This window comes from Stagnihabitans tardus (assembly GCF_009925085.1).
Taxonomy (GTDB): domain Bacteria; phylum Pseudomonadota; class Alphaproteobacteria; order Rhodobacterales; family Rhodobacteraceae; genus Stagnihabitans; species Stagnihabitans tardus.
Window position 1 is genome coordinate 1 of the sequence record NZ_JAABNR010000022.1, and the last position, 55,087, is coordinate 55,087.

The following is a 55,087-nucleotide window of genomic DNA, read 5'->3' on the forward strand; positions in this document are numbered from 1 at the left end:
TGGGAAAGAAGGGCCGAAGCCGGTCCATCTGGGCTTCGGTCAGCCAGAACAAGTTGCTCATAAATCAGGTCTCCTGGCCGACCGTGAATCACGGTCTTAGAGCGTGATCAATGGGTCCTGACCCTAATCGGCACCTTGGCAGTAAAGCACCTTGGCGCCAGGATTTTCCGCCGCATAGGCGCGGACCTTCGCGGTCAGGGCTGCAACCCCCTTGGTCCCCATCAGCTGGCAATGCGACAAGGTCGCCCCGCCGCCGAAAAGATGCATATGCGCCTCGATGAAGCCCGGCAGGACCGTAGCCCCCCTGGCATCGATCACCCGGGTCTGCGCCCCGGCCAGGGCCTGAACCTCCGCCACCCCCCCCACGGCCAGAAGGCGCTCACCGGCGATGGCCAGGGCCTCGGCGCGGGGGAGGTCGGGCTCCATGGTCAGGATGCGCGCGTTGGTGATGATCAAGTCCGGCGTCATGGTCTTTCCTCTCCCCTACGGCCGGTGGTCCGACCCGCTTTCATGCCGCATATTTTACGGCATTCTTTTTTGTATACATTTCTGATTCTGTGAGCACCTGTCAAAGCCTTTCGCGCGGCGCGGCGCGAAAGGGGGTCAAAAGACCGCGTTTCGGGTGATTTTCGTGCGGAGGGGGGTCTGACCCCCCTAGGCCATGCGCTGCGAGATCAGCGAGCAGAGGACGAGCTGCATCAGGTGATAAACCATCAGCGGCAAGACGATCAGCGCAAGGTCGGCTTCGGCAAAGATCAGTCCGGCCATGGGCAGGCCGGTCGCAAGGCTCTTGGTCGACCCGCAATAGACCAGCGCCAGGATATCGGCACGCGGCATCCGGGCCAGGCGACCGCCCCAAACCGTCCCTGCCAGGACCAGGGCGAAGATCGCCAGGCAGAGGCCCAGGATCAGACCCAGGGAGCCGAAGGACAGGCGCTGCCAGATGCCGCCCACCATCCCGGCCGAAAAGGCGGAATAGACGATCATCAGGATCGAACCGCGGTCCAGCACCATGACCGGCCCCTTGTGCCGCGCCAGCGCCTCGGCCAGCCAGGGCCGCGCCACCTGCCCCGCCGCAAAGGGCAAGAGGATCTGCTGACAAATCGCCCAGACCGTCTGGAGATCGACCCCATGCCCCGAACTCTCGGGGATGGTCAGCGCCAGGAGCGCAGGCGTCAGCCCCACCGCCAGCAGGTTGGAAATCGAGGCCGCGCAGATCGCTCCCGCCACGTTGCCGCGCGAGACCGAGGTGAAGGCGATCGAGCTTTGCACCGTCGAAGGCAGGCAGCCGATATAGAGGAACCCCAGCCCCACGGCGGGCGGAAGGGCCAGGCTCGCCAGGGCTCCGCCCGCCAGCCCCAGCAGGGGAAACAGCGCAAAGGTGCAGGCCAGGATCCCCAGTTGCAGCGGCCAATTGGTCAGCCCATCGAGGATCGCCCTGGTCGGCAGCTTGGCCCCATAGAGGAAGAACAAGAGCACGATGGCCCAGAAGATCACACGCTTCAGCACCAGGGCGGCCTCGCCCGAGATTGGCAGGAACAGTGCCGCCGTGACGGTCAAGATCAAGAGCATCATGTAGCGGTCGATGCCGAAACGGCGCAAGAAGCTCTCGATCTGCATTCTGGCCCTTTCCTCGCTGCCCAGGCGGCGACTTTGCCACAGTGTTGCGACAAGGCCAAACCGAAATCCGTTTCTGTATACAGATTTGCGCCCGGTTTGCCTTGTCCTGCCGTGCCATGCTAGAAAAGCCTGGATTTCTTGCGAGGCGCCCATGTCCCACCCCAAAGGCCTGCTGCGGCGATCCGCCTATGATGCGATCAAGACCCTGATCATCACGGGCCAGTTGACCCCCGGCGCCCGGGTGACGGAAATCGAGTTGACCGAACAGCTCGGCGTCAGCCGGACCCCCGTGCGCGAGGCGCTGAACCGGCTGGAGCGGGACGGGCTCTTGGTCAGCCGGTCGAAAACCGGTTTTGCGGTCAACAGCTTCGACCTTGGTTCGGCCGAAGAGGTCTTTGACCTGCGCGAGATGCTGGAGCCGCGCTCTTCTGCCCTGGCGGCCTGTCGGGTGTCGGATGCCGACCGCGAGGCCCTGCAAGCGATCCTCGCCACCTGTGACGCGATCAACCCCGATCACCGGACGGTGGAGCAAAGCCTGATGGAGATGACCGTGGGCATCGATGTGCATCGCGTCATTGCCCGGATGAGCGGCAATGCTCTCTTGGCCGAGATGCTGGATGGTATCCTCGATCGCTGCCAGATCTATATCTGGATGGACCTGAGCCTGCAAAACTCCTGGGCCGAGGCGCGGGCCGAACATGCGGACCTGGTCGATGCGATCTGCAGCGGAGATGCCGAGCGGGCCGAGGCCCTGTCGCTGCAGCATATCCGGGGGGCGCGCAAGAACGTGGTCAAGGTGCTGAAAGCGCGGGAAAACCTGCGCGGCGCGGCGCGGGGGCTGGCCCCGACGCGCTGACCCTGCGCCTTGGCGCGCGACAGGCCCCTGCCCTGCCGGAGGGTCGCCCGCCGCAGCCTGGCTCCGTTTGCGTGCGGGTCGCCCAAGAGGCGGTCCCCACGCTCAAGGGGGCGAGACCAGAGGCCAAGAGATGTGCCAAGACGCCTTGCAACCACCACTGATAGAAATGTCTTGCACGAATCCGAGACCTGCTGCAATAGTCTCGAAAAATAACGCGCGATGCGAGAAAAATCGCGACCACGAAAAAGGTAGGCTATGACAGAGGTTGAGCAGGACCTTGACGTCGCAATTGGTCGCTATGCAGAACTTCTTGCGGCGAACCTGCATGCGCAGCGTGAAGCCCATTTTCCCCCCGATGCCCGCAAGACCATGCGCTACCTTTCAAGCGGTGAAGCGGCAGAGTTGCTGGGCGTCGATCACACATATCTGCGCAAGTTGCATCGCGATGGCAAGATCCACGAAGTCGAACTGACCGCTGGCAGTCACCGTCGCTATACGCTCGATGACCTGGCGGAAATCCGGCAAACTCTTGAACTGAATGCAAAAAAGCCTGGAACCTACGTTCCTGGTCGCCGGGCCGGCGACAAGCTGCAAGTCGTGTCGGTGGTCAATTTCAAGGGCGGCTCGGGAAAGACGACAACCTCTGCACATCTTGCGCAACGGCTGGCGTTGAAGGGCTACCGCGTCCTCGCCATCGACCTTGACCCCCAGGCTTCCCTGTCCGCCCTTCACGGGCTGCAGCCCGAGATCGACCTCATCGACGGAGGCACGCTTTACGATGCCGTCCGGTATGATGATCCGGTTCCGATCGAAGACGTCATCCGCAAGACCTATATCCGGGGGCTCGACCTGATTCCCGGCAATCTCGAGCTGATGGAGTTCGAACACGAAACCCCTGCTGCGATCCACAAGGGCGGCGCAAGGGCGTTCTTCACCCGCGTCCAGGATGTTCTGGCCAAGGTCGAACAAGACTACGACGTGGTGGTGATCGACTGCCCGCCGCAGCTTGGCTTTCTGACCATGTCGGCGCTTTCCGCCTCTTCGGGTGTCCTGGTCACCGTGCATCCGCAAATGCTGGACCTGATGTCCATGTCACAGTTTCTGCGCATGACCTCGGACCTTTTGGGCGTCATTCGCGAGGCCGGTGCAAACCTGCGCTATGACTGGCTGCGGTTCCTCCCCACCAGGTTCAAGGTCGGCGATGCGCCGCAGACCGAGGTCATCGCCTTTGTCCGCGGCCTGTTCGGCCGTTCGGTGCTTGTCAATCAAATGGTTGAATCCACAGCCATTTCTGACGCCGGCTTGACCAAGCAGACGCTTTACGAAGTTGACCGCAAGGACTTTACCCGCACGACTTTCGAACGCGCGATCGACTCGATGAACGCGGTCAATGACGAGATCGCGCAATTGATCCAGAGAACATGGGGCCGTGATGTCTAGAAAGCCGCGCCTGGGCCAGGCCAATCCGGCCTTGAGCACCCTATACGCCGCTCCTGATATCGTCGAGGCGCGGCGCCTGCGCACGGGCGTGGTCGAGCTCGACCCTGATGCGATCGAGATCGCGGGTCGCATCGAAGACCGTCTGCAACTGGACATCGACAGCCTGACGGCGTCGATCGCCGAGAATGGTCAGCGGGTTCCGATCCTTGTGCGCCCCCTGCCCGGCGACCGATACCAGTTGGTTTACGGGCGTCGCCGCCTTGAGGCCTGCCGTCGTCTTGGCCGACAGGTTCGCGCCATCGTCGCGGACATGGACGCGGGCCAATCGCTGAAAGACCAGCTGATCGAAAACCTCGAACGCCGCGATCTGAGCTTCATCGAGCGCGCCATGGTGGCTCATGGCCTCTTGGAAGGTGAGGCGCTTTCTCCGGAGGAGCGGAGCCACAAATCCATTGCCGAGATCTTCGGCCTGACAGAGGCGGGGATCTCGCAACTGGTCAGCGTGGTCAAGACCGTCGGGGCTGATCTGATCCAGGCCATCGGCGCGGCTGAGGGCATCGGTCGGCCGCGCTGGGAGGAGTTGAAGAAGGCGATCCAGGAGGGCGTCGATCCCTCTGACCTTTTGTCGACCGCGCAGCAGGTCCGCGCCGCCAAGGGTTCGGAACAGGCGTTCAAGTCAGTCCTGACAAAAGCCACGACGAAACCCCAAGCCACGCCAAGGGTCGATGACGAGGCTGATTTCGGCGCGATCAAGATCACCAAGAGCGGACGAGGGCGTCATCTGCGCCTTGAGATCACCGCGAGGGACAAGGAATTCGTCAACTGGATGGAGCGCAATGCGACCGATCTGGTGACGGAGCTTCACGAGCGCTGGAAGCGTTCGGAGGCATGAGGCAGCAGGGCAACAACAGGGAGGCACGATACAGGCAAGAAAAAGGCCCCGCGAAGTTTCCTCCGCGAGACCAGCTTTGGTCATAACGGGCGGACCCGCTAATCTCAGTTTTCGCACCTCTGAATCTAGCGCTCCGCTTCGTCCGCCGCAAGAGTCATCCGATTCGCGGGCCGGCATTTCTTTGCCTTCGTGAAGCATCATGGACTACAAGCCGTTCTCGCCGTTCAAGCGGCCGATGTCGCACAACCATCTCCACCCCGTTCCGCACGGCCAGGAGCCCGTGAACAAATGGGATGTCTTGCGCAACCTGGCCAAGGCACAGGATTGCTATGGCCTTCGCGACCGCGATCTTGCCGTTCTCCAGGCTCTCCTGAGTTTTCACGCCGGAGACAGCCTGGACCCTGCGACCGATCTCGTTGTCTTTGCCTCCAACCGCGCCATTTGCGAGCGCTTGAATGGCATGCCGGAATCCACCATGCGCCGTCATACAGCCAAGCTGATCGAGCGCGGTCTGCTTGCCAGGCGCGACAGTCCGAATGGCAAGCGGTTTCGAACCAGGTCCGACGAGAGCCCCATTTCTTTCGGCCTTGATCTGAGCCCCCTGCCCTATCTTGCAAGCCAGATCAAGGACCGAGCAGAAGCGGTCCGAGCCGCCGAGCTGAAGTCGATCCGCCTGCGCCTGCGCATCAACCTGATGCGCCGCGACCTTCACGCGCTTTGCACATATGGCAAATCCGTCCACGACGATGACACGATCTGGCAGGACTTCCTCAACTTGCACGCCCTGGCCACGATCTCGATCCGTCGAAAGCAGGATGTCGAGGGATTGACGGCGCTCTCGTTGAAGCTGGCTGCTGCCGTTGCCCAGGCCAAAGAGATGATCGAGCGTCTGGAATTGCCCGATTTGAGCACCTCGGACGCTCAAGTTGAGCAGCATCATCAGAGATCAAATGAAGAAGTAATTGATTCTGAAGAAGGCGGAAGCAACGAAGACGGTATGGCGCAGCAAACTGCCCGTGAAGCAAGGAAGGCCGTGAAGAAGGGCACCGATGCAATGGCAACTCCGCCATTGTCACTGGTCACAAAAGCTTGCCCGGAAATCGCGCTCTTCACCGGCGGCGACATTCAAAGCTGGCCTCAGCTCTTTTCGGCAGCCTGCCACCTGCGACAGGCGATCGGAATCCCGCGGCCCGTCTGGGATGAGGCCATCCGAACCATGGGGCAAAACACGGCTTCCGTGGTCCTGGCGGCAATCCTGCAAAGATTCTCTTCCATCCGATCGCCAGGCGCATATTTGCGGAGCCTGTGCGCCAAGGCAGCAGCCTCGAAGTTCTCCTGCATTCCGCTGGTCGCAAGCCTCTTGGCCGCGCGGTCAGAATGCGCCGCTTAACAGCTGTTATGTCGGCGGCCGGGCAAGACTCCGCCTGGCTTAACAGCTGTTAAGTCCCGTCGAGGACATGACGACAGGAACTGGCGCCCGCTTGGGCCCAGCGGAAAGCGTCTTGGTGCGCTGGCGATCTTGAAACACCATCCGGGCTTACCAGGCCCATTCCCCGGGGTTGAACACAGAGTGGCAGTGCGCCGCCTGCCGGGCAGGCAGAAAGCCCCTCGTCCCGGCCCTGTCGAGCGCCAGCCAAGGCAGGATCCGGCCATTTACCGCGCTGCGTTGAGAGCGGCCCAGTCCAGCCCGAACCGACCGAGGTATTTCCGCAAGCGGTCCGCGTCGTTGGCGCTGGCCTTTGCCGTTCGCGAGACCGCAAAGAGCCTGCGCCCGGCAGCCGAGAGGCTGTCGCATTGCCGACAGACCGCGATGACGGCCTCCAGCTGCACGCGGTCGAATTCGTCCAGCGTCGCGGGGTCCAGGAGGCCCAGCAGGGGGCTGACATTCCCGACCGCCCATTGCGCGGCGAGGGTGGCGATTTCTTCGCCCACCATCGCATCCGTCACCCGCCCGCGTTCGGCCAGAACCGACAGGCGCTCGGCCGAGGCCTGGAGGTCACGCAGGTTGCCGGGCCAGGGTGCCGAAGTGCCGAAGCGCAGGTAGCGCGCCAGGGCGTCGGCGTTGAACCCGGTCTTGCGGCCCAGCTTGCGCTCGGTCGCATCCAGGAAGGCCAGGAGATGGGTCTTGATGTCCGCGCGCCGGTCGCGCAAAGGGGGCAGGGTGAAGACCCATTGCGAGAGCCGCGCCGCGAGATCGGGGCGCAGGTGGCCCTGGCGCACGAGGGCTGCGGGCCCGGCACCGGCGCTGGCCACCAGGTGAAACCGCGCCGTGACTTCGGCCTCCGAGCCCAGGGGGCAGTAGCGCCCTGTCTCGATGACCTGCAGAAGCGCAGCCTGCGCCTCGGGCTCCAGCTCTTCGATGCGGTCGAGGAAGAGGACGCCGCCATCGGCCTCGCGCAGGAAACCCGGCCGGTCGCTGCCCATGGTCCCGCGCCTTTGCCCCAAGAGCGGCGCAAGCCCCAGACCCTTGAGCATGGCGCAATTGACCTGGACCAGCCGCCCCTTGATCCGTCGGCGCAGCAGCTTCAGCTCGTGCAGGCGGGCGGCCAGTGCCGACTTTCCCGTTCCCGGCTCGCCCACCAAAAGGATCGGCGCGTCACTCGCCGTGGCCACCAGGTCCAGCCGCTGGATCGTCGCTTGCAGGGCAGGGCTGGCGGTCTCGATCCCGCCCAGAAGCAGGGCCGAATGGTCGCGCGCGGCGGCCTCGAAGCGGCGTTGCAGGGCGTTGTAGCGGGCAAGGTCGAGGTCGATGACGTCGAGCTTGGCCTGCGGGTCCCCGCCCGAGGGCGGTCCGGTCTGGATCAGCCGCGCCGGGATATGGCGGCTTTCGGTCAGAAGGAACCAGCAGATTTGTGCAACATGCGTCCCGGTCGTCAGGTGGACATGATACCGCTCGCGGTCCTCGTCGAAGCCATAGGTGGCGGCGAAGTCGTAGAGCTTGCCATAGACCTCCTGGAAGTCCCAAGGGTCCGTCAACTCCATCTCGACGAGCCGCACTTCGGTTTCGGGCGAGGTGGCCCCGATCTCGGCCTGGATGCGGCGGGCAAGGGGGAGGTCGCGGCCGTGGTGGATCAGCTCCAGCCGGTCGACGGCAAAGCCCGGGTGATTGCAGAGCGCGACCGTGGGCCGCCAGGACCGATTCTTGCCCATGTCGAGCTGGATGCCAAGGAAGCCGAGGACGACGTTGCGCATGGGAATGATCCGAAATGATAATGTCTTATACGACAAGATAGCAAGCTCTGCCAACCTCTCACGCGATTGCGTCTTTTTGCAAGCCCGAACAATGGCTTGCCGGATTTTCGCGTTTTTCTTCCCTGGCCGCGGCCCTTGCCCCAGAAAGAGGGGGTGAGAAGGAAAGGACAGATCATGGCGAACAAATCCGTGTTTGCCGCCTGGAAGGGGCGGCAGCCCACCACCAACGAGGCAGGAGGTCCGGCTCATGCGCTGGCCCCGCGGCATCGCCTGGCGCAGCTTGCCATGACCGGCACCTTCGGGGCCGCGTTTTACCAGGACGCCCAGACCCAGGTGACCGCACTGATCGAAGCCGCCCAGGCGGTCGAGCCTCGCTTCCTCGCCCAGGCTGCGATCCACGCCCGGGAGAAGGGCCAGATGAAGGACGCGCCTGCGCTTTTGCTGGCCGTGCTCTCCATGCGCGATCCGGTGCTCTTCGCCCGCGCCTTTCCCCGGGTGGTGACCTCGGGGCGGGTGCTGCGGTCCTTCGTGCAGATCCTGCGCTCGGGGCAGGTGGGGCGCAAGTCGCTGGGGTCTCGGCCCAAGGCGATGGTGCAGGGCTGGCTGAACGGCGCCAGTGATGCGCAGGTCCTCTGGGCTTCGGTGGGCAATGACCCCTCGCTGGCCGATGTCATCCGCATGGTTCATCCCAAGCCCGAGACGCCCGAGCGCCAGGCGCTTTACGCCTGGGTCCTGGGAAAACCCTGCGACGTGGCGCTCCTGCCGCAGGCGTTGCGCGACCTGATGGCGCTGCGGGCAGGGGGGGTGGACCTCCCCGACGTGCCCTTCCAGATGCTGACCGACCTTGACCTCTCGCCCGAACACTGGGCCGAGGTGGCACGGCGGGGAAGCTGGCAGATGCTGCGCCAGGGGCTGAACATGCTGGACCGCAAGGGGGCCTTCACGGTGCCCGGAGTGGCCGAGCATGTGGCCGAGGTCCTGCGTCATCCCAAGGGTCTGCCCTACCAGATCCTTGCGACGCTGAAAGCGCTGGAGGCCAAGTCGCCTGTCCTGCGCGAGGCGCTGCATGAGGCGCTGGAGGCCTCGACCGCCAAGGTGCCGGTGGTGCAAGGCTCGGTCGTTGTCTGCCCGGACGTGTCGGGCTCGATGATGTCGCCGGTGACGGGGCATCGGGCAGGGGCCACGACCTCGGTGCGCTGCATCGACGTGGCGGCCCTGGTCGCTGCGGCGGTCTTGCGGCAGAACCCGGGGGCCCGCGTCCTGCCCTTTGCCGAGACGGTCCGTCCGCTGCGGCTCGAGGCGCGGGACACGATCGCCACCAATGCCGAGCGCCTTGCTGCGCTTGGCGGCGGCGGCACCGACTGCGCGGCGCCTTTGGCGGCCCTGAACAGGGCAGGGGAGGCGCCGGACCTGGTGATCTTCGTCTCGGACAACCAAAGCTGGATGGGGCCGCACCAGCAGGTGACGGGGATGATGGCGGAGTGGACAAGGCTCAAGGCCCGCAACCGGGCGGCGAAACTGGTCTGCATCGACATCCAGCCCTACGCGACCACCCAGGCGCCCGAGCGCGACGATGTCTTGAACATCGGCGGCTTCTCGGACGCGGTCTTCGACCAGGTGGCCGACTTCGCCGCCGGTCGGATGGGTCCCGCCCATTGGGTGGGCCAGATCGCGGCCGTCGAGATATGACCTTTCCCCGGGCCCCAGGGCCCGGGGGAGCCCCGAGGAATGCTTGCGGGACTACAGTCTGGCCGGTCCGGGACCGGGTCGTCCCGCACACCCCTTGTCCTCGGGACCCAAGACGACCCGGCGAATGCCGGCGGAACTCCAGTCGGTCGCGGGTTCGACCCCCGCCATGGGCGCAAGCCCCTGTAGCTCAGCGGTAGAGCAACTGTTTCGCCTCCCTCGTCGCCGGACCCGAATTCGGGGCGAATGCCGACGTGACTACAGCGTCACACCGGCCCATCCGTGGGGTTCAAGCCCCCACCTTGCAGGCGTCCAACGGTGCGGACGGGATGGGCTTGGGTCACGTCACCCTTGTCGCCCCGACCCACACCCCCCCGGCGAATGCCGGCGGCACTACAGATTGAACCTCTCGAGGTCGCGGGTTCGAATCCCGCCACGGGGCAAGCCCCGTGTAGCTCAGCGGTAGAGCGCGCCGTGTCGCCAATCCCTCGTCGCCGGGGGTCCTTTGAAAGACGAAGATGATGACCGATGACAAGCATTCCCCGATCACCGGGGCCGATTTGATCGCCTGGGGCCACCGCCCTGGCCGCCAATTTCCCACCCTCCTCGCCGAAGCCGCGCAGGCCCTGGCCGAAGGCGCCGACCGCGACACCATCCGGGCGCGGCTGGAGCGCTTGATCCCGGCACCCCTGGCCCATCTGTCCCTGCAGGACGAGGGCGCCGTGCCGCTGCATGTCAACCTGACCGCCTCCGACCCCGACGAGGAGGCCAACCTGCAAGCCGTCCTCGCGACGATGCGGGACGTCCTGCGCACGCCCACCGTGACGGCGGGGGCCATCCTGCCCGACGCCTGCCCGGCGGGCCCCCTGGGGACCATCCCGGTCGGCGGCGTGGTGGCCGCGCGGAACGCGATCCATCCGGGGATGCATTCGGCCGATATCTGCTGTTCGGTCATGCTGACGGATCTGGGCGAGGTCGATCCCAAGGCCGCGCTGGATGCGGCACAGGCCATCACCCATTTCGGTCCGGGCGGGCGCGGGCCGGACGAGCGTCTCCCGGTCGATCCCGAGCTGCTGGACGCCTTCCGCGCCAACCCCTTCCTGAGCGGGGCCAAGATGCTGCACCTGGCGCAGTCGCATATGGGGACGCAAGGTGACGGGAACCACTTCCTGTTCATCGGGCGCTCGGCGGCCAGCGGGCGGGTGGCGATGGTGACCCATCACGGCTCTCGGGGCCCTGGGGGCTTGCTCTACAAGGCCGGGATGGAGGTGGCCGAGGGCTTCCGCAAGCGGCTTTCGCCTGTGACCTTGAAGCAGAACGCCTGGATCCCGGCGGACACCGAGGAGGGTCTTGCCTATTGGGAGGCCCTGCAAATTCTCCGCCGCTGGACCAAGGCCAACCACGATGCGCTTCATCAGGCGGTGGCGGATCGCGTCGGCGCGGCCCCCGGAGCGCGCTTCTGGAACGAGCACAACTTCGTCTTCAAGCGGGGTGACATCTACCTGCACGGCAAGGGGGCGACCCCGGCTTGGACCGACTATGCCGAGGATGCCACGGGCTTGACGCTGGTGCCCTTGAACATGGCCGAGCCGGTGCTGGTGGTGAAGGGCCGCGATGCGTCCCATGCCCTGGGGTTCTCGCCCCACGGAGCGGGGCGCAACTGGTCGCGGACCGAGCATCGCCGTCGCCTCGGCGCCTTGACCCCCGATCAGGCGCTGGCCGCCGAGACGCAAGGGCTGGACATCCGCTTCCATGCGGGCGGGGTGGATGCTTCCGAGCTGCCCTCGTCCTACAAGCCCGCCGCGACCCTGGTCCGCCAGATCGGCGAGCATGGCCTGGCCGAGGTCGTCGACCGCATCGAGCCCCATGGCTGCATCATGGCGGGCGACATCCCTCCCTTTTGGGAGGCCAAACGGTCGCGCCGCTGAGCGGGCCGTTTTGCTGCCGGACAGGTCCCACTGTCCGGCAGCCTGCCTTTTCTCCGGGCGATCCGGTTTGGTCTGGCCGGGGACAAGGGCAGGCTCTTCGTGGAGAGGGCAAAGCTCACCACGACGCGGACCGCCTCTTGCCGGAACACGTCCAGCAAGGCCTGGCGCTCGGGAATCCCGCGCCAGGGCGGCCAGGATCCCTGGACCAAGCTTGGCGCGGTTCCGGGGCTCCGTCTTGCCCGGTCGGGGTTTGGGTCCGGTCCCTTTTTCGCGCTGTTTGCAGCACGGGAGATGAGCCATTGGCAGAGCCGGAACGGATGACCTTCGCAGGGAAGCGGAGCGGATCGCACTGACGCGCGGGCTTTCACGCAAACAGGTTGCCGATGATCCTGGGGTCGGGATGCCGACGCGGAACACCTGGATTGCGGCGCATCGGAACAGGGTGGTGATGTCGCGGGCGGATCGTGAACGAACGACTTCGGCGAGAACCGGACCGTCGTTGAAGGCTCAAGGTGGAGGAGGGTCAGGAAATGATCCGGTGGCCTGCTGCCGGTCTCGTGGATACGTGGACAAGATCGTGACCAAGGACCTCGAGAGTGGACATGACGAGACGAAAGTGCGGCCGCGCGTTCAAGATCGCGGCCGCAAGGCTGGTCCCGGAACACCTGCAGCGCCCGGTCAGGCCGGCGAAAGGGAGCCCTTGCCCTTGCGAAGGAACAACAGGGCAAGCCCCCCCAGCAAGAGCACCAGGCTGCCCGGCAAGGGCACGGCGCTCGGGGCCAGGCTGACGTCGGTGCCATCGGCAAAGGCGAAGGCAAGACCCAGGGGCGCGGTGCCGGTAAAACTGTAGCTCAGGAGCAAGTCGCTGCCAGAGCCATGGTCTTGCCCCAGGTAAAGCCCGGTGCCGAACCAGCTTTTCAGCGAGGCCATGTCGGTGAAGGTCTGGTCGAAGCTGGTGAAGAAAGCTGTCCCGCTGCTCAGCCGGGTGAAGATGTTCAAATGCAGCGATCCCGAAAGACCGAAGTCGCCCTGGGTCTCCAGCAGGTCGAGGTAAAAACCCTGGCCAAAGACACTGGTCGCAGACATGAAGGCCTCGCCGTGCATTTGCACGTCGCCTGCGGTCGTCCCCTTCGCGATCGACAGATATTCCTCGACATGGGCCGTGCCCGCCAATCCGGTCGGGTCGGCGACCAGGGTGGTGGAGAGGGTATTCGCGACCTGCGGCAGCGCCAGCGGCGTGACCGCTGTCCCGTTGTAGCGGTGGCCTTCGGCATGAACCGGGCCGCTTGCCGCCTGGACCGTGCCGGAGAGGATCGGCCTGATGCTGCTCTCATGGTCACGCAGGACGAAACTGGCCTCCGACCCCAGGGCGCCGTCTGCGCTGACCAGGGCATCGGCGCGTTTCGGCTGGCCACCGCCATAGCCGCCGCTGCGCACCGAGGCCGAGGCCACCGCCTTGCCCTGGGTGGCCTGGACCGAGATGACGGCCAGGCCATCTCCGGCCGCTCCGCCATCCCCATTGCCACCGTCCACCCAGCCAGAGGCCGAGACCTCTGTGGCGGTCGAACGCAGCGTGATGCGCGCCTCGGCCGCTCCGCCCCGGCCCAGGCCGCCCCAGTTCGAGGCATTGCCCCCGGTGGCCTTGGCCGTGACACGCGTCGAGTGCGTGTCGCTGCGGTCCAGCGTCAGGACCGAGACCGCCCGCCCGCCATTGCCATCCCGCCCCGTCCCGGCCCCGCCCGCAACCGCCTCCTGTTCGAGGATCGCATCCCGAGACCCTGCGGCGGAAACGGAGTTCTCGAGGATGACATCGGCGCCATTCCCGGCGGCACCCACGAAGTTCGTGCCGCCGAAGCCGCCGATCGCCTTGACTGTGGCCGTCGATGTCCCGGCGGCGCTGGCCGCATAGGCCCTGGCCCGTGCCGTGGTCCCATCCCCGGCCTGATCCATGCCCCAGCTGAACGCCCCCTCGGTGCCTGTCGCCGTCGCAGTTGCCGTGGCATCTCCCGAAGCGCTCTCCGCCCTTGCATCGGCCAGCACATCTGCGCCCAAGGCCGTGGCCGTGGCATTTGCATTGCCTGCTCCGGCCCGGACCGTCGCCTGGGCGTTGCCCCCGGTGCTCTTGGCCGTGCCCGAGACCGTTTCGGCGACCTGCGAGGTGACATCGACGCGCGCCTCCGTCCCCTGGCCCCCGCCGGCTTCGGAGCTTGCCGCGATCTCGCGGGCAAGGTTGTCCACCACGGTCAGGCTCGAGACCCCCCGGCCCTGCAGATTGCCGGGCAAAGGAAGAACCCCGCCGCCATAGGCGAACTGGCTCAGGTTCAGGACGCCCGTCGTTGTCCCCGTGACACCGTCCACCAGGATGGAATCGCCGCCCCTGGTGTTGCTGCCAAATCCGCCAAAGCCCCCGATTTGCGTCGCCGTGACCCAGACCGTTCCGCCCTGGGTCGAGACCCCCTTGGCCGAGGCGGAGGCCGTCCCGCCACTTTGCCCATCCCCGCCGCCCTGGCCGCCTGTAGCGGTCGCCGTGGCGCGCACATCCCCGCTGCCGGTCACATCCGCCAGGGCACTGGCATGGGCGCCATCCTGACCTTGGCCCGCCCGCCCCCCGAAAGCTTCGGCCGTCCCCGCGGTCTCGCTGCGCTGCGAGGTCAGGCGGACCGTCGCCGTGGCCGTCCCGCCCGCTCCGCCGAGCGAAGAGCCCGTGTCTCCGCCCTGTGCCTTGGCGCGGTAATCGGCCGGGCCGCCGCTGCCCAGGGTCAGGTCGATGACAGAGCTTGCATCGCCCCCCGACCCCGACTGAAGCGCGCCACTTCCCCCGTTGCCGCCATAGGCTTCCTGCCACGCATGGATGGTCCCGGTCGTGTCTGCCTCGACCGTGTTCAGCGCCGAAGCCGCCCCGCCATTGCCTGCGTTTCCTTGCGCGGAGAAGCCGTCCCCGCCCGCCGTCTGCCGCGTGCCGACCCAGACCGTCCCGCCATCCAGCGACCGGCCCGAAGCCCTTGCGACGGCCGTGCCGCCATCGGTGCCGTCCTGGCCAGGGTCGAAGGCCCCGCCGCCGCTGGAGCCAAAGGCCTCGGCCGTGGCGCGGACCTCGCCCAGGCTTTCCGCCCTTGCCTCGGCCTCGGCATCGGCCGCCGTGCCCGCGATGCCGCCATAGCCGGGCCGCCCCGCCCGGGCACTGGCATAGGCCGAGGCATTCACCGCGGCGTCGTTGATCGCGACGGAGCGCACCGAGCTGCCCGACCCGCCGACCTCGCCCGTCCCGCGGTCCGCGCCCGATCCGCCCTCCTGGCTCAGAGTGGTGCCCTCGGCATCGCTGCTCGACAGGGTGGCATCGAGATTGACGCCGGACAGGCCGATGACATGGAGGGTTGCGGCTTGCCCCGACAGGCCAAGGCTCATCACAAGGGGCAGGGCGGTCATGCAGGACCGGGTCAATCGCATCATTGAAAACTCGCATTCGACTGTGAGTCTCCGATGCTTCGGAGACGGTTTGCGCCGAAACCATCACATGGCCCTTGGGCAATTTGCAAGCCAGCATCAGCCTTGCCTTCCAATGGGCAACCGGGGTCGGGTATCGAATGTTCTTCCGCAATCATGGGTTGCCCGGGGGGGTGAACGAAAACCCCCGGGGCAAACCGCCGATTCTGGCTCTCTAAATCGAATTGCAGTCGGATGGAGGGTTGGTGTTATGGAGCTCTTCAAATCGAGAACTCGGGCCCGGCTGCGTTCAATCGTCGGCATTGGGGGGGCGGATGCAACGAAGGTTCGGATCGTCGAAGCGATCTTCCAACGTGTCTCGCATGATTGGGACGGACATTCCCTCCCGCCGTCTAGACCTGTGCGCTGCCGTCCCCGGTTTTCGTGCAACCGCGCGACTGTATCCTGGGCGCGCCGATCGGGGAAACTGCAAGGGCCACGGCCAGGCACACAACCATAAGGCGAATTGCGTTTCACCGGAAAATTGGGCTCCCGGATCGAAATGGGCTGCGCTCCACCTTGCGAAATTGGACAGGCCAGATCCCTCCCGCAAACGCGGGTCTGGGCAATTGGACTGGAAATCATCAGCCGCAAAACCAGGGAGGCTCGCAGCAATCACAAGCCTCGCTCGGTGCCCTTTATGAACAAGACCGAAATTCGAGCCCTTGAGAATTGCCCTGACGCATCTTGTTTTCGAGAGGCTGCTTCCTAGCGTCTGCGTCTATGTCCATTCCACAAAAGGTGACTTTGAAAGCCAGCGTCTTGCCGAAAGCCTCGACCTCCGAACAGGTCGTTACCCTTCCGGCGGCCGAAGTCTCTGTCACCGCAGTCGCATCCTCGACCCCGGTGCCGCCGACCGGTCTGCGGATGCTGACGGATTGGACGAAGACGGCAGTTTCGGCGCTTGGGTTAAATGTGCTCGAGACCTCGGTGATGTGAACGGCGACGGGCAGGGCAGGGGCTGACACGATGACCGGGGGCACCGGGCGGACCTGTTCACCTTCGGCGCAGGTCCCGGCGGTGACGTTCTGGTCATCACAGGGCTGGCCTCAAGCCTGGCCGGGGTGAGACTGGCTTCGGCCACGGCGGGTGCCGATGCGCATCACGGTCACCGCAACCGGGGAGACCGTCTTGTTGGCCGGCGTGACTCTGGTGAGTCCGGGCCTGGTGGGTGATTTCCCGTTCTGACCTTGGCGCGCCCATGCCGGAACCTTGGGCCCGGCATGGGCGCCGAACCCGTAGGCCGCCCTGGAACCCGTATCGCCGGACCAAGGCGTCAGGATGATATGCTGAAATAGAAGTCCTTCAGCGCATTGCCGGTCAGGCGGAGATTGTCCTTCTCATTCTGCTCGGACCGGAACATCACCAGGATGAACAAGAGATCCACGAGGTAAAGCTGGCAGGCCCGGCCTTCGATGAAGTCACCAAACAGCGCCACCGAGGTCTTTTCATGCTTCCAGGTGATCAGCGCGGTCTCTGCCGCCGTGGCCACGGCAGAGCGGCGGTCGCTGGTGATGGCGATGGTCCGGGCCCCCGCCTTGCGCGCCAGTTGCAGCGCATCGGCGACGGATTTCGTCTGGCCGGTATGCGAGATCGCAACCAGGGTCTGTCCCGCCCGCATGGTCGATGCCGTGACGATCTGGCCGTAATCGTCCAGGACGTAAGAGGCCGCCCGCCCCGCCTTGGCGAACAGGTGCGACGCCTCGAGGCAGATCGAGGCCGCCCCACCCACCCCCATGAAGACGATCTGGTTGGAGGCGCAAAGCGCATCGACGGCCAGGCCAAGCGCCTGCTTGTCCAGGAAGGCGCGGGTGTCGCGGATGCTGTTGGTCAGGGCGTCGCTCAGCTTCTGGCTGATTTCCAGCGGCTGGTCCGTCTCGCGGATCTCGGCGGGCAGGTTGGGGATCACCTCGTCATAGGCGCCACCTGCGGCAATCGACAGCTTGAGGTCCTGGTAGCCGCTGTAGCCCAACGAGCGGGAGAGCCGGCTGATCGTCGCCTCGGAGACGCCGACGGCCTTGGCGAGATCGGTGATGGATTTGTCGAATCGCCGACTGAGGTTCGACAAGATGTAGTCGGCCACGATTTTCTCGGCGTTGCGAAGCTCCGGATAGGTGTCGTTGATGCGGTCCACAACGGACACGGTTCGTGAAAACTCTTTCTGCTGCATCAAGGCTTCCTCTCCGTCAAAGGCCTGGTGCCGGGGTTGTGTAAATCTACTCCGCGGAAAAATGCTGTCCAGTCTATAATTATTTCAGCATGTTAAGGAGGTATTTCCACGCCAAATGGCCCGGGTCCGGTTTCCGATCAAGCGCGCAAAAAATTTTCTCGACTTTGAAACGTCCAATGTGTAGGGTCCAGTTCAGACCGAAGGCAAAGCCGAAAAACGGGCGCTTTGCCGTGGAGGACGGTCCGAAAGCGAGGAATTCATGCCGAAAAAGCCATCCGCGGGGAACACGCGCCCGCGCGCGCTTCTGGAAAAAATTTACAAGACCGCGAAAACCATCCGGGTTTTCGAGTCCGAAGGGATCAAGCTCTACCGTCGGGGCCTGATCCGGGGCTACTTCCACCCCTACCTGGGCCAGGAGGCGATTGCGACCGGGGCATGCACCGCGCTGAAGGAGGGCGACTACATCGCCTCGACCCATCGGGGCCATGGGCATTGCATCGCGCAGGGCGCCGAGATCAAGAAGATGGTCGCCGAGCTGCTGCAAAAGAAGACCGGTTACTGCAAGGGCTATGGCGGTTCGATGCATATCGCCGATATCGCCAAGGGCAACCTTGGGGCCAATGGCATCGTCGGCGCGGGCACGCCCTTGGGCGTGGGCGCGGCCCTGGCCAGCCAGATTCGCGGGTCGGATGCGGTGACGGTGACCTTCACCTCGGACGGGGCCTCGAACAACGGCACCTTCCTGGAGGGGCTGAACCTCGCCGCCATCTGGAACCTGAACTTCATCCTGGTGATCGAGAACAACCAATACGCCGTTTCGACCACGATCGAGGAATCGACCCGCGAGACCGAGCTTTACAAGCGCGGCGAGTCGCTGGGCGTGCCCAGCCGCCGGGTCGATGGCAATGACCCGCTGGCGGTCTACGACGCCATCGAGGACTGCGCCAAGCTCTGCCGCGAAGGCAAGGGGCCCTTCCTGATCGAGGCGGTGACCTATCGCCACACCGGCCACCATGTGAACGACCCGGGCAGCTATATGCCCGACGAGAAGAAGAAGTATTACGCCGAACGCGATCCGGTGAACCGGGCCCGTCAGTATCTCTTGGACATGACCGATCTGACCGAAGCGCAGATCGCGGCATTCGACGCGGAGATCGAACAGGAATTCGCCGATGCCGTCACCTTCGCCGAGGCGAGCGGCGAAGTCAGCGTCGAAGAATTCAAAGAGTTTCTAGAGACTTACTGACCGGGAGGAACGGGTCATGGCTGATCGCGAGATCATGTATCGCGACGCATTGCGCGAAGCGATTGACGAGGAAATGGCTGCGAACGCCCAGGTGTTCATCATTGGCGAGGGCATTGCCGAACGCGGCGGCTCTTACAAGGTGACCGAGGGGCTTTTGGCCAAGTACGGCAAGAAACGGGTGCGCGACACGCCGATTGCCGAGGCCGGGATGATCGGCGTGGGCGTGGGGGCGGCGATTGCGGGCGCCCGGCCCATCGTGGAGATCCTCTATGTCGATTTCGCCATGCTGGGCATGGAGATGATCGTCAACCAGGCTGCCAAGTTCCGCCTGATGACCGGCGGCACGGGCCGCGTGCCCTTCATCATGCGGACCCAGGGCGGCACCGGCGGCGGGGTGGCGGCGCAGCACAGCCAGAGCCTCGAGGCGCTGTTCTACCACATCCCGGGGCTCAAGGTCGTCATGCCCTCGACCCCCTATGACGCCAAGGGCCTGTTGAAATACGCCCTGCGCCAGGATGACCCGGTGATGTTCCTGGAGCACAAGCACCTTTACATGACCAAGGGCATGGTGCCCGAGGGCGAATATGTCATCGAATTCGGCAAGGCCGACATCAAGCGCGAAGGCAGTGATGTCACGCTGATCGCCTGGTCGAACATGGTGCCCCGCGCCATGGCAGCGGCGGCGGAGCTGGCCAAGGACGGCATCTCGGTCGAGGTGGTGGATCCGCGCACGCTCTCGCCCCTGGACACCGGCACGATCCTGGCCTCGGTCGCCAAGACCAAGCGGGTGGTCATCGTGCAAGAGGCTGTGCGGCGCGGTGGCGTCGCCTCGGATATCGCCAGCATCATCCAGGAGCAGGCCTTCTACGACCTTGATGCGCCCATCACCATCGTGGCGGGGCTGAACACGCCGATCCCCTTCAACCTGGAGCTGGAGAAGGCCTCGGTCCCGCAGGTGCCCGACGTGGTGGCCGCGGTCCGCAAGGTCCTGCACCACGACATCCCCATGGCGGCGGAATGAATGATGGCAAAGCATATCCTTGAAAAGCTGGCCGAAACCAACCCGGAGTGCGAGATCTGGTGGGACAGTTCCCCCCTGGTCTATGGCACCTGGCGGAAGAAGCTCCTGGCCTCGGCGCCTGAGGCCAAGCGCGCCGAATGGGAGGCGCAGCTGAACCGGCTGTTCGATCCCCAGACCGTGGCGCAGACGGGCGAGATGGGCTTTCGTGGCGTGACGACCAATCCGCCTTTGTGTCTTCAGGCCCTGCAGGACGACCCCGCCTTCTGGGCGGGCCGGATCGCAGAAGTCGCGGCCCAGATGCGCAACCCGACGGTGGAGGCGGTCTATTGGGCCGTCTACCTGGAGGTCGTGCGCCTTGGCGCCGAGCAGATCCGCGCGGTCTGGGAGCGCTCGGGGGGGAAATACGGCTATGTCTCGGGCCAGACCGATCCGCGCTTTGTCACCGATTTCGACAAGATGCTGACCCAGGGGCTGGAGCTGGCGCGGCTGGGGCCGAATGTCATGGTCAAGATCCCCGGATCGAAAGAAGGCTATGACGTGATCGAAGAGCTGACCGCGCGCGGCATCTCGACCAACAACACGACCTCTTTCACCGTGCCGCAATACCTGGCCTGCATGAGCGCGGTCAGCCGGGGCCTGGACCGCGCCCGGGCGGCGGGGGTGGACCTTGGCAAATGGCGCTCGGTCATCACCCATATGAGTGCGCGTCTGGGCAATATCGGCGACCTGAAGGCCGAGGCCGAATTGCGCGGCCTGTCCTTTACGAATGAGGAGATCACGCTGGGCGAGATGGCGGTGCTGAAACGCGCCTATCGCTATGGCAAGGCCAACAACCATCCCTCCAAGATGCTGCAGTGCTCGATGCGGGTGACGGACGAGGGCGGCAGCGCCTCCAGCCTGCATATCGCGGCGATTGCGGGGTCGGACATGGTCTATACCTGCCCGCCCGGCTATATCGCGCAACTCATGGCCGCCGAGGACCGGCTGCCAGAGTTCGACGCCAAGGCGATCGACCGCGACGCCCCGGCAGAGCTGATCGAACGCCTGCGCCGCATCCCCTATTTCCGCAAGGCCTATGACTTTGACGGGATGCAGCCGAAAGAGTTCGTCTCCTTCGGGGCCTTTGCCGCCACCGCGACGGAATTCGCGGCGGCGACGCGCAAGACAGTCGATTTCGTGGCCCGTGTCCTAGAGGACATGCGGGCAGACAACGCGGCCTGAGGGGAACAACATGGCAAAACCAATTCTGGTGCCTCAGGTCGGGCAGGATCTGACCGAGGGGCAAATCCTTGAGATCAATGTCAAGGTTGGCGACAAGGTGAAAAAGGGCGATATCGTCGCCACGGTGGAAAGCGAAAAGGCGGCCTTCGAGGTCGAGGCTTTCGCGGAAGGCACGGTGCTGAAGGTCTGCTATGCGCCCGGCGACTGGGGCAAGGTGCTGGAGCCCCTGCTTTGGGTCGGCGAGGCGGGCGAGAGCCTGGGCGAGGCCGCCCCCGAACCGGTCGCAGCGGTCTCTGGGGCCGAAGTTGCGGCCCCTGTGGCTCTTGTGGCGGATGGGGCTTTGCGGTCCTCTCCGCTGGCGCGCAGGCTGGCAGCCTTGGGCAACCTGGACCTGGCCACCGTCAAGGGCAGCGGACCGCGGGGCGCCATCGTGCGCCGCGATGTCGACAAGGCGCTGGCGGCAAAACCGGCGGCTGTTGCGGCCCCCGTCGCCGCTCCGGCCCCCGTCACGGCTCCGGCGCCCGCAGCGGCCCGCCCCGCGCTGATGGCCGCCCCCGACCTGCCCGCGATGGCCGCCGAGGACGTCGAGGTTCCGCATTCCCGGATGCGCCAGGTCATTGCCGACCGGCTCTTGGCCTCCAAGCAGAATATCCCGCATTTCTACCTGCAAGCCGAGGTCGATGTGACCGACGTGACGCTGCGCCGCAAAGCCTTCAACGAGGCCCATGCCGCGCGGATCACCGTCAACGACGTGCTGGTGAAATGCGTGGCCCTGACGCTGATGGAGCACCGGGGTCTGAACGTCCATGTCGGCCCCGACCGCATCCTGCGCAAAGGCGCCATCAACATCGGCGTGGCGGTCTCGGTGCCCGATGGGCTGATGGTTCCGGTCCTGGCCGAGGCCGACAAGATGGACCTGATGCGCATCTCCTCCGAGACGCGGGCCTTGGCCGATGCCGCGCGGCGCGGGGTTTCGAAATCGACGGCCAAGGGGACCTTCTCGATCTCGAACCTTGGCATGTTCGGCGTCGATGTCTTCCCGATCATCAACCCGCCCGAGGCGGCGATCCTGGGCGTCGGCCCGGCGGTCGAGCAGGTGCGCCCGCTGCGCGGCGGGCTGCACATCCGGCAGATCATGAAGCTGACCCTCTCGGCCGATCACCGGGCCGTCGATGGCGCCATGGCGGCGGGCTTCCTGGCCCGGCTGGTCCAGGTGATCGAAGACTTCCGGTTCGAGTAGAAAGACACCCAAATGATGATGACCCAGATGGCCAGCGCCCTGCGCGCGCTGGCGATGGATGCGGTTGAAGAAGCCAATTCCGGCCACCCCGGCATGCCCTTGGGCTTTGCCGATGTGGCCACCGTGCTTTACGCCGATGTCCTGAAATTCGACCCTTCCGCGCCCGATTGGGCCGACCGCGACCGGCTTGTCCTGTCGGCGGGCCATGGGTCCATGCTGCTTTACGGCCTGTTGCACCTGACGGGCTATCCGGGCTGGAACCTGGAGGTCCTGCGCCGCTTCCGCCAACTGGGCTCGCCCGCCGCAGGGCATCCGGAGTTCGGCCACGGCGCGGGGATCGAGACGACGACCGGTCCCCTGGGCCAGGGGCTTGCCACGGCGGTCGGCATGGCCATGGCCGAGGCGATGGACCGCGCCCGCTTTGGCGCCGACCTGGTCGACCACCGGACCTGGGTCATCGCGGGCGACGGCTGTTTGATGGAGGGCATCGCCCAAGAGGCGATCTCTTTGGCCGGCCATTTGCGCCTGTCGCGACTGATCGTGCTCTTTGACGACAACGGCATCACCATCGACGGCAAGACCTCCCTTGCGACCTCGGAGGATCAGGCGGCAAGGTTCCGCGCGGCGGGCTGGCGGGTTCTGGCGGCGGATGGCCATGACCCGGTGGCGATCAAGGCGGCTCTGGACGAGGCGGTCACCGACACCGACCGCCCGACCATGGTGGCCTTCCGCACCCAGATCGGGCGCGGGGCGGGCGACAAGGCGGGGACGGCGAAAAGCCACGGCTCGCCCTTGGGCTGCTCCCATATCGCGGCGGCGCGGGCGGCCATGGACTGGCCCCATGCCCCCTTCGTCATCCCGGCAGAGATCACTGACGCCTGGGCCGCCACCAGCCGTCGCGGCAAACTCGCGCATATGGAATGGGCCACCCGGCTGCAAAAGCGCCCCCCGGCCGAGCAACAGGCCTTCACCGACCATGTCGCCCGGCGCCTTCCCGACTTTACCCAAGCCCTTGACGCGGCGGCGTCCGAGTTCCTGGCCTCCGGCAAGCCCCTGGCCACCCGCGCGGCCTCGGGCAAGGTGCTGGAGCATCTGATCCCCCTGGTGCCTGCCCTGATCGGCGGCTCGGCGGATTTGACCGGGTCGGTGAATACAAGGGTGCCGGGGCATGAGGTGATTGCGGCGGATGCCTTTGGCGGGCGCTTTGTCCATTGGGGCATCCGCGAACATGGCATGGCGGCGGCGATGAACGGCATGGCGCTGCATGGCGGCTATGTCCCCTATTCCGGCACCTTCCTGGTCTTTGCGGGCTATATGCTGGGGGCGATGCGGCTTTCGGCCTTGATGGGGCAGAAGGTGGTCTATGTGCTGACCCATGACTCCATCGGTCTGGGCGAGGATGGGCCGACCCATCAGCCGGTGGAAAGCCTGGCGCAGCTGCGCGCCATGCCCGGCCTGACCGTGCTGCGCCCCGGCGATCCGGTCGAGGTGGCTGAGGCCTGGGGCGTGGCTCTGGCCCAGCCAGGCCCGGTCGCCCTGGTCCTGTCGCGGCAGGCGGTGCCGGTCCTGCGCAAGGAACTGTCTGCGCATGCTACCGCACGCGGCGCCTATGTCCTGTCCGAAGCCAAGGGCGGCCCGCGTCAGGTCACGCTGATCGGCACCGGCACGGAATTGGCACTGGCCGTCGAGGCCCAGGCCATCCTGGCCGCCGAGGGCATCCGGGCCGCCGTGGTCTCCATGCCCAGCATGGAGCTTTTCGCGGCCCAGGACGAGGCCTGGCAAGACGCGGTGCTGGGCCCCTGCGCCCTGCCGCGCGTCGCGGTCGAGGCGGCCTTGCGCTTTGGCTGGGACAGCGTGCTTGGCCGCAGCGGGCGGTTCGTGGGCATGACGGGCTTTGGCGCCTCGGGTCCGGCAGAGGCGCTCTATGACCATTTCGGCATCACCGCCGCACAGGTGGCCGAGGCCGCCCGCGCAGCACTCGCAAAAGGGGCAAGGGCATGAGCGACTATGATGTCATCGTGATCGGCGCGGGGCCGGGCGGCTATGTCGCCGCCATCCGCGCCGCGCAACTTGGGCTGAAGGCCGCCGTGGTCGAACGCGAGCACCTCGGCGGCATCTGTCTCAACTGGGGCTGCATCCCGACCAAGGCGCTGCTGAAGTCCGCCGACATGCTGGACAGCGTGCGCCACGCCGCGGAGTTTGGCGTGACGGTGGGGGCCCCGGTCGCCAACCTGCCCGCCATGGTGCAACGGTCCCGCGAGGTCTCGGCCAAGCTGAACGCCGGGGTCGGCTTCCTGATGGGCAAGAACAAGATCGACGTGATCTGGGGCGAGGCGAAGGTGACCGCGCCGGGCAGGGTCACCGTGCAGGCGCCCGCGAAACCCGCCGTTCAGCCGCAGCATCCTGCGCCGAAAAAGACCCTCGGGGCAGGGACCTACAGCGCCAAGCATATCATCCTGGCCACCGGCGCGCGCCCGCGTGTCTTGCCGGGGCTGGAGCCCGATAGCGACCGCATCTGGACCTATTTCGAGGCGCTGAAGCCCAAGACCCTGCCGAAAAGCCTGATCGTCGTGGGCTCGGGCGCCATCGGCACGGAATTCGCCAGCTTCTTCGCGCGGCTGGGCACCCAAGTCACCGTCATCGAGGCGATGGACCGCGTCCTGCCCGCCGAAGATGCCGAGATCGCGGCCTTGGCGCGCAAGAGGCTGGAGAAGACCGGGATCAGCTTCCTGGAAGGCGCCATGGTGGAAAGCGCCCGCAAAACCGCCTCCGAGGTCACGGCGCGGATCAAGCTGAAGGACGGCAGCACGGTGGAAAAGACCGCCGAAGTCCTGCTCTCTGCCGCCGGTGTCGTGGGCAATGCCGAGGGCCTGGGGCTGGAGGCCCTGGGCGTCACCTTGGACCGGGGCTGCGTCAAGGTGGATGGCAGGGGCCAATCCTCGGTCCCGGGGATATGGGCGATTGGCGATGTCGCGGGCCCGCCCATGCTGGCGCACAAGGCCAGCCATGACGCGCTGACCACTCTGGCCGCCATTGCCGGGGAAGAGGTCCATCCCCTGCTCCCCAGCTCGATCCCGCGCTGCACCTATTGCGACCCGCAGATCGCCTCCATCGGCCTGACCGAGGCGCAGGCGGAGGCCACTGGCCGCAAGCTGCGCATCGGCCGCTTCCCCTTTGCCGCCAATGGCAAGGCGATTGCGATGGGCGAGGCCGAGGGCCTGGTCAAGGTCATCTTCGACGAGGCGACCGGAGAGCTTCTGGGCGCCCATATGGTCGGGCCCGAGGTGACGGAAATCCTCGCCGCCCTGTCGATCGGCATGTCGGTCGAGGCGACGGACGAGGCCCTGGCCCAGGCGGTCCTTGCCCATCCGACCCTGTCCGAAAGCCTGCACGAAGCCGTCCTCTCGGCCCTGGGCCGGGCGATCCATATCGCCTGACCCGATTTCTCCTCCCAAACTCAGGCGGCCCCGGCGATGGGGCCGCCCTTTTCATGGCACCAAGGTGAGATGGCGCGCGCGCAAGAGCGCCGCGACCTCTTCGACCTCGGACGCTTGTCGGGCGGCGTCCCAGCCCAGGACCTCGCCACAGATCGCGGCGATCTCGGCCAGGGCCTGGCGCGTCAGGGCACCGTCAAAGGGCAGCCTGGTGCGGCGCATCACCATGTCTTGCAGCCGGGCGATGCGCCCGACTTCGGCCAGCCAGCGGATTTCGCCCCTTGTATAGGCCGTCCCGGAAATCCAGACGGGGTCCCGCAGCACCGTGCCAGCGACCTCGGTCGCGCGGCTGCCGTAGCGGTCAACCAGGCACAGCGCCGTGTCTGGCGCATGGCCCTCGGCCTGCAACGCGGCGCAGAGCCGCTCGGCGGCGCCCGGCTCGGTCATGCCGCGCCCGCCGCCGATGGCCAGGTCCAGCGTGCTGACGCTGCGGCTTTGCCCCAGGATCTTCAGCACCCGGTCGCCCAGTTGCTCGGCACAGGCGCGGAAGGTCGTCCATTTGCCACCGACCAGGACCAGCATGTCGAAGGGCCGCGCGCCCTCGGGCGGCAGGTGGTGAAAGCTGTGGTCGCGGCTGATCGCCCCTGTCACCGCGCTGCCAGAGGCCGGAAGCGGCCTGATCCCGGCATAGGTGTAAGAGATATCCTCGCGGCGGAATTTCGCCCCGGGCAGAAGCTCTTCGGTGACCTTGAAGATATAGTCGATCTCGGCCTCCGAGCAGACCGCGTTCTCCGGGTCCGAGGCGCGGATGTCGGTGGTGCCCATCAGGATATGCCGGGCGTCGATGGCATAGATCAGGCAGGCCCGGTAATCGGCGGTCTCGAAGTAAAGCATCGCGCCCTTCAGCTCGGAGACCAGGTCTGGCCGGTCCAGCACAAGATGCGAGCCCAGCGTGCCGCCCATATAGGCGGTGGAAAGCCCCAGCGCGGCATTCACCTTGTCGACCCAGACCCCGGCGCAGTTGATCACCAGCCGAGGCGCCAGGTGGAAGGTGCCGCCGCCCAGCCGGTCGGTCAGGGTCACCTTTCCGCCTTCGGTCGCCGTGACCTCCACGTGGTTCACCGCCAGGGTCTCGGGGCAATCGGCCTCGGCATCCTCGATCAGCTCCAGCGCCAGCCATTCGGGATGGACCAGCCGAGTGTCGTAATATTCGGCCATCGCCTTGACCTTGCGCGACAGGCCCGGCATCCGCTTGCGCCCCGCGTGAAGCCTGTGGCCCGGCATGGTGCCATTGCCGCGCCCGAAGCGGTCAAAGAAGCTCAGCCCGATCTTGATCGGCACGATCCCCTTGGGCCCCGGCGTCTTTTTCAGCTTCATGAAGCGCAGGGCCGCCGCGAAGAGCCCGCCAAAGAGACTATAGGCCGGCACCAGGACCGGCTGGGGCCGCACCAGGTGCGCGGCGTTCTTCAGCAGCGCATTGCGCTCGATGACGGATTCGCGGACCAGGGCGAACTCCCCGGTCTCCAGGTAGCGCAGGCCGCCATGGATCAGCCGCGACGAGGCGGCGCTGGTGCCCGAGGCGAAGTCGCCCTTTTCGACCAGGACGGCGGGAATCCCCATCCGCGCCAGGTCGCGCAAGAGCCCGATGCCGTTGATTCCCCCGCCGACGATCAGGATGGGGGACGCGGCGTCCGAAAGCGCCCGAAGTCTGCGAATGGCCGCGTCCCGTGTGTGCATGGCGATGGATCCTTCCGTCGTGGAATCTGAGTAAAGATTTTTTGCAGTATGGTAACGACTTGCGTGATTGTCAAAAAGACAAGCGGCAAAGCCCTGCAATAAAAGGCTGTTAGCGGCAAAAAATTTTCTTACATGTGCGTTGACTTACTCGGCCACATGGCTAGGGTTGGCAACGGGTCGGGCTTAGGGAGGCGCGGACCCCAACAAGACGAGAATCGCCAAGCCTTGGGAGGGGACTCGCGGTGGCCGGATATTTTCTTGGAATTGATGCGGGGGGAACCATGACCAAGGTCGCCCTTGTCGATACCGACGGCAACGAGTTTGCTGTCGAATTGGCGCCCAATGTCATGCTCTTGCCGCACCCCGGCTGGACCGAGCGGGATGCCGAGGCGATGTGGCGCGCGGCCTGCACCTCGATCCGCACGCTCCTGGAGCGGACGGGTGTGGCCCCGGGTGACATCTTGGCCGTTGCGCCGACCGGCTATGGCGGCGGCGGCTATTTCGTCGATGCACAGGGCTTGCCCACCCGCAATGGCATCGTGTCAACCGATACAAGGACTTTGCCGCTTCTGGCCGAATGGAACCGGACCGGCACCGGCGCGAAGCTGCGCTCTGCCATCGGTCAGCAGACCTGGGGCGGGCAGACTCTGGGCCTGATGGCCTGGATCGACCGCAACGAGCCCGAGGTGGCCGCCCGCACGCGTCACGTGCTGGGCTGCAAGGATTTCCTGCGCCTGCGTCTGTGTGGCGATATCTCGACCGATTCGAGTGATGCGGGCTGCGCGGGCCTCTTGTCCGTGGCGCGGGGGGGCTATTCCCTGGAGGTGCTCCAACTGGCCGGGATCGCGCATTGGGCCGAGAAACTGCCCCCCCTGGGCCCCTGCACCGAGGTCGTGGGCCAGGTCAGCGACAAGGCCGCCGCCCAGACTGGCCTTGCCGCCGGGACCCCGGTCGTGCGCGGCGTCTATGACGTGGTGGGCTGCGCCTTGGCCACGGGGGTGACCCGGACGGATCAGCTGGCGGCGGTGGCGGGCACCTTTGCCATCCATTCCACCCTGCACCAAGAACCCTGCCTCGACCCGCTGCCCACGATCCAGACCCCCTATCCGGTGGATGGGCTGGTCATGGCGACCATGGCGACCCCGACCTCGGCCAGCAACCTGGAATGGCTGCGCCGCACCATGCTGGCCGCCGAGATCGCCGAGGCCGAGGCCCAGGGCCGCAGTCTTTACGACCTGATCCACGACAAGATCGCCGCGACCCTGGGGCAGCCCAATGACATCCTCTTTGCGCCCTTCATCTTTGGTGGGCCGGAGGGCGCGCCTGCGGGCCTGGTCGGGCTGCGCGCCGACAGCGGCATGGCCGATATCCTGCGGGCGGTCTTCGAGGGCGTCGTCTTCTCGCATCGCTCTGACATGGATTACCTTCTGTCCGGGCGGCAGTCGGCGCAGGTGGGTGTGATCCGCCTGGCCGGAGGTGCTGCGAAAAGCCCGCTCTGGTCGCAGATGTTCGCCGATGGGCTGCGGCTGCCGGTCGAGCTGACCGAAGGCAACGAGCTGGGCATAAAGGGCGCGGCGCTATGTTCCGCCGTGGCCCTGGGCCTTGCGCCCGACATGAAGACGGCCATCGCGAGGATGGTCCGCCAGGGGCCAAGCCGCACCCCCGACCCAAGGCGGCTGAGCGTCCTGGACACCAAATACGCGGCCTACCGCCAGTTCGTCTCGCTGTTGGTCCAGCTGGGCATCGCTCCTGAAGAAGAAAGGCCCGCCCAAGATGCTTGAGCTGGATGGAATTGAACTGGTGCTGGATGGGCAGACCTTCCTGTCTCGCACCGACCTGGTGCTGGAGAGGGGGACGTTGAACGTGCTTCTGGGGCCGACACTGGCGGGCAAGACCTCGCTGATGCGGGTCATGGCGGGGCTGGATGTGCCGACCCGGGGCGAGATCCGCTGGAACGGGAAAAGGGTCAACGGCGACCGCGTGCAATCGCGCGATGTGGCCATGGTCTATCAGCAGTTCATCAACTACCCGGCGATGACGGTCTATGACAACATCGCCTCCCCCTTGCGCATCAAGGGCCGCCCCGCCGCCGAGATCGACCGCAAGACCCGCGCCGTGGCCGAGCTCATGAAGCTGACCCCGCTTCTGGATCGCCGCCCGCAGAACCTCTCGGGCGGCCAGCAACAGCGCTGCGCCCTGGCGCGGGCCCTGGTCAAGGAGGCGGGCCTTGTCCTTCTGGACGAGCCGCTCGCCAACCTCGATTACAAGCTGCGCGAGGAGTTGCGCGAAGAGATGCCGCGCATCTTCGAGCAATCCGGCGCGATCTTTGTCTATGCCACGACCGAGCCGGAAGAGGCGCTTTTGCTGAACGGCAACACGGCGACGATGTGGCAGGGCAGGGTGACGCAATTCGGACGCTCGACCCAGGTCTATCGCAACCCGGTGGATGTGACGACGGCCAGGGTCTTTTCGGACCCGCCCTTCAACTTCTGGCAGGTGGAAAAGCGCGGCAACCGCATCGTCTTTGGTGAGGGGCAGAGCTTTGCCACGACCGCGCCCATGGCGGCCTTGCCGGATGGCCCTTACCAGGCCGGGTTCCGCGCCGCCCACCTGGAGCTGCACCAGCACCGCGCCGGGGCCGTGGCCTTCACCTGCCGGCTGATCGTGACCGAGATCACCGGGTCGGAGACCTTCCTGCACCTGGAGCACGGGGCCGATCGCTGGGTGGGCGTCGTGCATGGCGTGCATGACCTGGCCCCCGAGAGCCTCATGTCGGTCTGGCTGGACCCGGCCCATTGCTACCTGTTCGGCCCCGAAGGCGGGCTCTGCGCCACGGCAGCCTACGCGATGCGGAACTGAGGGGGACAAGATGGCACGCATTCGACTGGACAACCTCGCCCATACCTACATGACCTATCCGCGCGACGACCGCGACTTTGCCCTGAAGCCGATGAATGTCGAATGGGAGGACGGCGGGGCCTATGCCCTGCTCGGCGCCTCGGGCTGCGGCAAAACCACGCTTTTGAACATCATCTCGGGCCTTCGGGCGCCCAGCCAGGGACGGGTGATCTTTGGCGACACCGATGTGACCGAATGCCCGACGGCAGAGCGCAACATCGCCCAGGTCTTTCAGTTCCCCGTGGTCTACGACACGATGACCGTGCGCCAGAACCTGGCCTTTCCCCTGCGCAACCGGGGCATGGACCCGACCCGTATCCGCAACCGGGTGCAGCAGATCGCCAAGGTCATCGGCATGGAGGCCGAGCTGGACCGCAAGGCGCGCGGCCTGACGGCGGATGCCAAGCAAAAGATCAGCCTTGGGCGCGGCATGGTGCGCGAGGACGTCAACGCCATCCTCTTTGACGAGCCTCTGACCGTGATCGACCCCCAGATGAAATGGGAGCTGCGCACCCAGTTGCGCCGCCTGCACCAGGAGTTCGGCCATACGATGATCTATGTGACCCATGATCAGACCGAGGCCCTGACCTTTGCCGACAAGGTCGCGGTGATGTTCGAAGGCCGCATCGCCCAGCTTGGCACGCCCGAAGAGCTGTTCCGCAAGCCGCAGCACACCTTTGTCGGCTATTTCATCGGCTCGCCGGGGATGAACCTCTTCGAGGCCGAGGTGGACGGCCGCCAAGCCCGCATCGGCCCCCATGTCATCCCCCTGGCCGCCGACTATGGCCGCCCCGAGGGCCGCGTGCAAATCGGCATCCGACCCGAGTTCACCCGCATCGCCGCTTCGGGCGGCATCCCGGTGGATATCCTGCGCATCGAGGATGTCGGCCGCCACGTCGTCTTGCGCGCCCGCCATGGCGGGGTCGCGGTGAACGCGATCCTGTCCGAGGAGGACACCCTGGCCGAGGGCGCCACCCACGCCGTCTTTGACCCCGCCGAGATCGGCGTCTTTGTCGACGGCTGGCGCCGCGACCCCGTCGAAGGAGCAAGCGCATGAGAAAGGTCCAGAACAACGGCGCCTGGCTTTTGGTGCTTCCGGTTTTCCTGCTGGTGGCCTTCTCGGCGGTCATCCCGCTGATGACCGTGGTCAACTATGCCTTCAACGACAGTTTCGGCGAGAACGAGTTCTTCTGGAACGGTTTCGACTGGTTCAAGGAGGTCATAGACTCCGATCGCATCCGGGGCGCGCTCTGGCGGCAGTTCCTGTTCTCGGCGATCGTGCTCTTGATCGAGATCCCGCTCGGCATCGCCATCGCCCTGACCCTGCCCAAGCGCGGCTTCTGGGCGAGCCTCGTCCTGGTGCTCCTGGCCATGCCGCTGGTCATTCCGTGGAACGTGGTCGGCACGATCTGGCAGGTCTTCGCGCGCGGCGACATTGGCCTCCTGGGCGTCGTCATCACCAGTTTCTGGGCCGATTTCAACATTGGCCGCGACCCACTTTCGGCCTGGATCGTCGTCGTGATGATGGATGTCTGGCACTGGACCTCCCTCGTCGTGCTTCTGGCCTATGCCGGGCTGCAGGCCATCCCCGAGGCCTATTACCAGGCCGGGCGCATCGACCAGGCCAGCCGCTGGGCGATCTTCCGCTTCATCGAACTGCCCAAGCTGAAAGGCGTCCTGCTGATCGCGGTCCTTCTGCGCTTCATGGACAGTTTCATGATCTACACCGAGCCCTTCGTCGTCACCGGGGGCGGGCCGGGGCAGGCCACGACCTTCCTCTCCATCGACCTGGTGAAGACGGCGCTTGGCCAGTTCGACCTCGGCCCGGCGGCGGCCTTCTCGCTGATGTATTTCCTCGTCGTGCTGCTGATGAGCTGGGTTTTCTACACCGTCATGACGGCCATGGACGTCGAAGGAGGCACCCAATGACCCGCCCGAGCCCCAATCTTACCCTGGCCGCCCGCCAGCGTCACCTTGAAGGCAAGGGCACCGGCTGGACGGTCACCGCGCGAGTGACCCTGGCCGTCTACCTCTTGTTCCTCATGGTGCCGATCTACTGGCTGGTGAACATGAGCTTCAAGACCAACACCGAGATCTTGAACTTCATCACCCTGGTCCCCGAGGATTTCACCTGGGACAATTACACGCTGATCTTCACCGATCCGACCTGGTACATGGGCTATGTCAACACGCTGATCTATGTGGCCATCAACGTCGCCATCTCGATCACCGTGGCCCTGCCTGCGGCCTATGCCTTCTCGCGCTACAGTTTCATGGGCGACAAGCACCTGTTCTTCTGGCTCTTGTCGAACCGCATGGCGCCTCCGGCGGTCTTCGCGCTGCCCTTCTTCCAGCTTTACTCCTCGGTGGGGCTCTTCGACACGCATATCGCCGTCGCCCTGGCCCATTGCCTCTTCAACGTGCCCCTCGCCGTCTGGATCCTGGAAGGCTTCATGCGCGGCGTGCCCAAGGAGATCGACGAGACCGCCTTTGTCGATGGCTATCCGTTCTGGAAGTTCTTCCTGCGCATCTTCGTGCCGCTGATCTCGGCGGGGATCGGGGTGACGGCCTTCTTCTGCTTCATGTTCTCGTCGGTCGAGCTGCTCTTGTCGCGCACCCTGACCGGAACCAGCGTGCGCACGGTGGGGGTGGCGATGACGCGGACCTCTTCGGCCATCGGGCTGGAGTATGGGACGCTGGCGGCGGCGGGGGTGCTGACCATCATCCCGGGCGCCTTGGTGATCTGGTTTGTCCGCAACTACATAGCCAAGGGCTTTGCCCTGGGGAGGGTGTGATGCCCGCATCGCGCTGGACGGCTCTTTACGCGCTGACCATCGGGGTCATGGTCCTGATCCTGGCCTGGTTCGCCTCACTCGTGCCCATCGAGGATGGCCAGAGGGACTGGACGGGGCAACTGGTCGAGGGCGGCTGGATGGCCTGGTCCTTCCCGGTGGCGCTGTTCTTCTGGCTGATCGCGGCCACGCTCTTGACCTTCACCTTCCTGGCCCTGCGCTTCCCCGAAACGCCGCGCCGGGGGGTGCTGGGCATCAGGACGACCCGCGGCGACCGGCTCTTCATCACGCTTCTCGGCGCGGCCTTCCTCAACATCGCCTGGCTTGGGTTTTCCGGCCAGCCGCAGTGGCAGGGTTTGCTGCCATCCCTGATTTGGGCGATCGGCGTCTTCCGTTTCGTCTGAACGAAAAATCCCGGGCTGGGCGAGGCGGGGCCCGGGATTGTCGATGAACCGCTTCGAACCCAAGGGAGGAGACTATGAAATACCTGCTTTGCAGAACGGCCTTGTCTGCGGCTTTGGTGGCCCTGGCGGGCAGTGCCGCCTGGGCTGACATGGACGCCGCCAAGGCTTTCCTGGACGCCGAAATCGGCGACATGTCGACGCTCAGCCGCGCCGACCAGGAAAAAGAGATGCAGTGGTTCATCGACGCCGCCAAGCCCTATGCGGGCATGGAGATCAAGGTCGTGTCGGAGACCATCGGCACCCATGAATACGAATCCAAGGTCCTGGCCCCGGCTTTCGAGGCCATTACCGGCATCAAGGTCACCCATGACCTGATCGGCGAAGGCGATGTGGTCGAAAAGCTGCAAACCCAGATGCAGTCGGGCGAAAACATCTATGACGCCTATATCAACGACAGCGACCTGATCGGCACCCACTGGCGCTATCAGCAGGCCCGCAACCTGACCGACTGGATGGCCGGTGAGGGTGCAGCCGTCACCAACCCGGGCCTCGATATCGCCGACTTCATCGGGACCTCCTTCACCACGGGGCCGGATGGCAAGCTCTACCAGCTGCCCGACCAGCAGTTCGCGAACCTCTACTGGTTCCGCTACGACTGGTTCAACGATCAGAAAACCAAGGACGATTTCAAGGCCAAGTATGGCTATGACCTTGGCGTCCCGGTCAACTGGTCGGCCTATGAGGACATCGCGGAGTTCTTCACCGGCCGCGACATGTCCTATGCCGGAGGCCCGGCCACGGATGTCTATGGCAACATGGACTACGGCAAGAAGGACGTCTCCCAGGGCTGGCGCTATACCGACGCCTGGATGTCGATGGCGGGGATGGGCGACAAGGGCGAGCCCAATGGCCTTCCGGTCGACGAATGGGGCATCCGCGTCAACGAGAAGTCGCAGCCGGTCGGTTCTTGCGTTGCGCGGGGCGGTGCCACGAATGACGCGGCGGCGGTCTATGCCGTGACCAAGGCCATCGAGTGGTTGCAGAAATACGCGCCGCCTGCCGCCATGGGCATGACCTTTGGCGAGGCCGGCCCGGTTCCTGCCCAGGGCAACATCGCCCAGCAGATGTTCTGGTACACCGCCTTTACCGCCGACATGGTCAAGCCCGGTCCGGTGATGAACGAGGACGGCACGCCCAAGTGGCGCATGGCGCCGTCTCCGCACGGGGCTTACTGGTCGGAAGGCACCAAGATCGGCTATCAGGACGCCGGGTCCTGGACCTTGATGAAATCCACCCCGGTGGATCGCGCCCAGGCGGCCTGGCTTTACGCGCAGTTCGTCGTCTCGAAGACGGTGGATGTGAAGAAATCGGATGTCGGCCTGACCTTCATCCGCGAGTCGACCATCCAGAGCCAGCACTTCACCGACCGCGCGCCCAAGCTTGGCGGCTTGATCGAGTTCTACCGCTCGCCCGCCCGGGTGCAATGGTCGCCCACGGGCACCAACGTCCCGGACTATCCCAAGCTGTCGCAACTCTGGTGGCAGAACATCGGTGACGCGCTTTCGGGCGCCAAGACCCCGCAAGAGGCCTTGGACTCGCTTTGTGCCGAGCAGGAGAAGGTCATGATCCGTCTGGAGAAATCCGGCGTTCAGGGCGAGCTTGGCCCGGTCATGAACGAAGAGAAGGACCCGCAGATCTGGCTGGACGAACCCGGCTCCCCGGTCGCCAAGCTGGAGAACGAGAAGCCCCAGGGCGAGACCATCTCTTATGACGAGCTGATCAAGTCCTGGAACTGATCCCTGGCCGCCGCGTCCCCGGGGCGCGGCGGCTTCCCCTGATCGTGACACGGAAGACCCCGATGCCTGACCTGCGCCTTTCCATCAACACCAACCCCCTGGTGAACCGCTTTGCCGAGCCGGATCACCTGATCGACACCATCGCAGGGCAGATCGGCTGCGGTCATGTGCAACTGACGCCCGAGTTCATCAACCCCTCCTGGCCCGCCGCAACGCTGCGCCGCATCGCGCGGGAGTTCGACCGGGCGCTCTCGCGCAATGGCGTGCTTGTGACCTCGATCATGACCAGCACCTATTTCCGGCTGAACCATTTCGGCCATCCCGACCCCGAGGTCCGGCAGTATTACGTCGATTGGTTCCGCACCCTGGCCGACCTGGCGGGCGATATCGGCGCCGAAAGCATCGGCTCGCAATTCGCCATCCTGACCCAGCGCGATTACGACGACCCCGCCCGGCGGCAGACCATGATCGCGGCGGCGACCGACTGCTGGCATGCGGTGGCGCGGCACGCCAAGGCGGCGGGGCTGGCCTATGTCTATTGGGAGCCCATGTCCGTGGGCCGCGAATTCGGCCATACCATCGCCGAATGCCGCCGCATCGACGCCGAGCTTCAGGCGCAGAACTTTGCCCTGCCGCTGAAGATGATCGTCGATATCGACCACGGCGACGTGACCTCGCCCGATCCTGCCGACACCGATCCCTATGCCTGGGCGGCGGCCTTTCCCGACCGCTCTCCCATCATCCACGTCAAGCAATCCTCGATGAACAAGGGCGGCCACTGGCCCTTTACCGCCGAACACAACCTTCATGGCCGCATCCAGCCGGAAAAGCTGATCCAGACGGTCAAGGCGGCGGGGGGCAGGGACAACGAGATCTGCCTTGAGCTTTCCTTCCGCGAGCGCGAGCCGACCGACAGCCGCGTCGTTCAGATGATGGCGGAATCCGTGGCCTATTGGGCGCCGCATATCGACAGCAAGGGGGGATTGGCATGAAGAAGACCTGGGTCGGCACAAGCTGGAAGATGAACAAGACCCTGGCCGAGGCCCTGGCCTTTGCCGACGCGCTGGCCCGCCAGCCGGTCACCCCCCATCCCGACCTCGTGCGCTTTATCCTGCCGCCCTTTACGGCGCTGCGCGAGGTCAAGGCGCGGTTGGCGGCAACCGATGTGAGGGTCGGTGCGCAGAACATGCATTGGGACGACGCCGGAGCCTGGACCGGAGAGATTTCGCCCGCGATGCTGACCGATTGCGGCGCCGACGTGGTAGAGATCGGCCATAGCGAGCGGCGCGAATTCTTCAACGAAACCAACGAGACCGTGGGCCGCAAGGCCGCTGCCGCCATCCGTCACGGGCTGGTCCCGGTGATCTGCATCGGCGAAAGCCTGGAGACCCGCAATTCCGGGGGCGCCGATGCTTTCCTGGCCGAACAGGTGCACGGCGCCCTCGCCTTTCTGGACACCGAAGCCCGCAAGGCCGACCTGGTGATCGCCTATGAGCCCATCTGGGCCATCGGCGTCAACGGCATCCCGGCCACGACGGACTATGCCGTGGCCCGCCATGCCAGCATCGCGGCCCTGGCCGCCGATATCCTCGGCCGTCAGGTGCCCATCCTCTACGGCGGCAGCGTCAACCCCGGGAACTGCGCCGAACTTGTCTCGCAGCCCGAGATCGACGGGCTCTTCATCGGCCGCTCGGCCTGGACCGCCAGCGGCTATCTCGACATCCTGGAACGCGTTGCCCGCGTTCTGACCACACAGAAAAGGTGACACCATGCCCCTGACCCAAATGAGCCCGATGCTGCGGAGCGCGCTTGCCAAAGGCCGCGCGGTGGCGGCGGTCAATATCATCGACTTCAACTCGACCCGCGCGGTCATCGACTGCGCCCGCGAGTTGGGCGTGCCGGTCATCACCCAGGTCTCGACCAAGACGGTCAAGCATTGGGGCGCCAAGTCGGTCGCAAGCTGGGTGAAGACCCTGGCCCAGGACTCCGACCAGGACGTGGCGCTGCATTTGGACCATTGCACCGACGAGGCCACGATCCGCACCTGCATCGACGCGGGCTGGACGGCGGTGATGTTCGACGGGTCCAAGCTGCCCTTCGCCGAGAACCTGGCGCGCTCGACCGCGATCTATGACTTTACCCAGGCCGCCGGAGTCGACCTGGAATGCGAGATCGGCGCCATTGGCGGGGTCGAGGATGACAAGGTCGTCAAGGACGGCGAGGAGATGCTGGCCAATTTCGACGAATGCCTCGAATTCGCCCGCGCCATGCCCAGGATGGGCGTCTTTGCCCCGGCCATCGGCACGGCCCATGGCTTTTACAAGGGCGAGCCCAAGATCGCCTATGACCTTCTGGACCGCATCGCCAAGGCCACCGGCCTGCCCATCGCGCTGCATGGCGGGACGGGGCTGACGGACGACCAGTTCCGCAACTGCATTTGGCGGGGCTGCGCCAAGGTGAACCTCTCCACCATGCACAAGCGCGACTTCATCGAGGGCTTTGGCGCGGTCTATGCCCGCGACAGGCGCCCCGGCGAGCCCCTGGTCTATCTGGAGGCGCAGCACAAGACGATGCGCGACAGCCTGCGGCCCTTCCTGTCGCTTTTCTCGCTGGGCGGAAAGGGGGCGGCATGAGCGACCTTCAGGCGATCCTCTTCGATTGCGATGGCGTTCTGGTCGATACCGAGCGGGACGGCCACCGCCTGGCCTTCAACCGCGCCTTTGCGCAGCTGGGGCTGGCTGCGGAATGGTCGGTCGAACGCTATGGCGAATTGCTGGAGATTGCGGGCGGCAAGGAGCGGACCCGCCACCATTTCGACCAGACCGGCTGGCCTGCGGCGATCACCGACCGGGACGCTTTCCTGCAGGACATGCACCGGGTGAAGACGGCGCTTTTCCTCGATATCGTGACCTCGGGCGCCATGGCGGCGCGGCCCGGCATCCGGGAGCTGATCAGGGCGGCGCTTTCCAGCGGGGTCAGGGTGGCGGTCTGTTCCACCTCGAATGTCGCGGCGGTGCAGGGGATCGTCGATCACCTGATCGGCGCCGATCTGGCGCCGCAGGTCCGGGTCTTTGCGGGCGACATGGTCAAGCGCAAGAAGCCCGACCCCGCGATCTATCAACTGGCGCTGGACGAGATGGGGCTGGACCCCGCGCGCTGCGTGGTGGTCGAGGACAGCAACATCGGCCTGCGCGCCGCCAAGGCGGCGGGCCTGCGCTGCGTTGTCACGAAATCCAGCTACACGGCCGAGGAGGATTTCTCTTTGGCCGATATCGTGGTGACGGACCTTGCCGCAGGAGGCATCGACCTGCCCCGCGTCGCGACCCTGGTCGGCTGAGGCTCACTCCAGCCCCAGCACCGGGGCCAGGTCCAAGAGGCGGGGCACGACATGGCTGGGGCGGAAGGGGAAGCCCTTCATGCTCTCGCGCGTCGAGGTGCCGGTCAGGACCAGCGCGGTCTGCAACCCCAGCTCCAGCCCCGCCAGCACATCGGTGTCCATCCGGTCGCCCACCATGATCGCATTGGCCGCCCGGATCGACAGCCGGTTCAGCGCCCCGCGCATCATCAGGGGATTGGGCTTGCCGATGAAATAGGGCGCCTTGCCGGAGGAGGCCTGGATCATCGCGCAGACCGCGCCGCAGGCGGGGTGAAAGCCGCCTTCCACCGGGCCGTTGACATCCGGGTTGGTGCCGATGAACCGCGCGCCATTCATCACCAGGTGGGCGGCATGGGCCAGGGCGGCATAGTCGTAATGCAGGCTCTCGCCGATCACCACGAAATCCGGCGCCTCATCCACCAGCCGGCAACCATCCGACACCAGCGCCTCGAAGAGACCGGCATCCCCCACGGCAAAGACCGTGGCCCCGGGCTTCTGGCTGGCCAGGAATTGCGCCGTGGCGAGCGCCGAGGTGTGGATATCGGCCTCGGTGATCGGAAATCCCAGTGCGCAAAGCTTCTCGGCATGAACCCGGGGCGAAAAGCGCGAGTTGTTGGTAAACAGCATGAACCGCACCCCGGCAGCCTTCAGCCGCGAGACATATTCGACCGAGCCGTCGATGGCCGTCCCGCCCCGGACCAGAACCCCGTCCATATCCAGCAGGTGGGCAGGGATCTGTGTCATCTTTCGCGGTCCTCACATGGATGTTCCTGGGATCAGCGTCCGGCAATGATCGCTCGGTCGAGGCTGGCGCCTGCATGCATCTGATGCCTTGGCGCGGCCTGCCCTTGATACTCCAGCAACCGATGTTTGAACAAGGCGTGACGTCGCGCATCGGGCCGGATATCGTCAAGGATGCAGCGGTGTCACCCGCTTGATGCGCAGTCCAGCCGGGAAAGCTGCGGCCTTCCCGTGACTTGGGCACCTGTCTGCGCCCCAGGAAGCCAGCGCCTCGCCGAGGGCTGCCCGATCCGCGACGGGCACGGCTGCCGCGTCATGGGCATCGAATGGCACGGCATCACCTGGTTCAACGGCCTGTCCAGGCCGGCCTCCGGCAAGACGCTTCAGGTCCCTTCACGCGCCTGATGGCCCAGGAAATCCACGATGAGCTTTGACAGTTCGCCATGGAGCGCCGCGCGAGAGCGGCTGGAGGCGCTCCACCCGGGACAGGCTGCGCCGCCTGGGCCTGCCTGCTCCCAGGCGGCAAGGCGTCGGATCGCGGCCCGGCGACTCCGTCGTCGCGCGCAAATCACGCGACCGACCAGGCCCAGGGGGCGCGATCCGGGGGCCGATGCGGCTTCAGAGGATCAGGTCATCAAGCTGAAGATGCGTCACACCTTGCAGGATCACCACGAGGTCACCGGCGGTGATCACGGTGTTGCCGTGACGCTCCACCACATCGACCCCGGTCAGGTGAGATAGGTCGAGGTGATCCACCCCGGTCTCGAAATCGCGGATCACGTCGCGGCCCCGGTCTGCTTGGGTGAAAAGGAAAGTGTCGGCACCGCGGCCGCCGATGAACAGGTCGTTCCCGGCCCCGCCCTGCAAGAGATCGCGGCCCGCGCCTCCGTTCAGGCGGTCATCCCCGTCGCCGCCCCTCAGCGTATCGTTGCCCCCCAGGCCCAGAAGCTGGTTGTTCTTGCCCATCGCCGCCGGAGCATCCCGCGCCACGTCCAGAAGGTTGGCCAGGTCGTCCCGTGCCGTGCCCGCCTTTTCGTCGCCCACCAAGACGACCGAACCATCCGCAAAGCGCAGGTTCTCTGCCGTCACGGCCCGCAGGTCCCGCGCGGTTTGCAGGGTGACGCCCTGCGCGCCGAGCTTCATCGCCGTGCCCCCGCCCAGGTGCAGCCCGGCCGCCGAGACCGAAGCCACCGTGATGGCGCCCCGGATCGCCTCACGCTCCCAAAGCCCGCCATGGGCCAGCTGCGACAGGGCAAAGGCCCCGCCGAAGGAGTTCACTTCGGCCGAAGTTCCCGCCAATGAGACGATCGCCCCGCTGACCTGCTCGATATAGGTGCTGGAGCCGGTGCCAAGCGTGCCGCCGGTGAAGCCCACCATGGTCTCGCCGCTGTCCAGCACAAGCTGAGCAAGGCCCAGGCCGAAGCCCTGGTGCCCGCCCGGCCAGCTGTCGGTCAAGGCGAAATCGGTCATCTGGGCCAGGGCCTCTTGCCCGATCAGGGTCTTGTCGATCAAGAGCGCGCGCAAAAAGGTGATCATGTCGCCATTGGTCGACACCACGCCCGCCTCGCCCTGCATCTCCCACAGCGCCCGGGTCACATCAATGACCGACCCGTCGGGCAAGGTGGCATAGGAGTGCAGCCTCTGGTCGCCGAAGTCGAGTTGCCGGATCGAGTGGGTCATTCCTAAAGGGCTCAGGATGCGGTCTTGCAGGGCCTGGTAAAAGCCCTGGCCGGTCAGAGCCTCGACGATATGCCCCAGGAAAAGGTAGTTGGTGTTGGAGTAATGATAGGCCTCGCCCGGCGCATTGGTGGCCTCCATCCCGCGCGCGATCTCCAGCGCTTCGGCGGGGCCGAAGACCTGGTCGGGATGGTCCAGCAGGGCCCGGATGAAAAGCGGAACACCGTCGGCGCCCAGGGCATCGGTGTAGTTGCCAAGCCCCGCCGTCATGTTCAGCAACTGTCGCACCGTGGCCTGATCGGCATTGGCGATGCCCTGGATCATCTCGGCAGGCAGGTAATCGGCCGCCTGTGCGTCAAGGTCGATGCGCCCCTCCTGCACCAGTTGCAGCACCATGACCGCGGTCATCATCTTGGTCTGGCTGCCGATCTCATAGGCGCCATCCGGGCGCGCGCCCTGGCCCGTCTCGGTATCGGCCTGACCGCTGGAGAGCTTCAGGGTCACGGGCCCGCGCGTGACCTCTGCCACGACGGCGGCCGCGGCCCCCTGGTCGCGCACCGCATCGACGATGGCTTGGGCTTCACTCCGCATGGCTTGGGGGTCGAAGGTGATCATCGCAGTCTCCTCATCGGGGTTGATCCTTGGGTGGATCATGATAAACAGGGCAAATATCATGTTTATCGTGAAATTCAACCTGGAATTTCACGATAAACGATGAATATTTCATGAAGGACGTGACGCTATGCCCAAAGACCGCCTTTTCACCTGGCTGGATCGCGGCTTCTGGCTGGTCTGGGCGGGGTTTCCCTTGCTCATCTGGTCAGTTGTCCAGGCGACCCTGACGGCCCCCCAGCAATTGGCAGCCCAACTGCCCGACCAGGCGGCCTGCATTGCCAGCCTGCCCAATATCGCCACCGCGCATCCCCTGTCCCAGGCGGTTTTCTGGAGCGCCTTTGCGCTGGAAAACCTGGTCTATGCCGTTCTTCTGGCCCATGCGCATCTGGTCATCCACCGCTGCGCCCGGCGCGAGGTCTTCGTGCCGCCGATGATCGCCATCCTGCGGCGGATCGGGGTGATCATCATGGGCTTTCCCGTGTTGGACCTTGGCCTCACCAACCTCATCGGCTGGACCCTGCACAAGGCCGGGGACATCGCGGTCTTTCAGCCGAGCCTTGCGCTGGATCTGCCCGTGCTGGGCGTCGGCCTGTTGCTCATGGCCATCGCCCATGCGATGCGGTTGGGTGTGGCGCTGCAACGCGATGTGGCGCTGACGATCTGACGGGGGGCAGCGATGATCAGGGTCAACCTCGATGTGATGCTGGCGCGGCGCAAGATGCGGCTGGGTGAGCTTGCCGAGCGTGTAGGCATCTCGATGCAGAACCTGTCGATCCTGAAGACCGGCAAGGCGCGGGCCGTGCGGTTTTCCACGCTCGATGCGCTGTGCCGGGCCTTGGATTGCCAGCCGGCCGATATCCTGGAGTTCGACCCCGCCACCCCGGAACCCGAGGACGGCGCCTGATCACCCGGCGGAAGCCGCGGTCCAGAGAGGTCCGGGCAAGGGAAGGGACAAGCGGGCGGCGGCGGGTGCTCTGTTCAGATGAGGCGACGGGCGGAGAGCCAGCTCGCTCCTGCCATCACGCCTGCGGTGGCCAGGCAAAGGGCCAGGCCTCCGACCTGGTAGCTGAGGCCCGACAGCAGGGTCCCCAAAAGCCGCCCCGCCGCATTGGCCATGTAGTAAAAGCCAACGTCGCGGGTGATCCGGTCCGCCGATCCGAAGGCGAGGATCAGATAGGAATGGACCGAGGAGTTCACCGCGAAGACGAAGCCAAAGGCCAAAAGCCCGAGGATCACGGTCACTGTCAGCCAGGGTGTCGGCCCGCCCGCGACCCAGGCCGCCAGCGCCAGCGCAAAGGGGATGGGCACCAGGGCCCCGGCCCAGATGACGGCGCGGCGGGTCGTGGTCTCTTCAGCCTGGCCCTTGGGGCCCAGAAGCCTTGGGGCAAAGGCCTGGACCAGGCCATAGGCGATGATCCAGACCGCCATGAAGCCGCCGACCAGGAAAAAGGCTGCGCGTCGGCCCTCGTCGGTGCCATCGGACAGGACGGCCTGGAAATAGACCGGAATGCCGACGACGAACCAGACATCGCGGGCGCCGAACAGGAAAAGCCGCGCGAGGCTCAGGCGATTGACGCGCGGGTCCTTGGAGCGCCAGCCGCCCCAGGCCTCCTCCGCTTTCATGCGGCCGGGGAGCCCGGCAGGCAAGAAGAGCACCACGGCCAAGAGGATCACGGCCAGGACGGCAGCCATGGCCCAGACCGCCGCCTGGAACCCGGCAAAAGCCAAAAGCGCGGCACCGAGGAAAAACCCCGCCCCCTTGACAGCGTTCTTTGACCCCGTCAGCAGGGCGACCCAGCGAAAGAGCCCCCCCTCGGGCGCCAGCACCTTGACGGCGGATTTCGAGGACATCTTGGCCAGGTCCTTGGCCACGCCCGAGACGCCTTGCACCGCCATGACGAAGGTCACCGAGGCCGCCACGCCCCAGGCCGGGTCCAGTTGCGCCAGGGCCACCAGGGCCGCGATCTGCAGCCCCAGCCCGCCGAAAAGCGTGGCAGCCAGCCCGAAGCGCGCGGCCAGCCAGCCCGCGGCGAGGTTGGTCACGATCCCCGCCACCTCATACAGCAGGAACAGCCAGGCCAGTTGCACCGGGCTGAAGCCCAGTTGGTTGAAGTGCAAAAGCACCAGCATCCGCAGCGCGCCATCCGTGGCCATGAAGGCCCAATAGGCCGCCGTCACGGCGCCATAGGCCCGCAGCGGCGCGCTCACATCGACCCCGCGACCATGCGGGCGATATCGGCCAGGCGGCAGGAATAGCCCCATTCGTTGTCATACCAGGCATAGACCTTCACCTGGGTGCCGTTGATCACCATGGTCGACAGCGCGTCGATGACCGAGGACCGCGGGTCATTGGTAAAGTCGCAAGACACCAGCGGCCGGGTCTCATAGCCGAGGATCCCTTTCAGCGGACCTGCGGCGGCAGCGGCAAACAGCGCGTTGACCTCTTCGGTCGTCGTGGCGCGTTCGACTTCAAAGACGCAATCGGTCAGCGAGGCGTTCAGAAGCGGCACCCGCACCGCATGGCCGTTCAAGCGACCCTTCAGCTCCGGATAGATCAGCGTGATCGCCGTGGCAGAGCCCGTCGTCGTCGGGATCAGGTTCATCAGGGCAGACCGGGCGCGGCGCATGTCCTTTGCCGGGCGGTCCACGATGGTTTGCGTGTTGGTCACGTCATGGATCGTGGTGATCGAGCCATGTTTGATCCGCAGCGCCTCATGGATCACCTTGACCACCGGGGCCAGGCAATTCGTCGTGCAGGAGGCCGCCGTGACCAGGTTCTGACTGCCGTCGTAAAGCTGGTGGTTCACGCCGTAAACCAGGTTCAGCGCTCCGCCATCCTTGACCGGCGCGCTGACCACGACCTTCTTGGCCCCCGCCGCGTAATAGGGCGCCACTTTGGCCGCGGTCTTGAAGACCCCGGTGCAGTCCACGACCAGGTCGACGCCCAACTCGGCCAGGGGCAGCGCCTCGATGGTCTTTTCATGCGTCAGGCGGATGGTCTGGCCGTTCAGGGCCAGGGCGCCCTCGCGGGCCTCAACCGGGGTGCGCCAGCGGCCATGGACAGAATCGAACTCCATCAGCAGGGCGTGCTGTTCGGCATCGCCCATCGGGTCGTTCAGAAGCACGATCTCTCCCCCCGCGCCCGAGTCGATCAGGTCGCGCAGGACAAGCTTTCCGATCCGGCCAAGGCCGTTCAGGGCAATACGGGGCATGGGGTTCAGCCTTTCTGTGCGGCGTCGATGGCATCGACGCGGGACTGGAGGGAAATGCGGTTCAGCTCCGCAAAGGGAAGTTCGACGAAGGCCGCGATCCGGCGGCGCAAAGCGGCATAGGTCTGGGCGAAGACCAGCCCCTTTTCGGCATCGGTTCCATGGGCCTTCACCGGGTCGGGCAGGCCCCAATGACCGGTGATGGGCTGACCCGGCCAGGGCGGACATTCTTCGGCTGCCGCAGTGTCACAGACGGTGAAGACGAAATCCATCACGGCCGATTGCGGCTGCTGGAACTCCGAGATGTGCTTCGAGCGCATGTCGGAGGTCGCGTGGCCATTGCGTTCCAGCACCTGCAAGGCAAAGGCGTTCAGGCTGCTCCCCGGCCGCGTTCCTGCGGAAAAGGCCTTGAACCGCCCCTTGCCCAGATCGCGCAAGAGCGCCTCGGCAAAGATCGAACGGGCGGAGTTGCCCGAACAAATGAACAGCACGTTGAAGCCGGTGTCCTGCATGACATCCTCCGGAACAGCGGAAACCAAAGAAGAAAGGAGCTCGGGCCGCCCCCGCCCGACATCCAGCGCCAGGTAGCCCAGCAGAGCCTCGGCCTGTGACAGATCGACCGCATAGAACAGCGACCGCCCCTCGCGGGTCACCTGGACCAGGCCAGATGAGGCCAGGTCCGACAGGTGATGCGACAGCGTGTTCTGCTTCAGGCCCAGGGCCTCGGCGATCTCTGTCGGGCGCACGCCTCTGGGCGCAAAGCGCATCAAGAGCCGATAGACCGCAAGGCGGCCGGGGTGGCCGAGCGTGGCAAAGGCGTGGGAGGCGGTTTGAATATCCATATTTCCGGAATATCCGAAATATCAGGACAATCAAGTGAAGCTTTCATGACATCGGACCGGGTTTGACATGGGTCAGGGCGCGGATGCGCAGGCGGGTCCAAGGTGGTGGCAACAAGGAGGTCCCATGGACTACCGCCTGCACGCCCGCCGCATCGACGCACATGGCAGCCTTGCCGTCGCCAAGGAGGCCGAAGTCACGCTCGACACCGATCTGGCCGGACGGCGCGATGCGATGAACCCGGTGGAACTGCTGCTGGCGGCCCTTGCCGCCTGCATGCTGAAGGGGATCGAACGGGTTGCACCGATGCTGCAATTCCAGATCGACGGGGCCGAGGTGCGCCTGGAGGCCATCCGTCAGGATGCCCCGCCCAAGCTGACCTTGATCCGCTACGAGATCAGGGTGGACAGTTCCGAGACCGACCAGCGCCTGGACCTGCTGCATCGCAACGTCCTGAAATACGGCACGATCTCCAACACCCTGTCGGGCGCGGTGCCCCTGGAGGGCCACCTGAAGCGCGCCTCAGGCGGCGGCTGACAGGTTCACCTGCCTTGCATGGGCCCTGGCAGTTTCTTTGCGCGCGGATCGGCGGCCAACGAGACAGCCTGCTCGGTCGCCTGGCATAAAGGGGGGCTCGATCCGCCCTTCCATGACATCAACGATCCGGCCGCAAAGCGCAGAGCGGCGCATGCGGCCCGCCTCTTCAAACTCCTGAAAGGCCTTGGGGATCGAGGATTGGTTGGGGATCGTCAGCATCTGCATCCAGCGGCCCAGGGCCGCAGGGAAATCATCGGGTTGGGCATCGGACCCTCGGAGGCCGAAACCTTCTAGACCGAGTTTCTGCGCTCTCGCCGCGCCCGGGCCTCGGCGGGGTCAAGCTGGTGATCAGCCCTCGGCGGCAAATGGTCCCCCGGACCAATTTGTGCCCCGCCTCGACACACTCCGGCCTCAAGACCGCCATAGCCCGGATCTTCGAGGCCACTTGGCAGAAGTGCCGTGTCCATTGGATGAGGAACGCGCTGGCGCATGTCTCGCACGGCCAACACACCGTTGTCGCCGCCGCAATCCGTCAGGCATTCGACCAACCTGACCGCATCCACGCAGGCGAGACCCGGCGCAAAGTGGTGGAGCAACTGCGCCCTCGATGGCCAAAGCTCGCCGCCCTGATGGATCGAGCCATGGTCGCGCCACTGGTCCGAGAGACCATGGCGAGGAGCGAGCACGACGTCCTGGCCTACATGACCTTCCCCCGCCAGCACCGGACCAAGCTGCACATCACAAACCCCATCGAGCGCCTGAACAAGGAGGTGAAGCGCCGATCAGATGTCGTCGGCATCTTCCCCAACGAGGCCTCGATCATGCGCCTGATCGGCGCCGTGCTCTTCGAGGCCAACGTCGACTGGCAGACCTCAAGCCGCTACATGATGGTCGACGCCTTCGCCCAGATCGACAAAGAGGAGATAGACTCCATTCTCAGCATCACAACCAAGGCCGCATGACCATGACCTTACGCCATCCTGGAATTTACACCAGCTTGACGGACGTGACCCCTGCCCAGATTCCGCTGGGTCGATACATTGCTGCATCTGGCGGTGCCTCATGCCGTGTGCTAAGCTATTATCTCACTGCAGGATATTCGAGAGCGGGAAACCAATGACAGCTTTCCTAAACAATCTTGGGTTAACATACTACTCGACGCCAAAAGTAGCATGTACATCCCTGAAGTTCGCAGCTTTTGAAATTGAAAATGGCTTTTCGTTCAATGCTTTTGTTGCGAACGGGCTTCGCCGACACATCCATAATTTCTATCCGACTCTTGAGTTCGCAAGAGCCAGAGAGAGGGATCTAAACGGCAATACCAGAATCGCAGTTATTAGAGATCCGATAGACCGGTTTCTCTCAGCCTACTCGAACCGCGTCGTTCGCCATGATGAACTTTCTGAGGAGATGCTGAAAGATTCTAAGTCCCGAATGGAACTCTGTGCACGTCCATCCATTGGTCAGTTCATTGAAAAATTAGAGGACTACCGCGCAGTGTCAAACTCGATCAGGCACCACACAAATTCACAGGTACATTTCCTTGGATCGGACCCGAGCTACTACGATCACCTATTCAAATTATCAGAAATAAAGGAAATCGCTTCCCTTTTTTCCGAGAGGGCTGGGCGTCAGATTATCATTCCACACCAACAGCGTGGTGGAAATGTAATTCACAGATCGGAATTATCGGGCAGTCAAGTCATACGTATCATGAGATTCTATGATGAAGACTACAGGAGTTTTGGGGCTTTCGGTGATTTCGTGTCTTGAGATTTTTCTGAGAACCTGTATCTGTCAGGTGCAGGGGCGGCCCATTTGGCTTTGTTGCGCAAATCCGGTTAAGGATTCACCTTGTAGATCCAGCGTTTTAGCTGGTCTGCATGAGCAGACCGAAGCCCCCCACCTACCGCACCACGAACTGGCATGACTACAACCGGGCGCTGGCGTGGCGTTGGCCATCTGGTTCGATCCCGAGACGCAATGGCTTGCTGCGCCAACCGGCAGGCGTGGTCGTCAGCCAGTATTCACCGACGCCGCCATCCAGACTGACCTGACGCTGAAGGCGCTCTTCGGCTTGCCGCTTCGGCAGGCCACCGGGATGGTGGCGAGCCTGCTTGAGCTTGCTGGGCTCCACTGGCCAGTGCCGGACTTCTGCACTCTTTGCCGTCGCCAGAAGACCCTGACCGTCCACATCCCCTACCGGCCTAGCACTGGTGCCCTGCACCTGCTGATCGACAGCACCGGCGTGAAGGCCGAAGGCGATGGTGAGTGGCTGGCCAAGAAACACGGGCCGTCCAAGCCACGGGACTGGCGAAAGGTTCACCTTGGGATCGATGCCGAGACGCTGGAAGTTCGGGCGTTCGCGGTGACCGGCAGCCGAATCGGCGACGCGCCCGTTCTGCCCGACCTGCTCGACCAGATCCATGGCGACCAGCCCCTCGGTATCGTTACCGCAGATGGCGCCTACGACACCCACGCCTATCACCGCTACGGGGGCTTACGCGGCCCCATCAGGGGCCAGGGTCCCCCTTCGCACCATCGCGGCGCGTAGGGCGGCGGCCGTCATTCCACCCCGCAAGAACGGCAAGCCCTGGAAGCAACGCACAGCAGGAGCGACCGCGCGCAACGAGGCACTCCGAGGTTGTCGCCGCCTCGGCCGGGCGATCTGGAAGCGCTGGACCGCCTATCACCGACGAAGTCTCGTCGAAATAAGGATGCGCTGTCTCAATCTCCTGGGCGAGCGCGTCATGTCACGCGACTTCGACCGCCACGTTGCCGAGCTTCAGATCAGGGCCGCAATCCTGAACCGATTCACCGCCCTCGGAACGCCCCTCACGCAGCGCGCAGGATCGGTCTGTCCAGGGAAAGGGATACTCCAGCCCTCAACAGATTTGCTCAACAAAGCCATCCTGACCCTTCTAGTGGAGGCAGCGTCACAGACCATCGCAAGACTGCCGGAAAGCGAACCGGGACCGAGGACGGTAGTAGGCCTTGCGGCACCGAAAGCCGCCGTGTAACCTAAGTCACCTAGGCTAGCCAACGTGCAAGCCATGTTTGAACAGCTGGCAAAAGAACCATTCCAATGGATTACCCTTACATAATCTGGACGTTTCGGCGCACCGGGGGAACAACGCTTGCAACAATTTTGTCCCATGCGTCGTCGCATGGTCAAGCGCCTCATGAACCCTTTAACCCAGACCGAATTTATGGAAATATCTCGAAGGAGTGGAATGAAACTGGCGACGTCAAGAAGTTATATAGTTCAATCTCAGAAGTAGTAGAACGACGAGAGGTGATCAAACACTGCTTTGAAATCGTTCCAATGCAGTTAAACACTGTTCTCCTGCAGGAAACTATTCGACTAGGGTATCGACATATCATCTTGAAGAGGCGAATGGAAGTCGATCGTCTATATTCGCTCGAGGTAGCAAGCCGAACAGGCGCTTGGGGTCCAGAAACAGCGAAAAAGAAATACCAAGCTCTGGAAAACCTTGGAACTCCTTCGATTAGACTGAATCTACGGGCCTCATTGACCCACATGGCTGAATGCTACCTAAGGGCAAGGTGGATAACCACCGAAATGAAGCGGCGAAGAGCCGAGCACGCGCATGTGGATTTCGAAGACCTATATCCTGAACCCGAATACGAGCCAGAGAAGATTTGTGATTTGCTAAAATTCGTTGGGCATAGTGAGCAAAAGATCGCCGATTTACTTCCTTTCATCAAACAAAAAGTGTCCACAGGGAACCAGGAAACTCACAGCGTCGACAAGTTTATCGAGAATGCCGCTGAATGGCGCAGGACCGTCCGAGCAAACTGGAGGTTGATCTCGGGCCAAGGGCCAATTTCCAACTGACCACCATTACCCGGGACACCCAACGAGCCAAGTAGAAAATGATCGACCAATCGACCCAAACGCAAGATCAACAAAGTAGCACGCTTGAGGGAGCCTTTTCGCACGCACGTGTCGATCAGTTCCAAAGAAGACCGGCGTCAAGTTGGAGCGCCAACTCTGCCATCTACCGAGCGCTATCCACGCATGGGGGATTCGATCTCGAAGTTTCCTTTTCTACAGAAAATGGCAGCGAATTTGGGGATCCGTTCGTCGAAGTTTCATTTCCTAGCGGAAACTATTTACTGCAAGTTGTCTTTCAAATTGAACTGAGCGAGCTGATCATACGATTTGTTGAGGGCAGAAACGTTGTTAACCACGTCCGATGCCCCTTGGACTTCCACCTCTTCCCATTGTGGCGGCTATGGATATCCATTGGAAAAGATGGAAAGGTCGAGGTGTATTTCCTAGACTTTGTCATTGCTGAACTCGACATGAAATTACAATCGATCGGAGCCTACTGGGTTAATACTAATACATGTGTGTCTCCAACCTTTCGCCCAACAAACCTCCGAGGCTACCTAACGGAAACAGGCTCTTCAGGTTCGACAACGGTGATCTATTCTCTCGGATCAGTCCCTCTAGTCGAACCCCCAAATTTCTTCACCGCCGATCAGAAGCCTTGTGCTTATAACTATACTATAAAGTATATCGCGAAATGCCCCGTGATCTACGCAACAGTAGACGCCACCGCCTCAGCATTCTTCGATATCGTGACGTCAGTCTCAAAGGCGCGTCTATATAATCTCAGGCATCTCCCGACATTAGATTTGAAATCCGGCCATATAGTATTAGACGTGCCTGGCGCGGTAGAGGCCACAAAGCTGTATTGGTCCGACGAAATGGAAGAGGGCCGTGCAGATTTCAGGACAGTAATTTCAGACCTCTGCCCCACGGCAAACCCGACCGAATCGAGAAAGTCCTGTTTTCTGTCATTCTCTGAAGCTTTTCGACTTCTTCCTCCATCAGGTGCTGAGGTTCGACTTGCCTTGAGGGGCCCCGGTTTTGAACCTCCGCTCTTTCACATTCGGTTAAGCCCGGAAACGTGGCGGGCGATGGCGAAGCTTTTCCCCGTCCCACCGTTCGGGGACTGGAAACCCACCGTCGGACTGAGTTGTCTAATCGTAGATTTGTGCCATTTACTGTACTCATCCGACAACGCGCAGACGTGTATGAAGTTTGCGCCGCAACTTGTAAGTGTGCTCACTGAGTGCACAAACATTGTTGGAGAAAGGCTTCCAGTTCCAAATGCACTTTCTCGCACGTCCGAGCAACTTGTCAGTTGGGAGGGTCCAAGTGAACATGAGTGTAAGATTTGGCAATTCCAGCATGATATTGTGTCGGCGGTTGAATCTGTAAATACGAGTGGCGACATTCTCGAGGAAGTCATAGACAATTTAATTTATGGCATCCGTGAGCCTGAGCGGAACTGGGCGATTCTGGCCGTGGCTGATTTCGCCATTCGCCATAAGTTCGAACACTGCATTGCAAAGTGGTCGAACGATGATTTCATTTGGAGAGTACTGAACAAACCTGAGCAGACGTGGGAATATAGCACGCTTTCCGCGCTACTTGCGTCAAAGGGTGAGTTCGGAACTTGTGTTGTCATTTTGGAGAATCTCGCAGGCCGAGTTGAGCAACGCGACTTGGCTCGGGTCAATATTTCAGCGATTGCTGCGGCCTTTCGCCTATTTATCCGCGCTCGCTTTAGCCATGATTTTCGCGAACTGTTCCTTCGGCCAATGATGCGCCTCGTTGGGAACTTCAACTCCGAGGAGCACACACAGTTCAGAAATGTCGACCTGCAAGCTGCATTCCTAGAGTACTTTGAACTTTCTAGGTATGACCCCCACTGGCTTCAGGATGAGTATCACAACTTCATAGATACCCAATATGGATCAGTTCCAGAGTTCTGGGGCCATAACACTGAAACTACATCCGTTATGAAGATGAGTCCCCAACGGCGGCGGATGCAAGTGTCGCGGGACAATGCTACTAAATTGGGTGACTACTTCAGTCGCCTCGGCGATCACAGGCCAGGCGAAGATTCTGAAATACCTAAGCTGTTCGGTCGATCGTATCGTACACGCTATTTGAGATCTGTAGACATGCTACACACTGGCTCGGGGCGTCTCGTTGGGTCCGAATTGCTCGATGCTCGTGGTTGGCCAATTCGACAAAGGGCGCTGCCGCAGGGAATTAGTTTTCCCGAGACGGCAATACTGCCAGACGTAAACGAAGTGGCCGAGGCGATTCACCATCTGATCGGATGCCCACGCCACCGCCATTTTCGTCTTCTGGCGGACATTGGACGAGCAGTCGCTGCTGATGGACTCACGGGATACGAGGATCTTCTGGAAAGGGTCTCTGCGGGTGAATTCGAAAGCGACTATGCGAGCGAAGCAGTACTCTTGGACGTCTTGGTTTGGGCAAGTCAGAGGGGCGAAGGCAAGCACGAGCCTGCTTTCGCCAGAATGGCCCCAAGCAAAACGAAACACGCTCCGCCGGGCTCTATTGAACCAGCCGGTTACCTTTCTGCGGCCAAGAGAATCGCAGGTCGTTCTAGTATCATAAGTAGCATCAATGCTGGAAGGCTGGACGACCCGGGTACAGCAGTCAATGCACAGGCGGAGGCCACTTTAGCTGGATCGTTTTTTTCCGATACAATAGTGGCGGTTGTTACTTGCCATGCCAACTTGTTGACCCATCTCCCTGCGTGCCGTGAAAGTTGGGTCAAGGATGTCCAAGCTATGGGCGTAAGAGTTCGATTCTTTGTTGGGGCGGTAGAGGGCGCCGTCTCAACCACGGATGAGTTGCCTTCTGATCTAGTTGTTTTGCCCGTTGGGGATTCTTATGAGGATTTGCCGGACAAAGTCCTCTCGATGTACCACTGGCTGCAGGCGAATGAGGAGTTTTCCTTTGTTCTAAAAATTGACGATGATTGCTATCTAGACGCTACAAATTTCCTCACTTCACTTTCCTATCGCCGAGTTCATTATTACGGGAGGCCATTGTTTGCACTGCCAACAACCTTTAACCGCCGTTGGCATCAGGGACGTGCAAATCGAGCTGTGAACCAGAGAGCAATTGATACCTCACCGCTGGGCTCAAAGTACGCTGACGGCGGCGGCTGCTATACTTTGTCTAGAGAAGCCGTCGCGGCGCTCTTGGCGATCGCCCAAACAGATCTTGGTTTGCAATTGAGGGCAGCATCCTTTTTTGAAGACAAGCTAGTTGGAGACCTTCTGAAGATCGCTGGTTTTGAGCTAGGTAGTGAGGGTTACAGTTCTGCGCAGAAACGAGTGAATCGCAGCAATGGTATCCCAGTGCTGCAAATTGACAGATCCTTTTATCCCTCGGCTGTCAGCGGTATCGCGATGGCACATTTGAACGGAAGCGAAGAGATGCTTCCAATCCATAGGTCGAGGGAATCAAACCTTCTTCTCCCTCCAAGACTGTTTCCGCTTGATCGTGACGTTTCTCTTGATTATCTGTCCAACATGCTTGAGGTCATCGGCGCGGGAGTGGACTCATCTCGGCTCGCACACGCGCGGATTGTCTGCGTTTCTGTCATTAGAAATGAACTGAAGCTGTTGCCGCATTTTCTCAATCACTACAGAAAGTTGGGTGTTCAATATTTCCTGATTGTTGATAATTTATCTGACGACGGCTCCCGCGAATATCTATGTGCCCAAAGTGATGTAGCCGTCTTTTCAGCTGCAAGTGATTATTCTGGGTCGCACTACGGTGTGGTCTGGCAACGGACGCTCTTAGATCATTTTTGCATTGGCAGATGGGTGGTGGTGGCGGATGCTGATGAACTGCTGGTGACGGACGGTGAACAATGTTTGTCGCTTCCGGAGCAATGTGATGCCCTGGAGCGTTCGAATTTCGATGCGGCCATTGTTGTGATGGTTGATATGTATCCCCAGGGCGACTTGAGAAACGCAGATTTCGCTCGCAGTGATCTTATTGCTGCTGCACCTTGCTTTGATCGTAAACCTGTCTCTAAGTGGCCATACAATCGCGGACCCTTTGGAAACTTGGAGAGCTTTGTGAGTAGCCTGCGACATCGAATCATACCGCTCTCGGCCCCGCATATGTTTACGTCGCAGAAGGTAGCGTTGTTCAAGTACAACTCGCTAATGTCATTCTCGGAGGGCTTTCATTTTGGTTCGGGCATGCGTTGGAGCCCTCAGCCGCTGGCTTTCTTGCACTTCAAGTACTCATCCGACTTTGTAGACAAGGCGAACAAGGAAGTCCTGAGAGGCCAGCATTTTGGCGGCGCGCTAGAATACCGCCTATACTTGAAGATGGCACAGGAGGGCAGTTTGGATTTTTGGCAGTCTGGCGTATCTCAGGTCTTTTCTTGGGGAGATTGGAGGCCCCTATTTACGTTGCTTGGAGACCTTAAAGTTTAGCAGGCTTCTGAATTACAGTAGATGGTGTCCTGCCCCCACCTGCATGAGCAGACAGAAGCCCCCCACCTACCGCACCACGAACTGGCATGACTACAACCGGGCGCTGGCGTGGCGTTGGCCATCTGTGTTGAGTTCCACCGAGAACTGACCCATTTAGGGTCGGTATTTCCATTGAGATTTGACCCATGTGACCCTTTCCGCACGGCAGAGCGCTGTGGGAGGCACTGGAGTGATCACCATGGAAGTTTTGAACCTGATCCGACGTCTGCGGCTTCGCGAGAAGCTGTCAGTGCATGAGATCGCGCGGAGGACATTTCTGTCGCGCAATACCGTGAAGAAGTATCTGAAGGCTGAGATCGTCGAGCCGAAGTTCGACGCGTCGAACCGCGCGAGTAAGTTGGACCCTTTTGCGGAGAAGCAGGCTGCCTGGCTGAAGTCGGAGGCGGCGAAGCCTCGCAAGCAGCGTCGAACCTTGAAGCAGATGCATTCAGAGCTGACGGCGCTCGGCTTCACGGGGTCTTACAACCGGGTTGCTGCATTCGCCCGTGAATGGCGGGCCGACCGGCAGCATGAGCAGCAAACCACGGGGCGCGTGACGTTGCCCCCTCCAGCTAATCCAGTTTGAGTTAGACTCTGGCCCAACCGAAAGGACCAGAGATGAAGCGCAGCAGGTTCACCGAAGACCAGATCATTGGCATTTTGAAGGAGCATGAGGCCGGT

The 55,087-nt window shown here is 63.7% G+C and carries 44 protein-coding genes and 4 pseudogenes; 36 read left to right on the top strand and 12 right to left on the bottom strand.

Going from position 1 to position 55,087, the window contains the following annotated elements; all coding sequences use genetic code 11:
- Nucleotides 1–123: 123 nt before the first annotated feature.
- Entirely contained in the window at nt 124–468 is a 345-nt protein-coding gene (locus tag GV832_RS17525; protein ID WP_168776181.1) for an amidohydrolase family protein, read from the bottom strand.
- 186 nt (nt 469–654) lie between these two features.
- Nucleotides 655–1,620: a bile acid:sodium symporter family protein gene (locus GV832_RS17530; RefSeq protein ID WP_168776182.1), complete on the bottom strand. Its 966-nt coding sequence runs from the start codon at nt 1,618–1,620 to the stop codon at nt 655–657.
- A 151-nt stretch (nt 1,621–1,771) separates the two neighbouring features.
- Here GV832_RS17530 and GV832_RS17535 point away from each other — a divergent pair, with 151 nt between their 5' ends.
- The 4 genes from GV832_RS17535 (at nt 1,772) to repC (ending at nt 6,198) form a co-directional block, all read left to right on the top strand.
- The gene (locus GV832_RS17535; RefSeq protein WP_168776183.1) at nt 1,772–2,476 is read left to right on the top strand and encodes a GntR family transcriptional regulator; all 705 of its coding nucleotides are present in this window, start codon (nt 1,772–1,774) and stop codon (nt 2,474–2,476) included.
- Nucleotides 2,477–2,731: 255 nt separating this feature from the next.
- Nucleotides 2,732–3,916: a plasmid partitioning protein RepA gene (repA, locus tag GV832_RS17540; protein WP_168776184.1), complete on the top strand. Its 1,185-nt coding sequence runs from the start codon at nt 2,732–2,734 to the stop codon at nt 3,914–3,916.
- A complete protein-coding gene (gene repB / locus GV832_RS17545) occupies nt 3,909–4,808 on the top strand; it encodes a plasmid partitioning protein RepB (RefSeq protein WP_168776185.1) in 900 nt (299 codons plus the stop codon). Before repA ends, repB begins: the two co-directional genes overlap by 8 nt.
- 199 nt (nt 4,809–5,007) lie before the next feature.
- Nucleotides 5,008–6,198: a plasmid replication protein RepC gene (gene repC / locus GV832_RS17550; protein ID WP_168776186.1), complete on the top strand. Its 1,191-nt coding sequence runs from the start codon at nt 5,008–5,010 to the stop codon at nt 6,196–6,198.
- 263 nt (nt 6,199–6,461) lie between these two features.
- Here repC and GV832_RS17555 read toward each other — a convergent pair whose 3' ends face one another.
- Nucleotides 6,462–8,000 (bottom strand): RNA repair transcriptional activator RtcR family protein, encoded by a 1,539-nt coding sequence (locus tag GV832_RS17555; RefSeq protein ID WP_168776187.1) that lies wholly within the window; start codon nt 7,998–8,000, stop codon nt 6,462–6,464.
- Between the two features lie 174 nt (nt 8,001–8,174).
- Here GV832_RS17555 and GV832_RS17560 point away from each other — a divergent pair, with 174 nt between their 5' ends.
- From GV832_RS17560 to GV832_RS22105, 3 genes and pseudogenes are all read left to right on the top strand, one after another.
- Nucleotides 8,175–9,689, top strand: coding sequence for a vWA domain-containing protein (locus tag GV832_RS17560; protein WP_168776188.1), 1,515 nt, complete (start codon nt 8,175–8,177; stop codon nt 9,687–9,689).
- A gap of 515 nt (nt 9,690–10,204) precedes the next feature.
- On the top strand, nt 10,205–11,614 hold the full coding sequence (locus GV832_RS17565; RefSeq protein WP_227754506.1) for an RtcB family protein: 1,410 nt from the start codon (nt 10,205–10,207) through the stop codon (nt 11,612–11,614).
- Between the two features lie 298 nt (nt 11,615–11,912).
- Nucleotides 11,913–12,077, top strand: a pseudogene (locus GV832_RS22105) (IS3 family transposase); the annotation flags it as partial.
- A gap of 215 nt (nt 12,078–12,292) precedes the next feature.
- On the opposite strand, the gene GV832_RS17570 reads toward GV832_RS22105, so the two are convergent.
- Entirely contained in the window at nt 12,293–15,040 is a 2,748-nt protein-coding gene (locus tag GV832_RS17570; protein WP_168776189.1) for a beta strand repeat-containing protein, read from the bottom strand.
- 798 nt (nt 15,041–15,838) lie between these two features.
- On the opposite strand from GV832_RS17570, the gene GV832_RS17575 reads away from it, so the two are divergent.
- Nucleotides 15,839–16,036, top strand: coding sequence for a hypothetical protein (locus GV832_RS17575; protein WP_168776190.1), 198 nt, complete (start codon nt 15,839–15,841; stop codon nt 16,034–16,036).
- A gap of 337 nt (nt 16,037–16,373) precedes the next feature.
- On the opposite strand, the gene GV832_RS17580 is transcribed toward GV832_RS17575, so the two are convergent.
- The gene (locus GV832_RS17580) at nt 16,374–17,240 is read right to left on the bottom strand and encodes a MurR/RpiR family transcriptional regulator (protein ID WP_168776191.1); all 867 of its coding nucleotides are present in this window, start codon (nt 17,238–17,240) and stop codon (nt 16,374–16,376) included.
- 286 nt (nt 17,241–17,526) lie between these two features.
- Here GV832_RS17580 and GV832_RS17585 point away from each other — a divergent pair, with 286 nt between their 5' ends.
- Genes GV832_RS17585 through lpdA form a run of 6 tightly spaced genes read left to right on the top strand, consistent with a single transcriptional unit; the run spans nt 17,527 to nt 25,432 of the window.
- Nucleotides 17,527–18,513, top strand: coding sequence for a thiamine pyrophosphate-dependent dehydrogenase E1 component subunit alpha (locus tag GV832_RS17585; RefSeq protein ID WP_168776192.1), 987 nt, complete (start codon nt 17,527–17,529; stop codon nt 18,511–18,513).
- 16 nt (nt 18,514–18,529) lie between these two features.
- Nucleotides 18,530–19,534 (top strand): alpha-ketoacid dehydrogenase subunit beta, encoded by a 1,005-nt coding sequence (locus GV832_RS17590; RefSeq protein WP_168776193.1) that lies wholly within the window; start codon nt 18,530–18,532, stop codon nt 19,532–19,534.
- A complete protein-coding gene (locus GV832_RS17595) occupies nt 19,535–20,755 on the top strand; it encodes a transaldolase family protein (RefSeq protein WP_168776194.1) in 1,221 nt (406 codons plus the stop codon).
- Between the two features lie 10 nt (nt 20,756–20,765).
- Nucleotides 20,766–21,995 (top strand): dihydrolipoamide acetyltransferase family protein, encoded by a 1,230-nt coding sequence (locus GV832_RS17600; RefSeq protein ID WP_168776195.1) that lies wholly within the window; start codon nt 20,766–20,768, stop codon nt 21,993–21,995.
- A 12-nt stretch (nt 21,996–22,007) separates the two neighbouring features.
- The gene (gene tkt, locus GV832_RS17605) at nt 22,008–23,996 is read left to right on the top strand and encodes a transketolase (RefSeq protein ID WP_227754508.1); all 1,989 of its coding nucleotides are present in this window, start codon (nt 22,008–22,010) and stop codon (nt 23,994–23,996) included.
- Complete coding sequence (gene lpdA / locus GV832_RS17610; RefSeq protein ID WP_168776196.1) at nt 23,993–25,432, top strand: dihydrolipoyl dehydrogenase; 1,440 nt, start codon at nt 23,993–23,995, stop codon at nt 25,430–25,432. The genes tkt and lpdA overlap by 4 nt, the downstream gene beginning before the upstream one ends.
- 51 nt (nt 25,433–25,483) lie before the next feature.
- Here lpdA and GV832_RS17615 read toward each other — a convergent pair whose 3' ends face one another.
- Nucleotides 25,484–27,166 (bottom strand): glycerol-3-phosphate dehydrogenase/oxidase, encoded by a 1,683-nt coding sequence (locus tag GV832_RS17615; RefSeq protein WP_168776197.1) that lies wholly within the window; start codon nt 27,164–27,166, stop codon nt 25,484–25,486.
- Nucleotides 27,167–27,408: 242 nt separating this feature from the next.
- Between GV832_RS17615 and GV832_RS22565 the strand changes: the two genes are divergently transcribed.
- The 11 genes from GV832_RS22565 to GV832_RS17670 all read left to right on the top strand — a co-directional run bounded on the left by GV832_RS22565 (nt 27,409) and on the right by GV832_RS17670 (nt 38,393).
- Nucleotides 27,409–28,947 carry an FGGY-family carbohydrate kinase gene (locus tag GV832_RS22565; RefSeq protein WP_354001979.1) on the top strand — a complete coding sequence of 513 codons (1,539 nt, stop codon included), beginning with the start codon at nt 27,409–27,411 and terminating at the stop codon, nt 28,945–28,947.
- Complete coding sequence (locus GV832_RS17625) at nt 28,940–30,025, top strand: ABC transporter ATP-binding protein (RefSeq protein ID WP_168776199.1); 1,086 nt, start codon at nt 28,940–28,942, stop codon at nt 30,023–30,025. The genes GV832_RS22565 and GV832_RS17625 overlap by 8 nt, the downstream gene beginning before the upstream one ends.
- A gap of 10 nt (nt 30,026–30,035) precedes the next feature.
- Nucleotides 30,036–31,121 carry an ABC transporter ATP-binding protein gene (locus GV832_RS17630; RefSeq protein WP_168776200.1) on the top strand — a complete coding sequence of 362 codons (1,086 nt, stop codon included), beginning with the start codon at nt 30,036–30,038 and terminating at the stop codon, nt 31,119–31,121.
- A complete protein-coding gene (locus GV832_RS17635; protein WP_168776201.1) occupies nt 31,118–31,993 on the top strand; it encodes a carbohydrate ABC transporter permease in 876 nt (291 codons plus the stop codon). The genes GV832_RS17630 and GV832_RS17635 overlap by 4 nt, the downstream gene beginning before the upstream one ends.
- Before the next feature lie 113 nt (nt 31,994–32,106).
- Entirely contained in the window at nt 32,107–32,859 is a 753-nt protein-coding gene (locus GV832_RS17640) for a carbohydrate ABC transporter permease (protein ID WP_227754510.1), read from the top strand.
- Nucleotides 32,859–33,260, top strand: a complete 402-nt coding sequence (locus GV832_RS17645) for a DUF2160 domain-containing protein (RefSeq protein ID WP_168776203.1) — start codon at nt 32,859–32,861, stop codon at nt 33,258–33,260. Before GV832_RS17640 ends, GV832_RS17645 begins: the two co-directional genes overlap by 1 nt.
- Nucleotides 33,261–33,409: 149 nt before the next feature.
- Entirely contained in the window at nt 33,410–35,056 is a 1,647-nt protein-coding gene (locus GV832_RS17650; RefSeq protein WP_435531772.1) for an ABC transporter substrate-binding protein, read from the top strand.
- Between the two features lie 62 nt (nt 35,057–35,118).
- Nucleotides 35,119–36,048 carry a sugar phosphate isomerase/epimerase family protein gene (locus tag GV832_RS17655; protein WP_168776204.1) on the top strand — a complete coding sequence of 310 codons (930 nt, stop codon included), beginning with the start codon at nt 35,119–35,121 and terminating at the stop codon, nt 36,046–36,048.
- Nucleotides 36,045–36,821: a triose-phosphate isomerase gene (locus GV832_RS17660; protein ID WP_168776205.1), complete on the top strand. Its 777-nt coding sequence runs from the start codon at nt 36,045–36,047 to the stop codon at nt 36,819–36,821. Before GV832_RS17655 ends, GV832_RS17660 begins: the two co-directional genes overlap by 4 nt.
- Nucleotides 36,822–36,825: 4 nt before the next feature.
- Nucleotides 36,826–37,689 carry a class II fructose-bisphosphate aldolase gene (locus GV832_RS17665; RefSeq protein WP_168776206.1) on the top strand — a complete coding sequence of 288 codons (864 nt, stop codon included), beginning with the start codon at nt 36,826–36,828 and terminating at the stop codon, nt 37,687–37,689.
- Nucleotides 37,686–38,393 carry an HAD-IA family hydrolase gene (locus GV832_RS17670; protein ID WP_168776207.1) on the top strand — a complete coding sequence of 236 codons (708 nt, stop codon included), beginning with the start codon at nt 37,686–37,688 and terminating at the stop codon, nt 38,391–38,393. The genes GV832_RS17665 and GV832_RS17670 overlap by 4 nt, the downstream gene beginning before the upstream one ends.
- 3 nt (nt 38,394–38,396) lie before the next feature.
- Here GV832_RS17670 and GV832_RS17675 read toward each other — a convergent pair whose 3' ends face one another.
- Nucleotides 38,397–39,176, bottom strand: coding sequence for an HAD-IIA family hydrolase (locus GV832_RS17675; protein ID WP_168776208.1), 780 nt, complete (start codon nt 39,174–39,176; stop codon nt 38,397–38,399).
- Between the two features lie 20 nt (nt 39,177–39,196).
- On the opposite strand from GV832_RS17675, the gene GV832_RS17680 reads away from it, so the two are divergent.
- Both GV832_RS17680 and GV832_RS17685 read left to right on the top strand, forming a co-directional pair.
- Entirely contained in the window at nt 39,197–39,370 is a 174-nt protein-coding gene (locus tag GV832_RS17680) for a hypothetical protein (protein ID WP_168776209.1), read from the top strand.
- Nucleotides 39,371–39,404: 34 nt separating this feature from the next.
- A complete protein-coding gene (locus tag GV832_RS17685) occupies nt 39,405–39,578 on the top strand; it encodes a hypothetical protein (protein ID WP_168776210.1) in 174 nt (57 codons plus the stop codon).
- Between the two features lie 213 nt (nt 39,579–39,791).
- Here GV832_RS17685 and GV832_RS22440 read toward each other — a convergent pair whose 3' ends face one another.
- Nucleotides 39,792–41,504 (bottom strand): serine hydrolase, encoded by a 1,713-nt coding sequence (locus GV832_RS22440; protein WP_290427070.1) that lies wholly within the window; start codon nt 41,502–41,504, stop codon nt 39,792–39,794.
- An 88-nt stretch (nt 41,505–41,592) separates the two neighbouring features.
- Here GV832_RS22440 and GV832_RS17695 point away from each other — a divergent pair, with 88 nt between their 5' ends.
- Both GV832_RS17695 and GV832_RS17700 read left to right on the top strand, forming a co-directional pair.
- Nucleotides 41,593–42,129 (top strand): hypothetical protein, encoded by a 537-nt coding sequence (locus tag GV832_RS17695; RefSeq protein ID WP_168776211.1) that lies wholly within the window; start codon nt 41,593–41,595, stop codon nt 42,127–42,129.
- Nucleotides 42,130–42,141: 12 nt separating this feature from the next.
- Nucleotides 42,142–42,369 carry a helix-turn-helix domain-containing protein gene (locus GV832_RS17700; RefSeq protein WP_168776212.1) on the top strand — a complete coding sequence of 76 codons (228 nt, stop codon included), beginning with the start codon at nt 42,142–42,144 and terminating at the stop codon, nt 42,367–42,369.
- A gap of 74 nt (nt 42,370–42,443) precedes the next feature.
- Here the strand turns inward: GV832_RS17700 and arsJ are convergent, their stop codons facing one another.
- From arsJ to GV832_RS17715, 3 genes are read right to left on the bottom strand one after another with little or no spacing between them, the layout of a single operon-like run.
- Complete coding sequence (gene arsJ, locus GV832_RS17705; protein WP_435531773.1) at nt 42,444–43,619, bottom strand: organoarsenical effux MFS transporter ArsJ; 1,176 nt, start codon at nt 43,617–43,619, stop codon at nt 42,444–42,446.
- Nucleotides 43,620–43,669: 50 nt separating this feature from the next.
- The gene (locus GV832_RS17710; RefSeq protein WP_168776214.1) at nt 43,670–44,677 is read right to left on the bottom strand and encodes an ArsJ-associated glyceraldehyde-3-phosphate dehydrogenase; all 1,008 of its coding nucleotides are present in this window, start codon (nt 44,675–44,677) and stop codon (nt 43,670–43,672) included.
- Between the two features lie 5 nt (nt 44,678–44,682).
- Entirely contained in the window at nt 44,683–45,516 is an 834-nt protein-coding gene (locus tag GV832_RS17715) for a metalloregulator ArsR/SmtB family transcription factor (protein ID WP_168776215.1), read from the bottom strand.
- 124 nt (nt 45,517–45,640) lie between these two features.
- Here GV832_RS17715 and GV832_RS17720 point away from each other — a divergent pair, with 124 nt between their 5' ends.
- Complete coding sequence (locus tag GV832_RS17720) at nt 45,641–46,051, top strand: OsmC family protein (protein ID WP_168776216.1); 411 nt, start codon at nt 45,641–45,643, stop codon at nt 46,049–46,051.
- Here the strand turns inward: GV832_RS17720 and GV832_RS17725 are convergent.
- Nucleotides 46,037–46,276 (bottom strand): hypothetical protein, encoded by a 240-nt coding sequence (locus GV832_RS17725; RefSeq protein WP_168776180.1) that lies wholly within the window; start codon nt 46,274–46,276, stop codon nt 46,037–46,039. The two genes, GV832_RS17720 and GV832_RS17725, sit on opposite strands and share 15 nt — an antisense overlap.
- A gap of 9 nt (nt 46,277–46,285) precedes the next feature.
- Here GV832_RS17725 and GV832_RS17730 point away from each other — a divergent pair.
- From GV832_RS17730 to GV832_RS17755, 6 genes and pseudogenes are all read left to right on the top strand, one after another.
- Nucleotides 46,286–47,013, top strand: a pseudogene (locus GV832_RS17730) (transposase); the annotation flags it as partial.
- 154 nt (nt 47,014–47,167) lie between these two features.
- Complete coding sequence (locus tag GV832_RS17735; RefSeq protein WP_168776217.1) at nt 47,168–47,824, top strand: sulfotransferase family 2 domain-containing protein; 657 nt, start codon at nt 47,168–47,170, stop codon at nt 47,822–47,824.
- A gap of 110 nt (nt 47,825–47,934) precedes the next feature.
- A pseudogene (locus GV832_RS17740) lies at nt 47,935–48,903 on the top strand (IS5 family transposase); the annotation flags it as partial.
- A 233-nt stretch (nt 48,904–49,136) separates the two neighbouring features.
- Nucleotides 49,137–49,910 carry a hypothetical protein gene (locus GV832_RS17745; RefSeq protein WP_168776218.1) on the top strand — a complete coding sequence of 258 codons (774 nt, stop codon included), beginning with the start codon at nt 49,137–49,139 and terminating at the stop codon, nt 49,908–49,910.
- Nucleotides 49,911–49,948: 38 nt separating this feature from the next.
- Nucleotides 49,949–54,367 carry a glycosyltransferase family protein gene (locus tag GV832_RS17750; protein WP_168776219.1) on the top strand — a complete coding sequence of 1,473 codons (4,419 nt, stop codon included), beginning with the start codon at nt 49,949–49,951 and terminating at the stop codon, nt 54,365–54,367.
- Nucleotides 54,368–54,596: 229 nt separating this feature from the next.
- Nucleotides 54,597–54,980 (top strand): annotated as a pseudogene (locus GV832_RS17755) (IS21 family transposase); the annotation flags it as partial.
- Nucleotides 54,981–55,087 lie beyond the last annotated feature (107 nt).

What these genes read in the sequence shown, in the direction of transcription:
- repB (WP_168776185.1), top strand. Translation starts at nt 3,909, where the DNA reads ATGTCTAGAAAGCCGCGCCTGGGCCAGGCCAATCCGGCCTTGAGCACC.
- GV832_RS17630 (WP_168776200.1), top strand. Translation starts at nt 30,036, where the DNA reads ATGGCACGCATTCGACTGGACAACCTCGCCCATACCTACATGACCTAT.
- GV832_RS17625 (WP_168776199.1), top strand. Translation starts at nt 28,940, where the DNA reads ATGCTTGAGCTGGATGGAATTGAACTGGTGCTGGATGGGCAGACCTTC.
- GV832_RS17650 (WP_435531772.1), top strand. Translation starts at nt 33,410, where the DNA reads ATGGACGCCGCCAAGGCTTTCCTGGACGCCGAAATCGGCGACATGTCG.
- GV832_RS17675 (WP_168776208.1), bottom strand. Translation starts at nt 39,176, where the DNA reads ATGACACAGATCCCTGCCCACCTGCTGGATATGGACGGGGTTCTGGTC.
- GV832_RS17660 (WP_168776205.1), top strand. Translation starts at nt 36,045, where the DNA reads ATGAAGAAGACCTGGGTCGGCACAAGCTGGAAGATGAACAAGACCCTG.
- lpdA (WP_168776196.1), top strand. Translation starts at nt 23,993, where the DNA reads ATGAGCGACTATGATGTCATCGTGATCGGCGCGGGGCCGGGCGGCTAT.
- tkt (WP_227754508.1), top strand. Translation starts at nt 22,008, where the DNA reads ATGATGATGACCCAGATGGCCAGCGCCCTGCGCGCGCTGGCGATGGAT.
- GV832_RS17645 (WP_168776203.1), top strand. Translation starts at nt 32,859, where the DNA reads ATGCCCGCATCGCGCTGGACGGCTCTTTACGCGCTGACCATCGGGGTC.
- GV832_RS17695 (WP_168776211.1), top strand. Translation starts at nt 41,593, where the DNA reads ATGCCCAAAGACCGCCTTTTCACCTGGCTGGATCGCGGCTTCTGGCTG.
- GV832_RS17635 (WP_168776201.1), top strand. Translation starts at nt 31,118, where the DNA reads ATGAGAAAGGTCCAGAACAACGGCGCCTGGCTTTTGGTGCTTCCGGTT.
- GV832_RS17640 (WP_227754510.1), top strand. Translation starts at nt 32,107, where the DNA reads ATGGTGCCGATCTACTGGCTGGTGAACATGAGCTTCAAGACCAACACC.
- GV832_RS17655 (WP_168776204.1), top strand. Translation starts at nt 35,119, where the DNA reads ATGCCTGACCTGCGCCTTTCCATCAACACCAACCCCCTGGTGAACCGC.
- GV832_RS17715 (WP_168776215.1), bottom strand. Translation starts at nt 45,516, where the DNA reads ATGGATATTCAAACCGCCTCCCACGCCTTTGCCACGCTCGGCCACCCC.
- arsJ (WP_435531773.1), bottom strand. Translation starts at nt 43,619, where the DNA reads ATGGCCACGGATGGCGCGCTGCGGATGCTGGTGCTTTTGCACTTCAAC.
- GV832_RS17585 (WP_168776192.1), top strand. Translation starts at nt 17,527, where the DNA reads ATGCCGAAAAAGCCATCCGCGGGGAACACGCGCCCGCGCGCGCTTCTG.
- GV832_RS17745 (WP_168776218.1), top strand. Translation starts at nt 49,137, where the DNA reads ATGGATTACCCTTACATAATCTGGACGTTTCGGCGCACCGGGGGAACA.
- GV832_RS17725 (WP_168776180.1), bottom strand. Translation starts at nt 46,276, where the DNA reads ATGCAGATGCTGACGATCCCCAACCAATCCTCGATCCCCAAGGCCTTT.
- GV832_RS17555 (WP_168776187.1), bottom strand. Translation starts at nt 8,000, where the DNA reads ATGCGCAACGTCGTCCTCGGCTTCCTTGGCATCCAGCTCGACATGGGC.
- GV832_RS17750 (WP_168776219.1), top strand. Translation starts at nt 49,949, where the DNA reads ATGATCGACCAATCGACCCAAACGCAAGATCAACAAAGTAGCACGCTT.
- GV832_RS17735 (WP_168776217.1), top strand. Translation starts at nt 47,168, where the DNA reads ATGACAGCTTTCCTAAACAATCTTGGGTTAACATACTACTCGACGCCA.
- GV832_RS17720 (WP_168776216.1), top strand. Translation starts at nt 45,641, where the DNA reads ATGGACTACCGCCTGCACGCCCGCCGCATCGACGCACATGGCAGCCTT.
- GV832_RS17530 (WP_168776182.1), bottom strand. Translation starts at nt 1,620, where the DNA reads ATGCAGATCGAGAGCTTCTTGCGCCGTTTCGGCATCGACCGCTACATG.
- GV832_RS17590 (WP_168776193.1), top strand. Translation starts at nt 18,530, where the DNA reads ATGGCTGATCGCGAGATCATGTATCGCGACGCATTGCGCGAAGCGATT.
- GV832_RS17525 (WP_168776181.1), bottom strand. Translation starts at nt 468, where the DNA reads ATGACGCCGGACTTGATCATCACCAACGCGCGCATCCTGACCATGGAG.
- GV832_RS17535 (WP_168776183.1), top strand. Translation starts at nt 1,772, where the DNA reads ATGTCCCACCCCAAAGGCCTGCTGCGGCGATCCGCCTATGATGCGATC.
- GV832_RS17710 (WP_168776214.1), bottom strand. Translation starts at nt 44,677, where the DNA reads ATGCCCCGTATTGCCCTGAACGGCCTTGGCCGGATCGGAAAGCTTGTC.
- GV832_RS17615 (WP_168776197.1), bottom strand. Translation starts at nt 27,166, where the DNA reads ATGCACACACGGGACGCGGCCATTCGCAGACTTCGGGCGCTTTCGGAC.
- GV832_RS17560 (WP_168776188.1), top strand. Translation starts at nt 8,175, where the DNA reads ATGGCGAACAAATCCGTGTTTGCCGCCTGGAAGGGGCGGCAGCCCACC.
- GV832_RS17680 (WP_168776209.1), top strand. Translation starts at nt 39,197, where the DNA reads ATGTTCCTGGGATCAGCGTCCGGCAATGATCGCTCGGTCGAGGCTGGC.
- GV832_RS17595 (WP_168776194.1), top strand. Translation starts at nt 19,535, where the DNA reads ATGATGGCAAAGCATATCCTTGAAAAGCTGGCCGAAACCAACCCGGAG.
- GV832_RS17700 (WP_168776212.1), top strand. Translation starts at nt 42,142, where the DNA reads ATGATCAGGGTCAACCTCGATGTGATGCTGGCGCGGCGCAAGATGCGG.
- GV832_RS17565 (WP_227754506.1), top strand. Translation starts at nt 10,205, where the DNA reads ATGATGACCGATGACAAGCATTCCCCGATCACCGGGGCCGATTTGATC.
- GV832_RS17670 (WP_168776207.1), top strand. Translation starts at nt 37,686, where the DNA reads ATGAGCGACCTTCAGGCGATCCTCTTCGATTGCGATGGCGTTCTGGTC.
- GV832_RS17665 (WP_168776206.1), top strand. Translation starts at nt 36,826, where the DNA reads ATGCCCCTGACCCAAATGAGCCCGATGCTGCGGAGCGCGCTTGCCAAA.
- GV832_RS17570 (WP_168776189.1), bottom strand. Translation starts at nt 15,040, where the DNA reads ATGACCGCCCTGCCCCTTGTGATGAGCCTTGGCCTGTCGGGGCAAGCC.
- GV832_RS22440 (WP_290427070.1), bottom strand. Translation starts at nt 41,504, where the DNA reads ATGATCCACCCAAGGATCAACCCCGATGAGGAGACTGCGATGATCACC.
- repA (WP_168776184.1), top strand. Translation starts at nt 2,732, where the DNA reads ATGACAGAGGTTGAGCAGGACCTTGACGTCGCAATTGGTCGCTATGCA.
- GV832_RS17600 (WP_168776195.1), top strand. Translation starts at nt 20,766, where the DNA reads ATGGCAAAACCAATTCTGGTGCCTCAGGTCGGGCAGGATCTGACCGAG.
- repC (WP_168776186.1), top strand. Translation starts at nt 5,008, where the DNA reads ATGGACTACAAGCCGTTCTCGCCGTTCAAGCGGCCGATGTCGCACAAC.